The 56,512-nt window shown below is 59.4% G+C and carries 50 protein-coding genes and 11 pseudogenes (1 of these 61 cut by a window edge); 28 read left to right on the forward strand and 33 right to left on the reverse strand.

Features of this window, described 5'->3' with window-relative positions; all coding sequences use genetic code 11:
* Positions 1–102: 102 nt before the first annotated feature.
* A pseudogene (locus FHT69_RS34730) lies at positions 103–547 on the forward strand (helix-turn-helix transcriptional regulator); the annotation flags it as partial.
* A gap of 413 nt (positions 548–960) precedes the next feature.
* Here FHT69_RS34730 and FHT69_RS32090 read toward each other — a convergent pair.
* From FHT69_RS32090 to FHT69_RS32105, 4 genes are read right to left on the reverse strand one after another with little or no spacing between them, the layout of a single operon-like run.
* Positions 961–1,692 carry a transporter substrate-binding domain-containing protein gene (locus tag FHT69_RS32090; RefSeq protein ID WP_097596134.1) on the reverse strand — a complete coding sequence of 244 codons (732 nt, stop codon included), beginning with the start codon at positions 1,690–1,692 and terminating at the stop codon, positions 961–963.
* A 34-nt stretch (positions 1,693–1,726) separates the two neighbouring features.
* A complete protein-coding gene (gene hpaI / locus FHT69_RS32095; RefSeq protein WP_183906458.1) occupies positions 1,727–2,494 on the reverse strand; it encodes a 4-hydroxy-2-oxoheptanedioate aldolase in 768 nt (255 codons plus the stop codon).
* Positions 2,495–2,502: 8 nt separating this feature from the next.
* The gene (hpaH, locus tag FHT69_RS32100) at positions 2,503–3,285 is read right to left on the reverse strand and encodes a 2-oxo-hept-4-ene-1,7-dioate hydratase (protein ID WP_183906460.1); all 783 of its coding nucleotides are present in this window, start codon (positions 3,283–3,285) and stop codon (positions 2,503–2,505) included.
* A gap of 21 nt (positions 3,286–3,306) precedes the next feature.
* Entirely contained in the window at positions 3,307–4,200 is an 894-nt protein-coding gene (locus FHT69_RS32105) for a dioxygenase (RefSeq protein WP_183906545.1), read from the reverse strand.
* A 285-nt stretch (positions 4,201–4,485) separates the two neighbouring features.
* Between FHT69_RS32105 and FHT69_RS32110 the strand changes: the two genes are divergently transcribed.
* From FHT69_RS32110 to FHT69_RS32155, 10 genes are all read left to right on the forward strand, one after another.
* On the forward strand, positions 4,486–5,220 hold the full coding sequence (locus tag FHT69_RS32110; protein ID WP_097596138.1) for a GntR family transcriptional regulator: 735 nt from the start codon (positions 4,486–4,488) through the stop codon (positions 5,218–5,220).
* Positions 5,221–6,051: a sugar phosphate isomerase/epimerase family protein gene (locus tag FHT69_RS32115; RefSeq protein ID WP_183906462.1), complete on the forward strand. Its 831-nt coding sequence runs from the start codon at positions 5,221–5,223 to the stop codon at positions 6,049–6,051. It abuts the gene before it with no gap.
* Between the two features lie 76 nt (positions 6,052–6,127).
* Positions 6,128–6,796 (forward strand): amino acid ABC transporter permease, encoded by a 669-nt coding sequence (locus FHT69_RS32120; RefSeq protein ID WP_097596140.1) that lies wholly within the window; start codon positions 6,128–6,130, stop codon positions 6,794–6,796.
* 11 nt (positions 6,797–6,807) lie between these two features.
* Entirely contained in the window at positions 6,808–7,458 is a 651-nt protein-coding gene (locus tag FHT69_RS32125; RefSeq protein WP_097596141.1) for an amino acid ABC transporter permease, read from the forward strand.
* 51 nt (positions 7,459–7,509) lie between these two features.
* The gene (locus FHT69_RS32130; RefSeq protein ID WP_097596142.1) at positions 7,510–8,349 is read left to right on the forward strand and encodes a transporter substrate-binding domain-containing protein; all 840 of its coding nucleotides are present in this window, start codon (positions 7,510–7,512) and stop codon (positions 8,347–8,349) included.
* Between the two features lie 64 nt (positions 8,350–8,413).
* Positions 8,414–9,136 (forward strand): amino acid ABC transporter ATP-binding protein, encoded by a 723-nt coding sequence (locus FHT69_RS32135; RefSeq protein WP_097596143.1) that lies wholly within the window; start codon positions 8,414–8,416, stop codon positions 9,134–9,136.
* 12 nt (positions 9,137–9,148) lie between these two features.
* Positions 9,149–10,024 (forward strand): shikimate dehydrogenase, encoded by an 876-nt coding sequence (locus tag FHT69_RS32140; protein WP_165932291.1) that lies wholly within the window; start codon positions 9,149–9,151, stop codon positions 10,022–10,024.
* Between the two features lie 25 nt (positions 10,025–10,049).
* Positions 10,050–10,418: a 5-carboxymethyl-2-hydroxymuconate Delta-isomerase gene (locus FHT69_RS32145; protein ID WP_097631590.1), complete on the forward strand. Its 369-nt coding sequence runs from the start codon at positions 10,050–10,052 to the stop codon at positions 10,416–10,418.
* Between the two features lie 28 nt (positions 10,419–10,446).
* The gene (aroQ, locus tag FHT69_RS32150) at positions 10,447–10,896 is read left to right on the forward strand and encodes a type II 3-dehydroquinate dehydratase (RefSeq protein WP_097596145.1); all 450 of its coding nucleotides are present in this window, start codon (positions 10,447–10,449) and stop codon (positions 10,894–10,896) included.
* Positions 10,897–10,912: 16 nt separating this feature from the next.
* On the forward strand, positions 10,913–11,977 hold the full coding sequence (locus tag FHT69_RS32155) for a Gfo/Idh/MocA family protein (RefSeq protein WP_183906464.1): 1,065 nt from the start codon (positions 10,913–10,915) through the stop codon (positions 11,975–11,977).
* Between the two features lie 352 nt (positions 11,978–12,329).
* Here FHT69_RS32155 and FHT69_RS34435 read toward each other — a convergent pair.
* From FHT69_RS34435 to FHT69_RS32170, 4 genes and pseudogenes are all read right to left on the reverse strand, one after another.
* Positions 12,330–12,499, reverse strand: a pseudogene (locus FHT69_RS34435) (alcohol dehydrogenase catalytic domain-containing protein); the annotation flags it as partial.
* A gap of 185 nt (positions 12,500–12,684) precedes the next feature.
* A complete protein-coding gene (locus FHT69_RS32160) occupies positions 12,685–13,704 on the reverse strand; it encodes a DUF4105 domain-containing protein (RefSeq protein WP_097596147.1) in 1,020 nt (339 codons plus the stop codon).
* A gap of 704 nt (positions 13,705–14,408) precedes the next feature.
* Positions 14,409–14,951 (reverse strand): annotated as a pseudogene (locus FHT69_RS32165) (AraC family transcriptional regulator); the annotation flags it as partial.
* A 389-nt stretch (positions 14,952–15,340) separates the two neighbouring features.
* Positions 15,341–16,240 carry a LysR family transcriptional regulator gene (locus FHT69_RS32170; RefSeq protein ID WP_183906466.1) on the reverse strand — a complete coding sequence of 300 codons (900 nt, stop codon included), beginning with the start codon at positions 16,238–16,240 and terminating at the stop codon, positions 15,341–15,343.
* Between the two features lie 191 nt (positions 16,241–16,431).
* Here FHT69_RS32170 and FHT69_RS32175 point away from each other — a divergent pair, with 191 nt between their 5' ends.
* The 3 genes and pseudogenes from FHT69_RS32175 to FHT69_RS32185 form a co-directional block, all read left to right on the forward strand.
* Positions 16,432–17,697: a serine hydrolase domain-containing protein gene (locus FHT69_RS32175; RefSeq protein ID WP_183906468.1), complete on the forward strand. Its 1,266-nt coding sequence runs from the start codon at positions 16,432–16,434 to the stop codon at positions 17,695–17,697.
* Positions 17,698–17,730: 33 nt separating this feature from the next.
* Positions 17,731–18,612 carry an NmrA family NAD(P)-binding protein gene (locus tag FHT69_RS32180; protein ID WP_183906470.1) on the forward strand — a complete coding sequence of 294 codons (882 nt, stop codon included), beginning with the start codon at positions 17,731–17,733 and terminating at the stop codon, positions 18,610–18,612.
* A 73-nt stretch (positions 18,613–18,685) separates the two neighbouring features.
* Positions 18,686–19,168: pseudogene (locus FHT69_RS32185) on the forward strand (aldo/keto reductase); the annotation flags it as partial.
* Positions 19,169–19,188: 20 nt separating this feature from the next.
* Here FHT69_RS32185 and FHT69_RS34440 read toward each other — a convergent pair.
* Positions 19,189–19,501, reverse strand: a pseudogene (locus tag FHT69_RS34440) (Fic family protein); the annotation flags it as partial.
* On the opposite strand from FHT69_RS34440, the pseudogene FHT69_RS32190 reads away from it, so the two are divergent.
* The 5 genes and pseudogenes from FHT69_RS32190 to FHT69_RS32210 form a co-directional block, all read left to right on the forward strand.
* Positions 19,491–19,688 (forward strand): annotated as a pseudogene (locus FHT69_RS32190) (sigma factor-like helix-turn-helix DNA-binding protein); the annotation flags it as partial. The pseudogenes FHT69_RS34440 and FHT69_RS32190 overlap by 11 nt on opposite strands.
* A gap of 73 nt (positions 19,689–19,761) precedes the next feature.
* On the forward strand, positions 19,762–19,977 hold the full coding sequence (locus tag FHT69_RS32195; RefSeq protein WP_097596151.1) for an anti-sigma factor family protein: 216 nt from the start codon (positions 19,762–19,764) through the stop codon (positions 19,975–19,977).
* 289 nt (positions 19,978–20,266) lie between these two features.
* The gene (locus FHT69_RS32200; RefSeq protein WP_097596152.1) at positions 20,267–20,836 is read left to right on the forward strand and encodes a hypothetical protein; all 570 of its coding nucleotides are present in this window, start codon (positions 20,267–20,269) and stop codon (positions 20,834–20,836) included.
* On the forward strand, positions 20,833–21,552 hold the full coding sequence (locus FHT69_RS32205) for a nucleotidyl transferase AbiEii/AbiGii toxin family protein (protein WP_183906472.1): 720 nt from the start codon (positions 20,833–20,835) through the stop codon (positions 21,550–21,552). Before FHT69_RS32200 ends, FHT69_RS32205 begins: the two co-directional genes overlap by 4 nt.
* A 29-nt stretch (positions 21,553–21,581) precedes the next feature.
* A complete protein-coding gene (locus tag FHT69_RS32210) occupies positions 21,582–22,274 on the forward strand; it encodes a hypothetical protein (RefSeq protein ID WP_097596153.1) in 693 nt (230 codons plus the stop codon).
* Between the two features lie 232 nt (positions 22,275–22,506).
* Here the strand turns inward: FHT69_RS32210 and FHT69_RS32215 are convergent.
* The 4 genes and pseudogenes from FHT69_RS32215 to FHT69_RS32230 all read right to left on the reverse strand — a co-directional run.
* Positions 22,507–22,680: pseudogene (locus FHT69_RS32215) on the reverse strand (GMC oxidoreductase); the annotation flags it as partial.
* Between the two features lie 34 nt (positions 22,681–22,714).
* Positions 22,715–26,356: a hydantoinase B/oxoprolinase family protein gene (locus tag FHT69_RS32220; protein WP_183906474.1), complete on the reverse strand. Its 3,642-nt coding sequence runs from the start codon at positions 26,354–26,356 to the stop codon at positions 22,715–22,717.
* Between the two features lie 91 nt (positions 26,357–26,447).
* Positions 26,448–27,722, reverse strand: coding sequence for an MFS transporter (locus tag FHT69_RS32225; RefSeq protein ID WP_183906477.1), 1,275 nt, complete (start codon positions 27,720–27,722; stop codon positions 26,448–26,450).
* A gap of 80 nt (positions 27,723–27,802) precedes the next feature.
* Positions 27,803–28,612: a putative hydro-lyase gene (locus FHT69_RS32230; RefSeq protein WP_183906479.1), complete on the reverse strand. Its 810-nt coding sequence runs from the start codon at positions 28,610–28,612 to the stop codon at positions 27,803–27,805.
* A gap of 106 nt (positions 28,613–28,718) precedes the next feature.
* Here FHT69_RS32230 and FHT69_RS32235 point away from each other — a divergent pair, with 106 nt between their 5' ends.
* The 4 genes from FHT69_RS32235 to FHT69_RS32250 all read left to right on the forward strand — a co-directional run bounded on the left by FHT69_RS32235 (position 28,719) and on the right by FHT69_RS32250 (position 33,994).
* Positions 28,719–29,621, forward strand: a complete 903-nt coding sequence (locus FHT69_RS32235) for a LysR family transcriptional regulator (RefSeq protein WP_183906480.1) — start codon at positions 28,719–28,721, stop codon at positions 29,619–29,621.
* Positions 29,622–29,905: 284 nt separating this feature from the next.
* On the forward strand, positions 29,906–31,522 hold the full coding sequence (locus FHT69_RS32240; protein ID WP_183906482.1) for a bifunctional diguanylate cyclase/phosphodiesterase: 1,617 nt from the start codon (positions 29,906–29,908) through the stop codon (positions 31,520–31,522).
* A 387-nt stretch (positions 31,523–31,909) separates the two neighbouring features.
* Positions 31,910–33,148 (forward strand): phosphoglycerate dehydrogenase, encoded by a 1,239-nt coding sequence (gene serA / locus FHT69_RS32245; RefSeq protein ID WP_183906484.1) that lies wholly within the window; start codon positions 31,910–31,912, stop codon positions 33,146–33,148.
* Between the two features lie 474 nt (positions 33,149–33,622).
* Entirely contained in the window at positions 33,623–33,994 is a 372-nt protein-coding gene (locus FHT69_RS32250; protein WP_183906486.1) for a hypothetical protein, read from the forward strand.
* A 170-nt stretch (positions 33,995–34,164) separates the two neighbouring features.
* Here the strand turns inward: FHT69_RS32250 and FHT69_RS32255 are convergent, their stop codons facing one another.
* The gene (locus tag FHT69_RS32255) at positions 34,165–35,139 is read right to left on the reverse strand and encodes a LysR family transcriptional regulator (RefSeq protein ID WP_183906487.1); all 975 of its coding nucleotides are present in this window, start codon (positions 35,137–35,139) and stop codon (positions 34,165–34,167) included.
* A 97-nt stretch (positions 35,140–35,236) separates the two neighbouring features.
* Between FHT69_RS32255 and FHT69_RS32260 the strand changes: the two genes are divergently transcribed.
* Entirely contained in the window at positions 35,237–35,785 is a 549-nt protein-coding gene (locus FHT69_RS32260; RefSeq protein ID WP_183906489.1) for a YybH family protein, read from the forward strand.
* A 964-nt stretch (positions 35,786–36,749) separates the two neighbouring features.
* Entirely contained in the window at positions 36,750–37,037 is a 288-nt protein-coding gene (locus FHT69_RS32265) for a DUF1236 domain-containing protein (RefSeq protein ID WP_183906491.1), read from the forward strand.
* 260 nt (positions 37,038–37,297) lie between these two features.
* Here the strand turns inward: FHT69_RS32265 and FHT69_RS32270 are convergent, their stop codons facing one another.
* The 3 genes from FHT69_RS32270 to FHT69_RS32280 all read right to left on the reverse strand — a co-directional run bounded on the left by FHT69_RS32270 (position 37,298) and on the right by FHT69_RS32280 (position 38,379).
* The gene (locus FHT69_RS32270; RefSeq protein WP_246780783.1) at positions 37,298–37,564 is read right to left on the reverse strand and encodes a hypothetical protein; all 267 of its coding nucleotides are present in this window, start codon (positions 37,562–37,564) and stop codon (positions 37,298–37,300) included.
* Between the two features lie 103 nt (positions 37,565–37,667).
* Positions 37,668–38,066 carry a hypothetical protein gene (locus tag FHT69_RS34445; protein WP_246780784.1) on the reverse strand — a complete coding sequence of 133 codons (399 nt, stop codon included), beginning with the start codon at positions 38,064–38,066 and terminating at the stop codon, positions 37,668–37,670.
* 73 nt (positions 38,067–38,139) lie between these two features.
* On the reverse strand, positions 38,140–38,379 hold the full coding sequence (locus FHT69_RS32280; RefSeq protein ID WP_183906493.1) for a hypothetical protein: 240 nt from the start codon (positions 38,377–38,379) through the stop codon (positions 38,140–38,142).
* Positions 38,380–38,499: 120 nt separating this feature from the next.
* Between FHT69_RS32280 and FHT69_RS32285 the strand changes: the two genes are divergently transcribed.
* Together FHT69_RS32285 and FHT69_RS34450 are read left to right on the forward strand one after the other, a co-directional pair.
* Positions 38,500–38,772, forward strand: a complete 273-nt coding sequence (locus FHT69_RS32285) for a hypothetical protein (protein WP_183906495.1) — start codon at positions 38,500–38,502, stop codon at positions 38,770–38,772.
* Positions 38,769–39,073, forward strand: a pseudogene (locus FHT69_RS34450) (GFA family protein); the annotation flags it as partial. The gene FHT69_RS32285 and the pseudogene FHT69_RS34450, both read left to right, overlap by 4 nt.
* A 244-nt stretch (positions 39,074–39,317) precedes the next feature.
* Here FHT69_RS34450 and FHT69_RS32290 read toward each other — a convergent pair.
* The 5 genes from FHT69_RS32290 to FHT69_RS32310 form a co-directional block, all read right to left on the reverse strand.
* Complete coding sequence (locus tag FHT69_RS32290) at positions 39,318–41,276, reverse strand: AI-2E family transporter (RefSeq protein ID WP_183906496.1); 1,959 nt, start codon at positions 41,274–41,276, stop codon at positions 39,318–39,320.
* Between the two features lie 74 nt (positions 41,277–41,350).
* Positions 41,351–41,632, reverse strand: a complete 282-nt coding sequence (locus FHT69_RS32295) for a hypothetical protein (protein ID WP_246780785.1) — start codon at positions 41,630–41,632, stop codon at positions 41,351–41,353.
* A gap of 255 nt (positions 41,633–41,887) precedes the next feature.
* Positions 41,888–42,391, reverse strand: a complete 504-nt coding sequence (locus tag FHT69_RS32300) for a ferritin-like domain-containing protein (protein ID WP_183906498.1) — start codon at positions 42,389–42,391, stop codon at positions 41,888–41,890.
* A gap of 558 nt (positions 42,392–42,949) precedes the next feature.
* Complete coding sequence (locus FHT69_RS32305; protein ID WP_183906500.1) at positions 42,950–43,156, reverse strand: hypothetical protein; 207 nt, start codon at positions 43,154–43,156, stop codon at positions 42,950–42,952.
* Between the two features lie 759 nt (positions 43,157–43,915).
* Positions 43,916–44,767, reverse strand: a complete 852-nt coding sequence (locus FHT69_RS32310) for an SDR family NAD(P)-dependent oxidoreductase (protein ID WP_183906503.1) — start codon at positions 44,765–44,767, stop codon at positions 43,916–43,918.
* 437 nt (positions 44,768–45,204) lie between these two features.
* On the opposite strand from FHT69_RS32310, the gene FHT69_RS32315 reads away from it, so the two are divergent.
* Entirely contained in the window at positions 45,205–45,585 is a 381-nt protein-coding gene (locus FHT69_RS32315) for a response regulator (protein WP_183906505.1), read from the forward strand.
* A 135-nt stretch (positions 45,586–45,720) separates the two neighbouring features.
* Here the strand turns inward: FHT69_RS32315 and FHT69_RS32320 are convergent.
* The 11 genes and pseudogenes from FHT69_RS32320 to FHT69_RS32365 all read right to left on the reverse strand — a co-directional run.
* Positions 45,721–46,037: pseudogene (locus tag FHT69_RS32320) on the reverse strand (response regulator transcription factor).
* An 86-nt stretch (positions 46,038–46,123) separates the two neighbouring features.
* Positions 46,124–48,085: a PAS domain S-box protein gene (locus FHT69_RS32325; protein WP_409527539.1), complete on the reverse strand. Its 1,962-nt coding sequence runs from the start codon at positions 48,083–48,085 to the stop codon at positions 46,124–46,126.
* Positions 48,086–48,240: 155 nt separating this feature from the next.
* Positions 48,241–48,468 (reverse strand): hypothetical protein, encoded by a 228-nt coding sequence (locus tag FHT69_RS32330; protein ID WP_183906508.1) that lies wholly within the window; start codon positions 48,466–48,468, stop codon positions 48,241–48,243.
* 836 nt (positions 48,469–49,304) lie between these two features.
* A pseudogene (locus FHT69_RS34455) lies at positions 49,305–49,617 on the reverse strand (putative quinol monooxygenase).
* Positions 49,618–49,767: 150 nt separating this feature from the next.
* Positions 49,768–50,109 (reverse strand): annotated as a pseudogene (locus tag FHT69_RS32335) (helix-turn-helix domain-containing protein); the annotation flags it as partial.
* A 195-nt stretch (positions 50,110–50,304) separates the two neighbouring features.
* Complete coding sequence (locus FHT69_RS34735; protein ID WP_183906546.1) at positions 50,305–51,021, reverse strand: UTRA domain-containing protein; 717 nt, start codon at positions 51,019–51,021, stop codon at positions 50,305–50,307.
* Between the two features lie 33 nt (positions 51,022–51,054).
* The gene (locus tag FHT69_RS32345; RefSeq protein WP_183906509.1) at positions 51,055–51,831 is read right to left on the reverse strand and encodes an enoyl-CoA hydratase-related protein; all 777 of its coding nucleotides are present in this window, start codon (positions 51,829–51,831) and stop codon (positions 51,055–51,057) included.
* Positions 51,828–52,742: a 3-hydroxyacyl-CoA dehydrogenase family protein gene (locus tag FHT69_RS32350; protein ID WP_183906510.1), complete on the reverse strand. Its 915-nt coding sequence runs from the start codon at positions 52,740–52,742 to the stop codon at positions 51,828–51,830. Before FHT69_RS32350 ends, FHT69_RS32345 begins: the two co-directional genes overlap by 4 nt.
* Before the next feature lie 2 nt (positions 52,743–52,744).
* A complete protein-coding gene (locus FHT69_RS32355) occupies positions 52,745–53,953 on the reverse strand; it encodes a CaiB/BaiF CoA-transferase family protein (protein ID WP_183906511.1) in 1,209 nt (402 codons plus the stop codon).
* A gap of 16 nt (positions 53,954–53,969) precedes the next feature.
* Complete coding sequence (hutH, locus tag FHT69_RS32360) at positions 53,970–55,520, reverse strand: histidine ammonia-lyase (RefSeq protein ID WP_183906512.1); 1,551 nt, start codon at positions 55,518–55,520, stop codon at positions 53,970–53,972.
* A gap of 111 nt (positions 55,521–55,631) precedes the next feature.
* On the reverse strand, positions 55,632–56,512 hold the 3' portion of the coding sequence (locus FHT69_RS32365; protein WP_246721397.1) for an ABC transporter substrate-binding protein. It continues 37 nt past the right edge of the window; the window shows 881 of its 918 coding nt (coding positions 38–918); its start codon lies off the right edge, out of view — the gene reads right to left on this strand; the stop codon is at positions 55,632–55,634.

The following is a 56,512-nucleotide window of genomic DNA, read 5'->3' on the forward strand; positions in this document are numbered from 1 at the left end:
AGCGCTCGCGGATCAGATCCAGCGCCGCATTGCGAAACTCCTCGCTGTGGCGCCGATTGCTCGGTCGTGATCGCTTCTTCGAAACCAGGCCGGCTGCACCGGACGCCACTCCTACGCGAACTTATCCTGGCGTTCCTGGAGATACCTCGCGCGGACGCCGGCAGTGCCCATGCCGAAAGACTTATCCCGGTCATTCTCGGCCAGCTCCAGGCGAGTCCGATCGCGCCGCTGTCCCTTCCCTCGCCGGCATCCGAGCGCCTCCGTAGCATCGCTTCAGACATCAGGGACGAACCGGGTGCCGATTGGCCACTCGATGCGCTTGCATCACGTGCGGCCATGTCCCCCGCAGCTTCCAGCGCCATTTCCAATCTGAGACAGGCATGAGTTTCCGCGCCTGGCGTCAGCAGGCGAAACTTCTCAAAGTAGTGGAGTGGCTCGCTGCCGGCCGAAGCGTCGGCGATATCGCCTTTTGCTTGGCTACTCAGGCCCCAGCGCCTTCATTGCGGTGTTCAGGACGGCTTTTGGCGCTTCTGCCGGACAGTATTTCGCGAATGAAATGAGAGCGCCCAGTCGCACCGAACCCGCGCATGGGCCGAATGCCCCGCTGATGCCGGGCACAGGGTGGCGGATGGGAGGATCTCGCGAGGAAACTTACTCTGGCGCGCCAAATAAGCAATCATTTGATGATCGACAGCGTCTTGCGATCAAGCGTGAGGGCGACAGAGGCAATCAATGCGACGCCAAAGGCAATCTGCAGAAACCTTGAATCAAAGCCGATGACAAGGCATCCAATCGGAATCAAGGTGAAGATTAAGGCGCCGAAGACGGCGTGGAGAGGGTTGCCAACGCCGCCATTGATTGAGTCACCACCAGGGATCGAAGCTGCGATCGGGCCCCCAGCCTGTCTCCTCAAACGCTGAACACTCTGCCTTCATTGTCGGCCACCTATTTGTGGTACCGCTACTGCTCTGCCAAAGCAACGCCATTGCCTTGTGCATGGCGAACGACATTTTCCGAAAATCCTTGTTGACGAGCCTCTTCGACGAATTCGCGCACCAACAGACCCGCAGCCGGATGGGAACAACTGACAGCGATCGTTTGCCTTATAATGAGGAAAGGTTCCACCAAAACGCGGAAGCCTTTATGGGTGCCCGCAAAACGCTCAAGCGCTTGCCGCACACCCGCCGCGGCGTGATGTTTACCTTCGACAAACATTTCAAGCGCCTCCCCCGGGGTAGACGAATGAACGATTCTGGCACGCGCGAGACGCCGGGACAAATAGAGGTCATAGGCAGCGTTGCGGGTGACGCAAATTTCCACGCCCTCCGCGTCGACGTCCTGAAAGGTGCGATACGGTGTTGCCTCTCGAACCACCAGCGTACCCTCGATCATCGCATAGGCAGGCGAAAACAGCAGCCTGTCTTCACGTGCCGGATCGGCGGCCAGGAAGGCGATGTCCCACTCGTCGTGATCGACCCGCTCCAGAATCTTGGCTGCTGATGGGTATGCGACGAATTCGACGCGACAACCGAGGCGCTCCGCAAGCTCTTTGGCGAGTTGTGGGCTGACCCCTTCAACGGATCCTGTCTCTGGGTCGTGCTGCACCAAAGCGATATTTGCAAGGTTTACCGCCGCCCGAAGATAGCCTTTTGGGATCAGTGCGCTGAGAGAAGCTGTGACATCGCCGGTCATGTTCGATCTCCTGCCCGACAACGCAATGTTGCGGTCACGATTGCCTGAATTTCGTTGCCAACGCCTCGGTTCCGCGTGCGAGAAGGCCGACATCGATGCCGACTGCGGTAAAAGTCGTTCCGAGTTCAATGCAGCGGGCGGCAAAAGCGGTGTCCGGCGTCAGGATGCCGGCCGGTTTGCCGAGAGCTGCAAGGCGGCTGATCGCATGCTCGACGGCAGCCACGACCTCGGGATGACCGGGCTCCCCCGGATATCCAAGGCTGGCGGCAAGATCCGCCGGGCCGATGAAGACGCCATCGACACCATCAACCTGTGCAATGGCTTCCAATGCCTCGAGTGCGGCGCGAGTTTCCAGCTGCACCAGCAGACACAACTCCTCTTCCGCCCGCCTGGCATAGCCCGAGACACGCCCAAAACGCGTCGCCCGCGTCAGTCCCGATACACCGCGGATACCGGCAGGAGGATAGCGCATGGCGGAGACCGCAGCTTCCGCTTCCGCACGGTTCTGCACATAAGGAATGAGGAGTGTCTGCGCGCCGATATCGAGGTAGCGCTTGATCAGAACCACATCATTGCTTGCGGGCCGCACGATCGCCGAGACATCGTACGCCGCGACCGCCTGCAACTGTGGCAAGACAGTCAGTACGTCGCCTGGCGAGTGTTCGGTGTCGAACAGCAGCCAATCGAACCCGGAGGGCGCGACGACCTCCGCCGCATAGCTGCCCGGCAGACTGCACCAGAGACCAATCTGCTGCCTCTTTTCGAACAGCGCCCGCTTGAAGCGATTTTCCGGAAGGTTCATGTTTTAACCTATACAAAAGCGACGCCGATTGCGCCGATCGGGCCATAATCCACGTGGATGACGTCGCCAGCAGCGATGTCAACCGGGCGGGTAAAGGAGCCCGCCAGCACGATCTGCCCCTTTTCCAGTTTGCCGCCAACCGCATGGAGCTTGTTGACGAGCCAGGCGATCCCCGCCGCGGGATGTCCCATGACGGCCGCCGATACGCCGGACTCCTCGATGATCCCATTCTTGGAGAGCGTCGCCCCGATCCACCGGATGTCGACATCCATCGGACGGATCACGCGACCGCCGACGACGATGGCGCCGAAGGCCGCGTTATCCGCTATGGTATCTGTGATCGCGCGCGGAACCTCGGTCCTGTAGTCGATGATTTCGAGCGCCGGCACGATGAATTCCGTGGCGCGCATAACGTCGTAGATGCGGGTACTCGGGCCTTCGAGATCCTCGCCCATGACGAAGGCAAGTTCCACTTCGAGGCGCGGCTTGATGAAGAGGTCGGCCCTGATCTGAGCGCCATCGTTGAACAGAGCATCATCAAGGATGCGCCCATAATCCGGCTCGGTCATCTTCGATGCCATCTGCATGGCGCGCGACGTCAGGCCGATCTTGTGGCCCGCGACGCGCGCGCCCTTGGCAATCCTGCCTTCCGCCCAAAGATCCTGGATGCGATACGCATCCTCGATTTCGATGTGTGGATAGGTCTTGCTGAGCTGCGGGATGGGCACCCGGCTTTCCTCGGCGCCCAGCAATGCCTGCGCCGCGCGGCGGTGTTCTTCTTCCGTCAACATGGGTATGGTTCTTCCGTTTGTTTATTTGATTGGCGCACGCGGCAGAACCGCTTCGCCGGGCTCCATCACGTATGTGTACTCCAGGGAAAACCAGGGAACGTTCACACTCGGATCTTCCGAATGCGGTTCGTCATGCTGCACGAAATCGCCGGTCAGCGCGGACGTCACCCCGAATTGCACGTCGGAATCGATATTCGGATCGCTCGGGTCGAAAACCTGCGAAATAAGTGTCTTGAAACCTTGCTTGAAGATCAGCGCATGTAGATGCGCCGGACGATAGGGGTGACGCCCCTGGGCCTTCAAAAGCCGACCGACGACACCGTCCACCGGGATCGGATATCCGATCATCTTCACCGTGCTGAACCAGAAGCGGCCCTCCGCGTTCGTCGTGAATTTGCCCCGCAAGTTCATCTCGGCCTGATCAGGATCCTGGTTCTCGTAGAGACCGACGGGCGACGCGTGCCAGACATCCACTTCGGCGCCCGCAATGGGTTTACCGTGTGCATCCACCACCCGCGCGTGAACGAAAAGTGGAGAACCCGGCGTATCCGACCGGACGATGGTACCGCCATTTTCAACGCGCGGTGAGTTGAGGCGCCAGAAGGGTCCAAGCAGCGACTGGGACGTTTCCGTTTGTCCCTGGTCGCCATTGTTGAGCAAGCAGACCAGTGTCGAAACGCCCAGCGAGCCCGACATCAAGACGAACTCGTTATGACTGTCCGTCTGCAATTGGCCGATTTCGTTGAGGACCGCAGTGGCATCGCGAAACTCCGGCTCCGTCAGGCGAACTTCGCGAACAAAGGCGTGCAGATGCTTCACCAGCGCCGTCAGGATCTCGCGAAGCCGGCTATCGGCAGTCTGCGCCATCACCTTCAGAACAGCCGCCGTCACATCCTCGTGTGTCCGTATCACCATCTCACACCTCCCTTGGGCGTGCTTGTTTTGAAAAATCATCGATTATTTGTCAAGCCAAACCTCCACGAAATGCGGGATATTTTAAGGGGATGAGCGTAGGCCGCTTAAAATTCAGTAAAATGTATTTGATATTATTCAATAAAATCCGGATGTGACCGTGTGCGACCCGAAGATCGACGCCAACCCTCATCAAGCTGTTGACAGGAATAATCGTTTATTATACGGATCGTCGATAATGAGTTCCGCGATCTGAAAAGGCGGCGGAACCACCTGGGAGGATGTCAATTGCAATCAGGACCTGGCAGCCCCATTTTGGAAAGCGGCGCGGAGGCGGCAACGTCGTCCTTTCTAGATGACGGCAAAAATACCATCGCCAGCCAGTTGGTGTCGCGATTGCGCGAGGCGATTATTTCCGGCCAGCTCGAGGCTGGCAGCAAAATCAATCTCGACCGGGCAAAACAGAGCTTTAACGTCAGCCTCAGCCCTTTGCGAGAGGCATTGGCGCGTCTCATTTCGGATGGACTTGTCGAGTTCGAAGACAATCGTGGCTACCGCGTGTCGCCCGTTTCGCTGTCGAACCTCGAAGAGATCACCAGTTTGCGCGAGGAATTCGAAACATATGCGTTGCGGGAATCTATGCGCGTCGGCGACGTCGATTGGGAAGGCAATGTCATGCGTGCGCTGCACCGCCTGAACCGCACGGAACGGGATGCGGCAAGACCCGAAACGCTTGAACAGTGGGAAGCCGTCCACCGGGAGTTTCATCTCACCCTGATATCGGGCTGCCGGAAGCCGCTGCTTCTCAGTTTCTGCAAGACCATGCTGAACTTGAACGACCGCTATCGGCGCACATTTCTCACCCGCACATCCGGCGACCGCAATGTCAGCGTTGAACATAGCGAAATCGCGCAAGGAACAGTGGCGCGGGATATGGACTATGCCTGCGACCGGCTGCGCGAGCACATCCATCGTACCGGCACAAATCTGCGACGGCATCTCGCTGAAAAGGGAATTGCTTGAATGGAGACGCGGCGGGAAACAATACCAGCCAAGATTTCAGCGCCGTCGCTGGGGATCGCGCATTTTTCAGCGATTGATGTCGAGCCGGCGAAATTTGTGTCGCTTGCCGCCGCAGCCGGCTTTTCGTCGGTTGGCCTGCGCCTTCATCCGGCATTTCCCGGCGCTCCCTATTATGAGCTGCCGACCGGAAGCGACGCAACTCGTGACGTTAAAGCCCGTCTGGATGGTGAAGGGATCTCGCTCTACGACATCGAATTCGTAGTCATCGGACCGGACTTCCATGCCGCTGCTCTGACGTCAGTGCTGGAAGCAGCAAGCGCGCTTGGTGCGCGACGTCTCAGTGTCTGCGGCGACGACCCGGATCGGGAGCGCCTTGTCGCCAGTTTCGCGGCGCTTTGCGACCTTGCGGCCACCTTCGGCATGGGCGTCGATCTGGAGAACATGGGCTGGCGCCCTGTTGCCAGCTTTGACGACACCCTGTCGATCGTGCAGGGATCGTGCAGGGACAATGCCGGTGTGCTGGTCGATGCGCTGCACTTCTTCCGCAATGGCGGCCAAGCCGAGGATGTCTCTTCTGCCCCTCAAGGCATGATCAGGAGCATTCAGCTCTGCGATGCCCGTGGACCCGCGCCGACGACGGCGGATCAAATGGTCAGCGAGGCCAGAACGGGACGTTTCGCCCCAGGGTTGGGCGAGCTTCCCATTGCCAGCCTGATAAAAGTGTTGCCGGCAGTCGCTGCCGTCTCGGTGGAGGTTCCTATCCATTCCAGCCAGACACCCGAGGAGCATTTGCGTCACCTTTACGATGCCACCCGTGCGTTGACCGGCTAAACACGAGCAACAGCGCAACAGCTAATACGACACGGAGACAGGCAGAGGAGCCCGTCGACGGGAGAGAGATATTGTCATGAACTACGTGCTGGATTTCAGCGTTGTCTTCGAAAAGATGCCCGACCTGCTGATGGGGGCTCTGGCCACAATCGGCCTTGCGCTGGCCGGCATGTCGCTGGCGCTGGTGGTAGGCGTGATCGGCGTTGCCGCCCGGACATCGAATATCCGTCCCTTGCGCTCGGCCGTCATCGCCTTCGTCGAAGTGGTCCGCAATACTCCTTTCCTGGTGCAGATCTTCTTTATCTTCTTCGCCTTGCCGATGATGGGTATTCGCCTCAATCCCACCGCCACGGCGATCATCGCGCTCGCCGTCAATGGCGGCGCCTATGCCATCGAAATTATTCGTGGCGGTGTCGACAGCATCCACAAGGGTCAGGTTGAAGCCGGGCTCGCGCTCGGCCTGCACAAGGCGCAGGTGTTTCGCCTCATCGTCCTGAAGCCGGCGCTCAGGGCTATCTATCCCTCGCTGACCAGCCAGTTCATCATGCTGACGCTGACCACATCGGTCTGCACATCCATTGCGGCTTACGAGCTGACTTCCGTCGCACAGATCATCGAGTCCGATACGTTCCGCAGCTTCGAGGTCTATTTCACGATCACGCTCATGTACCTCGTCATCTCCTGGATGATGATGGGGCTGTTTGCGCTGATCTCGCGGCATTTCTTCAGCTATCCGGTGCGGTGAGGAGCAGGACAATGAGTGTTATCGGCCAAAACGAAATGCTTTTCCTCCTGCAGGGCCTGAAGTGGACGCTACTTCTATCTGCGATCGGTTTCATCGGTGGCGGCATATTCGGACTGATCATCGCGCTTGCCAGGACGTCTGCACATTCCGCGCTCCGCAAGACGGCGGCGGGCTATATCTCCGTCTTTCAGGGTACACCCCTGCTGATGCAGCTGTTCGTGGTCTATTACGGGATCGCACTTGTCGGCATCAGCGTCGAGGCATGGGCGGCTGTCGCCATCGCCTTCACGCTGCATGCCAGCGCTTTTCTCGGCGAGGTCTGGCGCGGCGGCATCCAGGCAATCCCGAAGGGCCAGACTGAAGCCGCAAATGCGCTGGGCCTCCATTATATCTCGCGGATGAAGGACGTGATCCTTCCGCAGGCCTTCAAGGTTTCCCTGCCGGCAACCGTCGGATTCCTCGTCCAGCTCATCAAGGGGACATCGCTTGCCGCCATCGTCGGCTTCATCGAACTCGCGCGCGCCGGACAGATCGTCTCCAATCAGACCTACAGGCCGCTGCTGATCTTCGGCATCGTCGGCGCGATCTACTTCATCATTTGCTGGCCCCTGTCTCTCTATGGGACCCGGCTCGAAAATCGGATGGCAAAGGCCGCCCGGTAAGTTGGCAATCCAAAAAACACAAAAGCTCTATCAACCAAGGAGGAGAAGGTAATGATCAGCATTAATACCGGCCTGAAGCGCCGTAGAATTCTGTTCGCAGCGGCAGTTCTGGTAGTCGCCCCATGGCTATCGCCGATGTCTGCCCAGGCCGCGACAGTGGAGGAGGTCAAAGCCAAGGGCAAGATCGTCGTCGGCATTCAGGGCGACAACGCACCCTGGGGCTTCGTCAATTCGAGCGGCGTTCAGGACGGTTTCGACGCCGATATCGCCAAGCTTTTCGCCAAGGAACTGGGCGTTGAGGTCGAGTTCTCACCACTCGCGGTCGCCAATCGCATCCCGGCACTTGTCACCGGCAAGGTCGATATCCTGTTTGCCACCATGGCGATGACCGAGGAACGAGCCAAGTCCATCCAGTACAGCAAGCCGTATGCGGGCAACACGATTTCGCTCTATGGTCCGAAGGACAAGAAGATGGCCGAAGTCGGCGATCTCGCAGGCTTGGAGATCGGCGTTCCAAAGTCAAGCTCGCAGGATAAGGCGGTGACCACCGCTGTCGGCGATACGGCGACCGTCCGGCGCTTCGACGATGATGCCGCCTCCATCCAGGCGCTGCTTTCCGGCCAGGTGCAAGCGGTCGGTGGCAATCAGTTCTACCTCGACCGTCTGGAAGCAGCCAGCGCCGGTACATATGAACGCAAGATCGATTTCCTCACGACATTCAATGGCGTGGGAACACGACTCGGCGAGAAGGACTGGAATGAAGCCGTCAACGCCTTCCTCGACAAGATCATGGCGAACGGCGAGCACGCCAAAGTCTATGCGAAGTGGATGAAAGTGGACGTTCCGAAGTTCCCCGAATCCATTCCGAACATCCCCTTCACCATCAACTGATGCATGTTCTACGCAGGAGATCGCCGTGCCAAACGCCGCTGACACTCAAGGCCCGTTTCTCTCGATGGAAAGCGTGGATAAATGGTACGGCGCATTCCATGCGTTGAAGAACATCAGTCTTACGGTCCGCAAAGGCGAAAAAATCGTCCTTTGCGGACCGTCCGGATCCGGCAAATCCACGCTGATCCGTTCGATCAATGCGCTCGAGAAAATCGAGAAAGGCACGATCACGGTCGAGGGGACAAAGCTGAATGACAGCAGCAAGTCGATCGACGCCGTCCGGCGCGAAGTCGGCATGGTGTTTCAGAGCTTCAACCTGTTTCCGCACATGACCATTCTAGAAAACTGTACACTCGCCCCCATGCGGGTTCGGGGCACCAGCAAGGTGGATGCCGAGAAAATCGCCCGCGAATATCTCGAACGTGTCCGCATTCTCGATCAGGCCGACAAGTACCCCGCCCAACTTTCCGGCGGACAGCAGCAGCGCGTTGCGATTGCACGGGCGCTCTGCATGGAGCCGAAGGCCATGCTGTTCGATGAGCCGACCAGTGCGCTCGATCCTGAGATGGTCAAGGAAGTGCTCGACACGATGATCGGTCTGGCCAGGGACGGCATGACGATGATCTGCGTCACCCATGAAATGGGCTTTGCCCGGCAGGTGGCCGACCGCGTGATCTTCATGGCCTCTGGCGAAATCGTCGAAGAAGCGCCGCCGGAAACCTTCTTTCGCAATCCGTCGCATCCGCGCACCCAAGCCTTCCTCGGCGAAATCCTGGCCCATCATTAAGGCGATCCGCACATGACTGTTTCAAACGAAACGATGAAGCGCGCTGTGTTGGTGGGACTGATCGGCGCGGATATCCAGATGTCGAAATCCCCTGCTCTGCACGAGCGCGAAGGCCTGCTTCAGGGCCTCGACTATCGCTATGAACTCCTCGACCTTGCGGAGCGCGGCGTTCCGGCCACCGCCCTGCCTGATCTCCTTGCGGAAGAGGAAGCGCGCGGCTTTGCCGGCAGCAACATCACCCACCCCTGCAAGCAGACGGTGATTCCACATCTGACGGATATGTCCGAGGACGCGCTCATGCTGGGCGCCGTCAACACGGTCGTATTCAAGGATGGAAGACGGACCGGTCACAACACGGACTGGTACGGTTTCTATGAAAACTTTCGGCGCGGTCTTCCTGATGTTCCGCGGCATCGGGCTGTCCTTCTGGGCGCCGGCGGCGCTGGCGTCGCGGTGGCACATGCCGCGATGAAACTCGGCATCAAGCGTCTCGCGATTTTCGATCAGGATAGTGCACGCGCCAGCAAGCTGGCGGGGGATCTGAACAGCCGCTTTTCCGCAGAACGCGCCTTCGCGATCACCGATGTCGGCGAAGCGCTGCGGACCGCCGATGGGCTCATCCATGCGACACCAACGGGTATGAAGAACCATCCGGGCCTGCCGATCGAGGAAAGTTGGCTGGAGCCCCATCATTGGGTCGCCGACATCGTCTACATGCCGCTCATGACCGAGCTTCTGGCGCTTGCAACCCGCCTTGGCTGCCGCACCCTGCCCGGTGGCGGAATGACGGTGTTTCAGGCGGCCGCGGCGTTCAAGCTCTTCAGCGGTATCGAACCGGACGCCGAACGCATGAGCACCCATTTCAACGAACTGTGCCGAGCCTCCTGATCCAGGCTGGCGAAGGAAGAAAACGATGCCCCATATCGTAATCGAATATAGCGAGGGAGCCGGCAGACGTATGGACGTGCCGGCGCTGGTGAAGGCCGTTCATCGCAGCGTGCGTGAAAGCGGCGCGGTCAAGCCAAATGCCGTGCGCACTTTTGCCCGCGAGGCCACTCATTCGCTGGTTGCCGACGAGCATCCCGACAATCAGTTCGTGCAGATCATCTTGCGGATCGCGCCCGGCCGTACGCCTGACGAAAAACGGGCAATATTGCAGACGGTCTATGACGCAGCCGATGGCGTCGTACGTCCGGCACTTGACGAGGGGCGCTGCGCCCTGCGTGCCGATCTCATCCAGTCCGATCCCGATTTTGCAATCCACGAGACAACACTGCCGTGACCATTCCGGCAATTTGAAAGGAACAAGTATGAGCCTCATCTACGTCCTAAATGGCCCAAACCTCAATCTGCTCGGCAAGCGCCAGCCACATATCTATGGCCACGAGACGCTCACCGATGTCGAGGCCGATTGCCGCCGGCTCGCCTCTGAACTCGGTCACGACATCCGCTTTCACCAGAGTAACCGCGAATACGAGATCATCGACTGGATCCACGAAGCGCGTGAGGACGGCGCCGGCATCGTCATCAACCCGGCCGCCTTCACCCACACCTCCGTTGCGATTCTCGATGCACTCAATACCTTCGAACAGCCGGTCATCGAGGTGCATATCTCTAATGTCCACAAGCGCGAAGCCTTCCGCCATCACTCCTTCGTCTCGCACCGCGCCGATGGCGTGATCGCCGGTCTTGGCACCGAAGGCTATCAGCTAGCGATCCGCCGGGTGGCAAGCCTGATCATGTCGGCCGAGAAGAAGTGACGCGAAAGGGGCCGGCATGGAACGGAAAGTAAGGCTTGCGGTGCTCGGCGCAGGCCTGATCGGCAAGCGACATATCGAGCACGTACTTGCCGAGCCGCAGGCGGAACTCCTGGCCGTCGTCGATCCGATGCCGTTAGGGCAGCAGATCGCGCGGGAATCCGGCGCTAAATGGTTTCCGAGCTTCGCGGCAATGATCGAGACGGATCGTCCCGACGGCATCATCGTCGCGACGCCCAACCAAATCCATGTCACCAACGGTCTCGAAGCCGTTGCCGCCGGGGTGCCGGCGCTGATCGAAAAGCCGATTGCCGACGATGTCGCGGCCGGTGAAAAGCTGATCGGTGCGGCGGAAGCCGCCGGCGTTCCGCTTCTGGTCGGCCACCGTCGCCGCCACAATCCGATGATCCAGAAGGCGAAAGAGATCATCGACAGCGGCGAGCTTGGCCACATCCTCGTCGCCAACGCGATGTTCTGGCTGTTCAAGCCGGATGACTATTTCGACATCGAATGGCGGCGCCAGGCGGGGGCCGGCCCGGTCTTCCTCAACCTGATCCACGACGTCGACAACCTGCGCTACCTCTTTGGCGACATCGTTGCCGTCCAGGCGCGCGAATCCAGTGCCGTCCGCGGCAACGCCGTCGAAGAGACCTCGGTGATCCTGATGGAATTCGCAAGCGGTCTTCTTGCCACAGCGTCCGTTTCGGACTCCGTCGTCGCACCCTGGAGCTGGGAGATGACGACGGGTGAAAACCCAGTCTACCCGAAAACGGAAGAGTCATGTTACTTGATCGGAGGGACCCGCGGGTCCCTGACTATCCCTGCGCTCGCCGTGTGGAAGAACGGCATAAAACGTAGCTGGTGGGAGCCGTTCGAAAAGCGCCGCGTCGCCGTCCAGTACGAAGACCCGCTGGCGCTACAGATTCGGCAGTTCTGCAAGGTGATCCGCGATGAAGAAGCGCCGTTGGTCAGCGGGCGCGAAGGGCTGAACACACTAAAGGTCATTTTGGCCGTCAAACAATCCGCGGCAAGTGGCGAGCGCGTCGTTCTAGGATCGAGACAACCCAACGCGCCGGGTTGTTGAAGCACTATGAAGACGATCGGCGGGTTGGTGTCGGATCCGCGGAACTGCTGAGAAGGACCCTCCGGGTTGTAACTGATCGGCAGGGAAATGCTCGCCTTGAAAAGATATGAACTGAAGACCTTCCGGCAATCATGCTTAAGCTATGGATTTGAAATGGCGGCATGGACCTTGCTGTAATTACCTTAGAATTTTACGGAAGTTACGAAAACAAAGGTGCTTACAACTTGGGCTCAAGACCGTTGCACCGGGTCCGTTTAATTGTACTCGCTGAGCGGCGCAGTTGATGATATAAAGAAGCGCATCATCAGACTTAGTTATGCATAATACTATATCAAACCAGACGATAAGGCTTGATAACCGTACCGGATTCCATGCCCATCGCACGGGGAAATGTCTTGCCCGTCACGATTTTCATCTGACCGGCGCAACCTTCCAATCAATCGGATTGATGGCAGCGATCTTAACCTTGACGGCCACTTCGCCCTTGCCCGGTAGGGTCGGTTCGAAATTCTCGAGCCGCATGAGATCAGGGCCACAATAGCATAAGTAACCCGCCGTACGTCCCCGAGGCAAATCACCAAGGGGCTATCTGTGTCGTGCGATAAGAACCCATAGTGCTGAGCCGAATACGAAAAGCCCGAAAAGCAGGGCCTATCGTAGTCAAAATCTCTGGAGGCATTATGTTGCTGCCTAGCCGTTTTGCTTGCTCAACGCTTCAACAACGCGCCCTCTGGCGACGGGACGCCGACACGAATGGCCTGCGAAAACATCGGCGAAAGACCGTCGTTGTGCGCCTTTGCAGCGATGTGTGCGGCCGACCGAAGTTGCAACAAGGGAACCGAGGTGTCCAGCGCGCCACGGTCATAGGCGTATTCCGGCAGGTATCCGTTGACCACGAGGCGCCAGTCCATCGGCACGGCGTCGCCTGCGACACGCATCATCTTGATGATGGTCGTCGTGCAGTTCGTCGTCAGCGAATTGTAGAAGGCGGGCTTGACCGCGAGCGCGTTTGCGTCGGAGACGTACTCGCGCAGAAGAAGCCTCGCAGCTGCCGGCGACGCCTTCAGGCGGTAGATCTGCACGTCCTCACCGCGAAAATTGGAGCGGAGGCCGATCACATCTCTTTCGTCTGCGGCGAGGATGACCAGAGGACTGTTTTTGAAGAGGTCTGCCAGCGGTGAGAACGAACCTCCTGAAATGCGACGCACTTCGATGGACCACGCCAGATAGCGGCCGTCGTCGAAGCCGAAGCTCATGATGACATGCGCGATGGCCGGACCTGACCAGTAAGACATGAACATGTCGACGCTCTTCAGTTTGTTCAGGACGTAACTGCGCGTCGTCCATCGTTCCGTGAAGTCGGTGGTGCTGCGCCACTCGAAATCGCGGACATTTGTCAGTGTCAACATATCACCGTCGAATTCGCCGGTGACCTGACGTGCGACGTCCGGAGCCCACGCTCCATTTGCCGGCGGTTCGATCGTGCTCCACCAGACGAGAACCAGGACGAACGCGGCCGCAAACGCGAGGACCGCACGAAAGCGCCGTCTGCCAAAGAGCGCCACGACGACGGAGGCGCCAAAAAGCCCGAACAAGATGGCGCTGGCTTGCCTGCCGACATCGGGCAACGGCAAACGGTACCAAAGCGCGAGCGACGACCAGGCCGATGCAAAGGCAACAAGCAACACGAGCACTGCAATGACGATCGCACGGGCCGGTCGAACCATTTTGCTTTTCCAAACGAGTTTGAAGCGTCCGTCTTGATCATGGGACCCTATCGGTTTCCGGGCTCGAAGCCCAGAACCTATCCGAAGCGACAGGCCGTCGGATCCTCCATCTTGGTGTGGCTTGAATTCCGCTGGCGTGACCGACGGTGCCAACTGGCACCCCGTTGACGAGGTTACGACGACATTCGAAGTTCCCAATGCCCGGCGGAAAGGAGCCAGACGGAGCGCTGAGCCATGTGGCCTCAACTAGCTGATAACCAGGGCGGATTTCTCAAATAGATACAGTTCGCCATCAAAATTTGCGACTTTTGAGAACGGATGTGCAAGACCTTCACGAGTTGGGACTGGCTTTCACGCAGGGCTATCGAGATTGTAACCTTCGTGCTACATATTCGGCCGATCTGTTCTACTACACGATGGTGAACGCGCCCTATTTCCTGGTCAGCATGTTGGTAACGAGCGCCGTGCTGTTCCTGCTGCGGTAGGCCCATTACGTGCACGAGCTCAGATGATGCGCGAAGCCTCTCGTGAAGCCGCATCATCGGGTTGAGCCCTCGGCGGATTGTCAGCCTATCGCCTATCGCCGTTGCCTATGAAATTTCGACATTGGGTCGCACACTGGAAGCACCACTCCGTGCGCTGCACGCCTGGACCCTGCAACACCGGGCCGAGGTAACGCACGCTCGTGAACGCTACAGAGACAACTAGGGCTGCGGATCTGCTGATCGGACACTCGCCGGAGGAATCCCGAACTGAGCTTTGAACGCTCGTCTGAAGGCTGCTTCAGATTCGTAACCGATCCTTCTGGCAACGTCGCTGACACGCGCATTGGCATGCCGCATGAGCCCATGTGCAAGAGTGAGCCGCCACCGGTTCTGGTACGACAAGGGCGCTTCCTTCACCAACGAAGTGAACCGTTCGGCAAAGCTGGACCGAGACATTCCCACCGCGCGCGCAAGATCGGCGACGCTCCATTTGCGATACGGGTCGTCGTGAATGGCCTTGAGGGCACGGCTGATACGGGGTCCGCCAACGCCCCCAGCCATCCGGTATCACCCGCGTTTTTGCTCTGTGCCCAGGTTCGAATGACCCGGATGATCAACACGTCGATGAGCCGGGAGATCATCACGAAGCCATCCGCCGGTCTGGCCGTCCGACTTTTCAATGTGGATCACGGCCGGCAGTGCGGAGGAGCCGGGATGCACGGTCTGAGCTTCCATCATCATAAAATAAGCCAGTCCCTTCGTCGCATGCCGCAGAAGTCGCCGCAGTCATCGAGGCTGCAGCAGGAGCCAAGTAATCGCGTGCCTCGCCGCCGGCTCTTCTGGCAACGTCGTCATGTGAATACCGTGCCCCTGACCTTCTCTAAAAGGCGGGGGTACACGACGTTTCCGTGCACCATTCATTTATTCAAGGACCACTTGATATCGCCAGTTGACGCCGACCTTTCGGCCGGCGTTCCATCCCGGACGGCCCAATGCGCTAGGATCGTATTAGGCAATACCCATTTCAGTTCTCCTTTGGCCACTATTGGCAGCTAGGAAAACGCGTGAGCTCGGTGATTGACCCGCTCCCCGCCGGCTCATGCGACCGATATGCAACACCAAACATGCGAGGCGGCAAGAATGCTCCCGCGCTACGTCGCCACGATTCGTTGAACAAAATCCAGAAAAGCCCGCACCTTGGCCGGCGGCATGTGGCGTGACGGATGATAGGCGTACAGCGGAAACTGCTCGTAGGACCATTCCGTCAGGATCGTCGTGAGCGCCCCGTTCTCAAGCCACTCGTCGAGACCGATGGCAAAGCTCTGGAATATGCCTTGCCCCGCCAGACAGGCCGCGACGGCAGCGGAGGGATCGTCCATGACCAACCGCCCCGCCGCCCTGATCTCGAAGGCGCCGTTATCCCCCTGGAATTCCCAGGTGAACGGTCGCCCGGTCTGCGGGTCGCGAAAGAGAATGCAATCGTGGTGCATCAGGTCGTGGGGCGTGGTGGGAACTCCGTGACGGTCGAGATAGCCTGGGGCGGCACAGGTCAGCACCGGTACGTCAAGCAGTTTGCGCGCGATCAGCGACGATTCGTCCGGCGGACCAAACCGCACGGCGACATCCGCACCGCTCATCATCTCTTCACGATAGTTGCTGGTGGTCAGATCCAGTGTCACAGCGGGATAGAGCGCCAGAAATTCACCGATCCTCGGCGCCAATACCATGCGCGCGAACCAGGGATCGATCGAAACCCTGAGCCGCCCGCCGACGAATGCCGCCGAACCTGCGGCTTCGGAGGCCGCCTCCTCCAGCCCGGCCAGCAACGGCATTATCCTTGCATGGAAGCGGGCGCCCTCTTCCGTCAGCGTAACCTCACGCGGATTGCGGTCAAACAATCTGACGCCGACGCGTTGTTCGAGCCGCGCTACCGCACGACTAACCCCCGATGGCGTGAGGCCGAGAACATCCGCGGCCCGCACAAAATTGCCCGCCTCGATCACTGCCCCGAAAACGCCGACCCCGGTCAGCAGCCGCGTGTCGAAACTCATGCACCCTCTCCGCCGCAAGGTCAGACTTCGCCGACCGTCTTATTATGATGATTTGAAATCATCTTACCTTTGATTTTTATGCGCGTGAATCATCTTTGTTCGTCCCATAAATACTTCCTCAGCGCCCGGACGGCGCCAGCGGCATGCCGGAACCGCGGAAATCTCCGGTCTTGCAAAGAAGAACTTCATCCATGAGTGCGATCTCACGCAGAAGCCTGTTGGCGCGCGGCGGCCTCTTGCTCGCAGCCGGTACAGTCGCTGCGAATACGCCGGTTCATGCGCTGGCAGCCAAACCGCAAGCGCGGTCCGGAAAGTTCAAAAAGATCGACATGGCGATGGAGCAGGCCGTTCGCGACGGGACCGTGGCAGGAGTCGTTGCCACAGCCGCGGGACCGGACGGCATGATCTACGAAGGGACATTCGGAAAGGCCAGTACAGTGACCGGAGCGACGATGCGCGCCGATACGGTGTTCTGGCTGTTGTCCATGACGAAGGCCTTCACCGCCACGGCCTGCATGCAACTCATCGAGCAAGGCAGGATCGATCCCGAGGACGATGCGGCGAAATATCTGCCGGAACTCGCCAATCCGATGGTGCTGGAGGGTTTCGACGGTGACGGCCAGCCACGCCTGCGTCCGGCCAAGCGGGCCATCAAGGTGCGGCACTTGCTCACCCATTCAATCTGGAGCGATGCGCTGATCCGCTACGAGCAGGTTACAGGAATACCGGACATCGCGACCAGCCAGAACGGTGCTTTCCTGGCACCGCTCGAATTCGATCCCGGCGATCGCTGGCAATACGGCATCAGCATGGACTGGGTCGGAAAGCTGGTGGAAGCGGTCAGCGACCAGTCGCTGGAGGTCTATTTCCGCGAGAACATCTTTGCCCCGCTCGACATGACAGATTCAGGCTTCCTGATCGGCAGCAAGCAGAAGGGCAGGGTCGCCACCTTCCACAACCGGAACGCCGACGGCGGACTGACACCCGCGCCCTTCGAAATGCCACAACGGCCGGAATTCTTCATGGGCGGCGGTGGCGCCTTCAGCACGCCACGCGACTACATGGCCTTTCTGCGAATGCTGCTGAACGGAGGCACCCATAGGCGAGCGCGGGTGCTGAAGCCTGAAACGGTCGCCGCGATGATGCGCAACCAGATCGGCGACCTCGACGTGCACGCCATGACGACGGCCCAGCCCGGTTACTCCCGCAGCTTCGACCAGTTTCCCGGTGAGCCCCACAAGTGGGGATATTCGTTCGACATCAACACCCTGCCCGGTTCGAACGGTCGGTCGGCAGGCAGCATTTCCTGGGCCAGCCTGCTCAACTGCTACTTCTGGCTTGATCCGGTCCGGAAGGTGACCGGCGCCGTCTTCACCCAGGTTCTGCCGTTCTACGACGAAAAGGTCGTGAAGCTCTACGGCACATTCGAGCGCGGCCTATACGACGGCCTCGCCTGATCCATTCCCGACCTCAACACCAGGAGACATCTCATGTATGCGATTACAGGAATTACCGGCAAGGTCGGCGGCGCGCTGGCGAAAACCCTGATCGAAGCCGGAGAACCGGTCCGCGCGGTGCTACGCGACCCCGCCAAGGCGGAAATCTGGCGCCAGCGCGGTTGCGAAATCGCCTTTGCCGAGATGGACGCCGCCGCGCAGCTTGCCGCCGCGTTCAAGGGCGCCAAGGGCGTCTTCATCCTGCCGCCGTCGGAATTCGATCCGGCGCCCGGCTATCCGGAAGCGGCGAAGCAGAATGAGGTGCTGACGACCGCTCTCCTTGCTGCCAGCCCGGAAAGGGTCGTCTGCCTCTCCACCATCGGTGCCGACGCGGAAGTGGACAATTTGTTGAGCCAGCGGACGATGCTGGAAGAAGCCCTCGGCGAGCTCGATCTTCCCGTCACCTTCCTGCGGCCCGGCTGGTTCATGGAAAATGCGGCCTGGGACGTCGCCTCGGCCCGCGACGATGGCGTGCTGCACACCTTCCTCCAGCCTGCCGACAAGACCTTCGCTATGGTGGCGACGCAGGACATCGGCCGGTTTGCCGCAGATCTTATCCGCCAGCAATGGATCGGCAAGCGGGTGGTGGAACTTGAAGGCCCTGCACGGGTCTCGCCCAACGATCTCGCCAATGCCTTCGCGTCGGTGCTCGGGCATCCGGTGCGGGTGGAGATCGTCCCGCGGGACAGCTGGGAGGGCCTGTTCCGTGCCCAGGGTACGCGAAACCCACAACCGCGCATGCGTATGCTCGACGGCTTCAACGAAGACTGGATTGCCTTCAAGGCCCACGGCGGAAACCGTGCCAGGGGCACGACATCACTTGAGCAGGTGATCGAAGTGCTGGTCCGGCAGGCGGCCGCGAGCGAGACCACCTGAGCCCGCCGGGAGAACGGGCGGCGGACGGCTTCTACCTCTGCTGCCGCGTCCCTCGCAGCTTGAAACGACGATCATGGCAACGATTGAAACTCACGGCGTCGCTATCCCCCGGTTAGGAATGGGGACTTTCCGGATGCCGGGCGATACCGCCCGACCGGTGGTCGAAAGCGGGCTTGCCCTCGGCTTCCGCCACATCGATACCGCCGCCATGTACGACAATGAAGCCGCCATCGGCGCGGCGCTCGCGGCCTCCGGCATACACCGCGCGGACCTCTTTGTCACCACTAAGGTCTGGCACGACAAGCTCTCCCCCGATGCCCTGCGCCGGTCCTTCGACACGAGCCTCAGCAAGCTTCGCCTCGACCATATCGATCTCTTCCTCGTCCATTGGCCGTCGACGAACATGAACATGAGCACCATGTTGGACGCGATCACCGTGACCGCCTACGCGCCACTTGCGCAAGGCCGTGCCGCAAAAGATCCCGTGCTCGCCAGGATCGGTGAAAAGCACGGCGCCACCGCCGCCCAGATCGCCATAGCCTGGCTTCTGGATCAGGCTTGCGACCCGTGATTTAGTCACGTAGCAGGCAGGGGATCAGTGCCTTCGCTTAGGATTGCGAGATACCTACGGTAGCTGAAAACACGGCCACGCTTGCGACCTGTCACCTCGTCGGCAATCCCCAACCGCTCCAAGTCAGCGAGCGCTGCATTGACAGTCGGCGCGGAAAGGCCTGTCATTTGAACGATCTGATTCGACAATCCGAGTGGCAGCTTCAAATGCTTGGTTGGCGGTGTCGGCTACACCTGTCAGGAAGAAGTCTAGCCAAGCTTCCCAGTTTCCATATTCACGGACCTCTTGCAGTAATCGATAATATTCCCTTCCGGAAGAGCAGCGTAGCGTGCTGCTGCTGGTATCGGTCGAAGACCTTAGTTACGCCCAGGTCGCCGAAGTCCTGGCGATCCCGATCGGAACCGTGATGTCGCGACTGTCGCGCGCACGTGAGCGCCTGCGGCAGATCTTGGAAAGTCCCGCCAGGGGCGCTAGAGCTGGCTCGCATCTGCGGAGAGTGAAATGACAGACAGGCCAATCACCGAAGACGATCTGCACGCCTTATTGACGGCCGCCTCGAAGCTGCACGCAGGGACGAAGTGTCCGCTTATCTCGAAAAGCACCCGGAGGTCGCCATCCGATTTTCCGCCTACAACTCCCAACGCACAATTCTGCATCGCGCCTTCGATCCCATCGTCGACGAACCGATCCCCACCCGGCTCAATCTCAATCACATGATCGCCACCAGACGGCAAAACAGGGTCTCCACCTGGCGGCTTGCCGCTGCAGCCGAAGCGTGCAACATTGAGGATTAAGTCGCGAGTGACATCGGCTCCCCTGAAAGACGATTTACCCGGGCTCGTGCCCCGCAGAATATCGTGATCTTCTCCACCGGGGCCTTCGCGGTCGAGGCAGACACTCAGACTCAGAAGGACCGCGGATCTATCGCAACCCCGGTGACCTGGCCCTTTGTTCTCGCTCCGGACATCAGGTCAGAGACGATGCCCACAAAGGTTGGAAAGGCAGCGCAGGCTTTGACAACAGTGATTCGGCGTGCTTTTCTGTCCTTGGTCCTAGGACAGAGGACGCCAGTCAGGACGATTTATGAAAAGCCAGGACATCGTCATACTGCTCAAACTCATCAGCCTCCAGGAGCAGGAACAAGAGCAAGGGGGCGAACGCGAGCGCCTAGAGGCGCAAGGCGATGACCCATATTCCGTCCGAAATTTGGAGGCATCCCTCGGTATAAGCAAGACCGAGGTCAATGAGTCGATCAAGAGGAGCCTAGCGTCTGGCATTGCCAGCAAAGATCGCGACCTTGGCCGACCCAAGCCGAGCCGGAGGAACCTATTCAATTTCATCGTGCACGGCCTGAAATTCACCTTTCCGGCAAAACCCGGATCAATGCAGCGAGGCATTCCAACCGCTTTTGCGGCACCTATGCTCGAGGGCCTTCTGGTCAGCGCTGGCAACTATATTTACGTCTGGCCCCACCCAAGCGCCCGCGAAATGGGCCAGTCTGTCGAACCGCTATTCAAGAGTGTACCGGAAGCAGTCCAAAAGGACGTGCGCCTCTACGAATATCTGGCACTCTGCGACGCGATCCGCCTTGGAAACCAACGAGAAGTGGGTTTGGCAAGCGATCGGCTCTCGAAAAGGATACTCGGTAAATGACGACTGTCCGCGGCCAGCTGCTCGAAATGTTGAAAGTCGTAGCAACGGCGCTGGAGCAGGATTTGCGCGATCGCCTTGTGTTCGTCGGAGGATGTACGACCGCACTTTTCATCACAGACCCGGTGACCCTCGAAGATGTCAGGGCCACCGACGATATCGACCTTATTGTCGATCTCGCGGGGCTTGCCGAATGGGGCCAACTATTGGAACAGCTGAGAGAAAGGGGGTTCAAAGAGTCCTCGGATGACGACATCATCTGCCGAATGCGGCTCGGCCCGCTCAAAGTCGATTTCATGCCGGATGATGAAGCGATCCTTGGCTTTAGCAACCGCTGGTACGCAAAAGGTATCGAAACCGCTGAGATTCACCAACTCACTGAAACTCTCACCATCCGGCTCCTCACGCCCGCCCTCTTTATAGCGACGAAGCTGGAAGCATTCGCCGGCAGAGGCGGTGGTGACCCTTTCTCCAGCAGGGACGCCGAGGACATACTTCTCGTCCTTGATGGGAGAGAGGAACTTGTTCAAGAACTGGCGAATGCTGATCTCGACGTCAAGACATACGTCGCTGAACAATTCCAGGCGCTCCTCAAGCATCGCGACTTTGACGAGTTCCTTGAGGGAAATTTGCGTGGGCAGCCCGGCCGCGTGGCTATCGTGCGCGAGCGCTACGTTGCCATAAGTCATTGCGCAGACGGTGGCGCCCATGCGCATTGAAGCAAGCTGGTATAGCCCGCAAAGGCACCATGACCACAGACAATCGCGACCATGCAGGGATTGGAACAAATACCACCGGCGTGATGGCCATCATTGCCGATAGCTCTACCGCAGGCGAGAACAGTGGAGAATATGCCGAAGCGATTGTGCGGGGAGTGATCGACTGGTTCAGCGGTCTACAAGGTGCGCTTGATGTCGATAACTTTTCGAAACAGCTGCGCGCAATCCATATCGATTTGCGCGCGCGTTATCCTCGGGGCTCAGCCAGTTTTGCTATTATGCACGTTAGCCCAAGAACACGAATGACAGTTATCCATGCCGGCGACTGTCTTCTAGGCCAAATTGATCGAGGCGACAGAATTCAATGGCAAACTCAGCCTCACACGCTTGCCAATGCGCTTGGATATGTCGCAGTCGACGAGCTATCGAAGACACCGGCCAGACATCTTCTCACCAGGAGCTTTCGTTCACGTGAGTATATGACACCAGAAATCCTGGAAACGGACGGTTTGCCTGGCGTCCATTTACTCACCACGGATGGCTTTTGGGCCGAGCTGTCAGCACACGAGCAACTTGCCGTAATCCATGGCCGTGAAGTCGAGGCGAATGGAGAGCACGACGACTGCAGCGTTCTAAAGCTCACAATCATGGACAATGCCGACCCGCAGCTTATCATTGACGTGGGCGGGGCTTCCCCCAACTTTTGCAGCGCGCAGATATAGCGGCTGCGAGATTTTCATCGTTTTAGGGTTAGACAGAAACGGAGGTCTCTGCTCTTGAAGGGATACGATCCCGCGGCCTGTCAATTTCCGGCGCTGAATCCATGATGTCCTTTGTCATGGATAAAGGCTTGGAGGTCTGGGCACGCTGGCCGCTAGAAGCCCTGCGGCACTCCACGCGAGTGCCGCAGGGCATTTGTTAATCCCCCATGGACAGATCAAGAAAAGCGCCCACTCAAGCCATAAGGCAGTGAGATGCTCGGTTAGATCCGGCGGCCCCCTCTCCGATAACGAAGCAAAGCGCCATCGTGTTGCCGGTGGTTATCCGGGGCATAGTCGAATAGTCGCCGACACGAAGGCCGTCAGTGCCGGAGACCTTGAGAGCATTGTCCACCATCGACATGCGATCCGGCAACGTGAGTTCAAATCATTCAGTGGAGAACCTACAGACGAGCGCCATAGCCGCCGCCGGTCGGGGTGACGATGGTGATCGCCTCGCCTTCATCAAGCCGCGTCTGCGCACAGCCTGGCAGCACTTCGATTTTCTGGTTAAGGCGGCGCACGAGGTTTTTCCCGGTTTCGCCAGCTTCGCCGCCGGCGAGGCCAAACGGCCTGACGGTGCGGTGCCCGGAGAGAATCGCGCAATCCATCGAGCGCCGGAAACGGATCGTGCGGCTAGTGCCGTCGCCACCGTTCCAGTGCCCTTTGCCGCCCGAACCTTCGCGTATGTGGAAATCCTCGAGTACGACGGGAAAGCGCAGTTCGAGGATCTCCGGATCGGTCAGGCGCGAATTCGTCATGTGGGACTGAACACCGGCAACGCCTGAAAACCCCTCACCTGCCGGAGCGCCCGAGCATAGCGTTTCGTAATATTGGTGTGTTTCATTTCCGAAGGTCAGATTGTTCATCGTCCCTTGCGACGACGACAGCTTACCGAGCGCCCCAAAGAGACAATTGGTGACGGCCTGGCTCACCTCGACGTTTCCAGCGACGACTGCCGCCGGGCGGCGGGGTGCAAGCATCGATCCTCCCGGGACGATGATTCTGATCGGCCGCAGGCAGCCGGCATTCATCGGGATATGGTCTTCGACGAGGACACGGAAGACATAAAGAACTGCCGCGCGCGTAATCGGTTCCGGAGCATTGAAGTTGTCCGGCTGCTGTGGCGATGTTCCGGTAAAGTCGACCGTCGCCTCGCCTTTCGTGCGGTCGATGCTGATGTGCACCTTAATCTCGCATCCCTGGTCCATCGGATAGGTGAATTCGGCATCGTCAAGGCGGGCAATAAGGCGGCGGACACTTTCTGCCGCATTGTCCTGCACATGCGCCATATAGGCTTCGACGACGTCGAGCCCGAACTGATCGACCATCTTTCTGAGTTCGTCGGCGCCCTTCTGGTTAGCGGCGATCTGCGCCTTGATGTCCGCGATGTTCTGGCCGAGATTGCGGACCGGGTGGAGTGCTCCCGTCAGCAGTTCAGCAAGTTCAACCTCCCGAAAACGGCCCCGGTCCAAGAGCTTGAAGTTATCGATATAAACGCCCTCTTCGTCGATGGTGCGGGCATTCGGCGTCATCGACCCCGGAGCGATGCCGCCGATGTCGGCATGATGGCCGCGGGATGCCACCCAGAACAATATTTCGTTGTCTTCGGCGTCGAAAATCGGGGTGCAGACCGTGATGTCAGGCAAATGTGTGCCGCCGTTATAGGGTGCGTTGATGGCGAAGACATCGCCTGCATGGATGACCGGATTGCCGGCGATGATCGCCTCCACCGAGCGGTCCATCGACCCTAGATGCACCGGGACATGCGGGGCATTGGCGACAAGCGCGCCATGACGATCGAAGATCGCGCAGGAAAAGTCGAGCCGCTCCTTGATGTTGACCGACGATGCCGTGTTTTGCAGCGTGAAGCCCATCTGCTCGGCGATGGACATGAAGAGGTTGTTGAATATTTCGAGCATGACTGGATCGGCCGCGGTGCCGAGCGCCAGCGACCGCGATCGGGCGGTTTTGCGTTCGAGGACGACGTGATCCCTGGCAGTCAGCGTGCCTGTCCAGCCATCTTCGATCACGATAGTCTGGTTGGGCTCGATCAGCAGGGCCGGACCCTCGAGAACATTTCCGGAGGAAAGTTGCTCGCGGCGATAGACCGGCGCCTCGTGCCACTGCCCCGCGGAAAAGAAGCGCGTTCGGGCGGCGGCATCGAGACTGACATCAATGGTGACTGCGTTTACGGCCGGCTCAACCCGCCGCCCTCCTCCGACCGCCTCGACGGCCAGCGTCTCAACGATCAGCGGTTTGTCATGGTCGACAAAACCGAAGCGGGATTTGTGCGCGGCTTCGAAGCTCTGTTTCAGCGCATCGACGTCAAAATGGCCTGGCGCAATGCTGGCTTCCGTCGCGGTGATCCGGGTAGCGGTGGCTTCCAGTGCGGTGTCCGCGCCAGCATAGCGGATATGCAGTCGCAGATGAACGGTGATCTTTGCGGTCTCGATGCCCTGTTCGCTGACCTCGCGGAACGCCTCTTCGGACAAGGGCTGCGCTGCCCTGACGATTGCCGGAATGCTATCGGCAGCGAGAGGCAAATCGAGCGATGCCTGGCGCATGGCGTGGATGTCAGCAAGCCCCATGCCATAGGCGGACAGCAGGCCTGAGAATGGATGGACGAGGACTTTCGTCATCCCGAGCGCATCTGCCACCATGCAGGCGTGCTGGCCACTCGCCCCGCCAAACGCGTTCAAGGCATAGGTGCTGACATCGTATCCCCGTGCGATCGAGATCTTCTTCACGGCTTCCGCCATATTGGCGACGGCGATCTTGAGAAAGCCGTCGGCCACCTCTTCACCGCTCCGCCCGTCACCAATCTCCTCGGCGAGCGCGTCGAAGGCGGCCTTGACCGCGAAATAGTCGAGAGGCTGGTCCTGGCTTTCGCCGAAGATCGGTGGGAACATGTCGGGTATCAGCTTGCCGACCATGATATTGGCATCGGTAACTGCGAGTGGCCCATCCCTGCGATAACCCTTGGGACCGGGATTGGCACCGGCGGATTCCGGGCCGACGCGGAAACGCGCGCCGTCATAGCGCAGGAGCGATCCACCGCCGGCCGCGACCGTATGGATCTGCATCATCGGCGCGCGCATGCGGACGCCGGCGACCTGGGTTTCGAATGTCCGCTCATATTCTCCGTCAAAATGTGCAACATCCGTCGAGGTGCCGCCCATGTCGAAGCCGATCACTTTTGCAAAACCGGCTTCTGCGCCGGTCTGCGCAAGAGCGACCACACCGCCCGCGGGCCCAGACAAAATGGCATCCTTTCCCTGGAACAGGCTGGCGGCAGTCAATCCGCCCGATGAGGTCATGAAGGTCAACCGGGCTCCGGTCCGTTCGATATCCAGTTCTTCCGTCACCTGCGCCACATAGCGGCGCAGGATCGGCGAAAGATAGGCATCCACGACCGTCGTGTCGCCGCGACCGACGAACTTCACGAGCGGCGACACTTCGTGGCTGACGGAAACCTGCGGAAAGCCCATCCCGCGAGCGATCGCGGCAATCGCCTGTTCATGGCTTGGATAGCGGTAAGCATGCATCAGCACGATGGCGATAGACTTGAAGCCGCGCGCGCTGATCTCCTCCAAGGCTTTGCGGACTTCCGCTTCGTTCAATTCCTTCTCGACTTCGCCATCGGCCAAAACGCGCTCGTCGATCTCGGCGACGAAGCCATAGAGCAACTCCGGTTTGACGACGTGCTTGGCGAAAATATCGGGCCGCGCCTGGTAGCCGATCTCCAAGGCATCGCGGAAGCCGCGCGTGGTGATCAGGGCAGTCGGCTCGCCTTTGCGCTCCAGGAGAGCGTTGGTCGCAACCGTGGTTCCCATGCGTACCTCGCCGATGGCGCCGGCGGGTATCGGCTCGCTCGCATCAAGGCCCATCAATGCCCTTATGCCGGCAACGGCCGCATCCCGATAGGCGCTGGGATTTTCGGACAGCATTTTGCGGGCATGCAGGTGGCCTTCGGGGTCGCGTCCAATGACATCGGTGAACGTACCGCCGCGATCGATCCAGAAATTCCAATGTGATTCACTCATGACTTGTCCATCCGCGCGGAAAGGCACGGTCCTTGTTTCGTCGATTTGGAAAAGAGGCGGATTGCAGCGCGTCACCGCAATCCGGGGAGTGTCAGTCGGCTGCCAATTCCTTGCCCTTTGTCTCGGGCAGGATGAAAGCGGCAACGATGACCAGCAGGTAGGCGATGACGGCGAATATGGCGATTGCCTTACCAAGCGGCATGGCGGCCGTTGCAATGCCCACCAGCGTCGGGTTAAGGGCAGCGACGCCGCGGCCGAAATTATAGGTGAAGCCCTGCCCTGCCGCACGCGTGCGGGTCGGGAAATTCTCGGTCAGAAAGGCGCCCATTCCCGCGAAGATGCCGGAAGCGAAGAAGCCCAACGGGAAGCCGAGAAACAGCATCAGCGTGTTGTTGATCGGCAGGTAGGTATAGATCACGACGGTCACCATCGCACCGATCGCAAACAGCATGAACTTCTTGCGGCGGCCGATGATGTCGGACAGATAAGCGCCGGTGACATAGCCGAAGAACGAGCCGATGATGATGACGGCGAGGTAGCCGCCGCTGCCGATAACGCTCAAATGCTTTTCCGTCTTGAGGAAGCTCGGCAGCCAGGTGGCGATTGCATAATAGCCACCTTGCGCACCGGTGGTCATCAACGACAACAGCATGGTGCGGCCGAGCATCGAGGGTGCGAATATCTCGGTGATGCGGACGACCTCGCCGGAGGCTTTCAGCTTCTTCTGCGAAGCGGTGTAGACCTCAGGTTCCCGGATGAACCGGCGCACGATGATGGCGAGAATGGCGGGCGCGAGCCCAGCCCAGAAGAGCCCGCGCCACGCCTCTTCCTGCGGCATCAGGCTGAACAGGATGGTGGACAGCAAAACGGCTGCACCCCAGCCGACAGACCAGGCACTCTGCACCATGCCGACCGCTTTTCCACGGTGCGTGGCTGCGATAACCTCGGCCATCAGTACCGCGCCGGCCGACCATTCGCCACCGAAACCAAGCCCCATCAACGCACGGCATACGAGAAGTTGTTCGAAATTTTGGGCAAAGCCGCTGAGGAAGGTGAATACGGCGAACCAGATAACCGTGATCTGCAAGGTGCGAACGCGCCCGAAGCGGTCGGCGAGGATGCCGGCAAACCAGCCGCCGAGTGCGGAGGCGAGAAGCGTCACCGTGGCGATGATCCCGACATCGGTGTTGGAAATGGCAAGCGTGGCAATGATCGCCGGTATCGCGAGGCTGTAGATCTGGACATCGAACGCATCCAGCGCGTATCCGGAAAAACACGCCCAGAACGTGCGTTTGCCTGGCTGCGTCAATTCACCATACCAGCTTCGCGGCTCGGCTCGCGTTGAGACGGCGTAATTGTCTGTCATGTCATTCCCCTTTTCGTTGTTGAGTTTGCCATGGCCCCGCAATTTTCCCAGTTCTTATTGGCGGAGCGTGATTGCCTCGGCTAGAAGGCGATGAGAGCCGCGTTCGGCTTATCCGTCACCAGCATGCAGCCGGGCGCATGCGTGATCGCGAACTTCGGGCGGGCGGTCTGGATGACGGCTTGCGGTGTTACCCCGCATGCCCAGAAGACCGGCATTTCGTCGGGCATGATGCGGGTCGGATCGCCGTAGTCCGGTCGGTCGAGGTTCTCGATCCCGATGGACGCCGGCAAGCCAATGTGAATGGGTGCGCCGTGGACGGCCGGCATTTTCGAAGTGATCTGGACCGCCCGGATGACCTCGGCTGGGGCGAGCGGCCGCATGGAGACGACCATCGGGCCGGAGAACGGCCCCGCGGGGACACATTCGATATTCGTCCGGTACATGGCCACGTTGTGCCCCTCGGCGACGTGGCGAAGCCCGATGCCATTTGCAATCAGCGCTTCCTCGAAGGAGAACGAACAGCCGATAGCGAAGACGACAAGATCGTCGCTCCAGAGGTCGCTGATGTCGGCAGGTTCGCCGATAAGTTCGCCACCTTCCCAGACGCGGTATCTCGGTGCGTCCGTCCGGATGTCGAGATCCAGACCCAGTTCCGGAATGCGCGGCGAGCCTTTTTCTGATATGCCGACGACCGGACATGCCTTGGGATTGCGCACGCAAAAGCGCAGGAAATCATCCGCCAGCGCGCTCGGCAGGATGGCGAGATTGGCTTGGACATAGCCGGGGGCGGTGCCGCTTGTTTCCTTGACCCAACTGCCGTTCCTGCAGGCGGTCCGCACGGCGAGCGGGTTGGAGAGATCCTGCCCCTGAAGGTTCGATACTATGTTCATGGTGACACCTCGTTTCTTTGGACACGAGCATCCGCAAAAAACCAGATAATTTCAAATTGTCATTTTTCATAATTCTCGATAAATTCTATTTATCGGAGGCTGATGGATGGTGGATTTCAAGGCGCTTGAAACGGTGTTGTGGATCGCGCAGCTCGAGAGCTTCCGAGCGGCGGCTGAGAAGCTAAACACGACCCAGCCGGCTATTTCCGTTCGGGTGGCGCAGTTGGAGGAGGAACTCGGGACCCAGCTTTTCGATCGGTCCAGCCGGACATTGTCGGTCACGCCCGCTGGACGACAGGTTTTGACTTATGCCGACCGGCTCCTCCGGCTCCGGGCCGAAATGCTCCACGCGGTCGCCGACCGAACCCATCTCAGCGGCACATTCAAGCTGGGAGTAGCAGAGACAATCGTCCATACGTGGCTTCCGAGCTTTCTCGAACAGGTGAGCAGCACCTACCCCAAGCTTGCGCTGGAGATCGAGGTCGATATTTCGACAAATCTGCGCGAGCGGTTGCTCCAGCAGAAAATCGATCTGGCGTTTCTCGTCGGGCCATTGAGCGCTCCTGCCGTCATTCAACGCCAACTGTGCCGGTTTCCGGTGAGTTTTGTCGCCAGTCCGAAGATCAAGGCCGATCTCAAGGACGGTTCGCTGGAGGAGATCGCGCGTTGGCCCATCCTCACCTTCGCGCGCAACACGCAGCCCTATGTGCAGGTAACTGAACTGTTTTCCAATCCCGCCCTGCCGACGCCCAGAATCTACGCGAGTTCGTCGCTCGCCACGCTGATCCGCATGGCATTGGACAGTTTGGGCATTGCCGTTATTCCGCCGGCCATCGTCGCGCTCGAACTCAACTCGGGAAGACTGGTGGAACTCGATATCGCTCCAAGTCTTCCGGATCTTCACTTTGTTGCCGCCTGGCTTGGGACGCCCGACCGTCGCACTCTGGAAGAAGTGGTCGCAATCGCTTCCCGAGCCGTGCAACAGGCGGAGTTGGTCTCCGGTCGATAAATTGCCGACAGCAGAAGCGGAAGGGTAAAAGATGTACCGCTGAACAAACGGGAAGCCGTAATAAATTCAGATCGCGGTCCGCATTGATGAAGGGCTGGTCTCGATCAACGGTCTGAAGCCTTCGGATGGTCTGCTCGTGGCGCTCATGGTCGCGGATTGCTTTCCTTCAAAAAGCCCTCCTTAGTTGTCTTTTGACAACAGGCGAGACATGATTGAAGGGTCTGTCGCCATACTAGCAATTCCTCGTCATCCGAGGGAATGAAAGATTCCAACTGGCTGCGTCCATGCACGATCGAGCAGAATTTGTTTCCTTTTATGGAAATAGCCTGAAACTGGTCAAATGCTCAGGAAAGGTCGCCGAGGCCTACCAGAGCGTCGTAGCTTCGGGGGACGTAACTCTATGGCAGGTATATCCGGAGCTTCAAAAAACCAGCAGCAGGGCGTCTGTTGAATCCGTGCTGGCCGGCGGCCTTCCCCGCAATATTTCGATTGACCCAGGCCCGTCGAACGCCAGACGCAGTCTTCTCCTCTTCTCCACCGAACGGGGGCTTGGCGTCATCGAAACGCGAACCGGGAGTGCTCTTTCGCCGATTGAAGATTCCGATCGGGCCCTGCTTCTCCATCAAGCTCGGCATGATGCACTGACGGGACTCGCGAACCGTCGGCAGTTCAGCACCGACCTCGAGGCTAACTTACCTGTATCCGGGGTTCGCAAGCTTGCGCTCATGCAGATCGATCTCGATGACTTCAAGCCAGTCAACGACACCCTTGGTCATGGAGCCGGCGATATCGTACTCAAGATGACGGCGGAGCGGATCCAGGCCGTGCTTGGCGACGACGCGAGGGCTTACAGGCTCGCTGGCGATGAATTTGCGGTGATTCAAAACTCTGGCGATCAGCCGGCTGCAGCAGAACGGCTGGCCGAATCCTTGGTCCGTGCTTTCAAAGATCCATTTACCATCGACGGGATAGCCGTGTTCGTAGGCGCAAGTGTCGGAATAGCCATTGCGCCCAGTGACGGCGACGACGGCGAACAGCTGATGAAGGCGGCCGACATCGCCCTCTATGCTGCGAAGAACGATGGTCGCGGCCGCGCAAGGACGTTCAACCGCTCGATGATGATCATGCTCGAACAGCGTGAAATGCTGCGGCGCAGTTTGCGTGTGGCCCTGCAGGAACAACAGTTCTTCATTGAGTATCAGCCTCTCATCGAGATTGCGGAGGGGATCATCGGATTCGAGGCCCTGCTGCGCTGGCATCATCCTTATGCTGGCGTTGTTCCGCCCAGTCTTTTCATTCCCATGGCCGAAGCGGACGGACTGATGGGCGATATTGGAGCGTGGGTGCTCGAACAGGCCTGCCGCGAGGCATCGAGATGGCCCTCGCATTTCATCGTGGCGGTCAACCTTTCGCCGGCGGAGTTCCTGCTCGCCGGCTTCACCGACCGCATAACCGAAATCCTCGATGAGGTCGGGTACCCGGCCGAGAGGCTGGAGCTCGAAATAACCGAGACCGTCCTGCTCGAGCGCACGACCGACAATCTCGACATCCTCCACACTCTCGAGGTCTTGGGCATCCGGATTGCCCTCGACGACTTTGGCACCCGCTATTCATCCCTGAGCTACCTGCAGAACTTCCCATTCGACACGATCAAGATCGATAAGCACTTCATCAAGGACGTCGAAACAAACCCGAAGAGTCAGACGATCGTGCGCTTCATCATCAGCCTTGCGCATGGATTGGGGATGCAAGTCACTGCGGAGGGTGTCGAGACTATCGGCCAAGCGTCCTGGCTCCGCAGAAAACGATGCGACCGGCTGCAAGGAAGCCTCTTGGGCGCCCCGATGTCTGCGGAGGCTCTTCGTGAATTTCTGCGTCAAGCTTCGTTCGAGATGCTGTAATTCCAACAAGCCTGCTCGACGGCGAAATAGCGATGATCGACGAGCATTCGTTAGCATTGCGAGATCTCGGCCACCAATTGAGCGACTGCAACCGGTTCCTGGAGCAGATGAGAGTGGGAACCCCTTCAAGCCCAGTCCCCGTGCTGTCGCCACCCGTGCCGAATAAAGCAGCGACCACGAGAGGATATCCGCTCAAATGGAAATATATGCCGTCGAACCGGAAATGATCATCGGCGGCGATGCGGGAAAGGCATACTGCCCTCCGACGAAGTTGAGTTTGTTCTTGCGCTGCTCATCGGATGGTCGCTAAGTCACGCTGCCACAGCAGTGCGTCCTTGTGTCGGACGCTCTTCGGCCAGATAGAATTCGAGACTCCGAGGCACTTCAATGACCGAACAACTTTCTCTTCCTCGCGATCGAATTTCCGTGCTTCTGATGGAAGGGATCAGTCAGAGCGCGGTGGACTACTTCGCTTTATCCGGCTACGTCAACCTGACCTATTTGCCGAAGGCCCTGGATGACAAAGATCTCAAAAGTCATATAGCCGAGGCCCATATTGTCGGAATTCGTTCACGCACCCAACTGACCGAGGAGATTTTCAGCTCCGCCAAGAAGCTGATGGCCGTCGGTTGTTTCTCTGTGGGGACAAATCAGGTCGACCTGGATGCGGCCCGTCGACGCGGGATCCCGGTATTCAACGCCCCCTATTCGAATACGCGCTCTGTCGCCGAGCTTGTGATCGGCGAGATCATAATGCTGACCAGGCGGATTTTCCCGCGTTCGGCTTCCGCTCATGGAGGCGGATGGGACAAAACCGCCGAAGGTAGTCGTGAGGTGCGTGGGAAAACGCTGGGCATCGTGGGATATGGCAATATCGGTTCGCAGCTAAGCGTTCTCGCCGAAAGCATGGGTATGAACGTTCGCTATTTTGATCCTTCGGACAAGCTTCGCCACGGCAATTCAGAATCGATGGCAACGCTCGGCGAGCTCCTCGAAATCTCAGATTTTGTGACGATGCATGTTCCAGAGACCAGCTCGACACAAAACATGATAACTGAAGCTGAACTGCGCAGGATGAAAAAGGGAGCCATTTTCATCAACAACGCCCGCGGAACCGTGGTGGATCTTGAAGCGCTCGCGAAGGTTTTGAAGGAAGGACATCTCGCAGGCGCGGCTGTGGACGTGTTCCCGAGGGAACCGGCATCAAACAAAGAGCGTTTTGAAACCCCGCTGCAAGGTTTGGATAATGTCATTCTGACCCCGCATATTGGAGGGTCGACCGAAGAAGCCCAAGAGCGCATTGGAAGAGAAGTCCCGAGGAAGCTTGTTGAATATTCGGACATCGGTTCGACGCTAGGCGCTGTCAACTTTCCCCAGGTTCAACTGCCGCCACGTCCAAACGGCACGCGTTTCATCCATGTTCATGAAAATCGCCCTGGCATTCTCAACAATCTGAATACGATTTTTTCGTCTCGTGGACTTAATATTGTGGGCGAGTTCCTGCAGACGCACGGCGAAACGGGTTACGTGGTTGTTGAAGTCGAAGGCGTTGGCCAAACCGCAAATGACATACTTGATGCACTCCGCCAGATCCAAGGAACGATACGGGCTCGATTGGTTTACTAACGCAAGTGGAGTGCCTTTTCCCGGCTCTAAAGTGCCAGCGGGAGGCAGCATGACCATGGGCGAATGGTTGTCCTCGACCATTGCTGTCGCAAACTCGCTCTTCCAGGCTTTCCTCGAGACACCTCAGTGAGGGTCTGGAGGAGCTTGAGGGCCCCGGCACAGCCGACCAGCAGCTCGCGATCACCTTCGTGACACGCTGCGCCGAGGCTTTCGGCCTAACCGGTCGCTGGGGATTCCAATGGACGAACATTGCCTCGGAGCCCGTCATCGATTGCATCTCCGGCGGTGCCCATGTCCTCGACCTTTCCACCGGCCGGACCCTCTAATGGAGCAGCACCGGCCGCTGGCTCGCCGACCGCATCGCGAGGGAAATTCGCGATGAACATTTGATCGTGCGACCGCAACATCAAGATCGCCGCTACTGCCCTTTCCCGATCGTTGCGCTACAATCTCTTGTACGTAGGAAACGTTGGCATGAATGAAGGATCGTCGGCGATCAATACTTCCATGATCGAGGAGAAGATCATAGAGAGCATCCTTGCCGCCCAGATTCGCCTGCTATTTGACAAATCGGTTCTGCGATTGGTCAGCGGCCTGAAAGTCGCCCTGACTGGGGTCGTACCCGATGGGCAGACCGTGATCTTCGCCGTCACGGCTCCCATAAAGCGCCGTGCAAAGACGGCTGCTGCTCTGGAGATGCTGGTACGGGGTGGTCTGCCTGCCGGCGACGTTCGCGACACGATCGAGGGCAACCAGATCGGACTCCGCCGCGTGACCAACGTCGTGGTGCACATGCCCAAGGTGATCGGCTTCGTGCACAATTCTGAATCGGACGCGCGGATATAATTCTGACGCTGGCGGAAGCACAGTTACTCAGGCGGAATTAGTGATTTCACGCTCGATTTCGCAGCCCACCATTACCGGACGGACACCTCCCACTCACCGTTGACCCGGGCGAAACCGGTTGGGCGGTTCTGCTGACTGGCACCGTTCCATGAAGAGTTGCGTCATACAGGTTACGCCGGGTCCGACGTCGCCATGACAAATGATGATCCTCGCGCAGCGGCCCCGAGCTTGTCGAGCATCCATGTCAGCCCGGCGTCGGCCATCGCGGAGCGCGGTACAAAGGCGGTGAGCCGGAATTCACCTAGCGACAACGGCGGCTCCGTCATGGCGACCCCGAGGCCGGGCGCGAACCGTTCGGCAAAGCGCCTGGGCACGGCGCAGATCAGGTCGGTCTCGCCGACGATGGCGCAGGCGAACATAAAGTTTGGCACTGTCAGCGCCACGCGCCGTGCCAGACCATGGCGCGCGAGAAGCGTATCGACGAAGCCATGCGGATCGCCGCTGTGCGACACGACGAGATGGCCGCTCACGCAATAACCCTCGATCGTCGGACGCGCGAGGAAGGGATGGTCTCGCCGCAGCACCAGCACGAAATCCTCCTCGTAGAGCACACGGCTTTCGAAACGCAACGGCCCCTTTTCGGAAGGAATGACGGCGATGTCGACCGCGCGGGTTTCGAGTTCGCGAAACGCGCCGCGCCAAGGGCTTCCCGTTTCGTCTTCGGCGAGCGGCAACAGTTGGCGGATGCCGAGGTCGAGACCCGGCGCATAGCGAGCAATGTCGAGCACCAAGTGGTCCAGGAAGACCGCGGAGACCCCATCGGGCGCCCCGATCACCATGCGCCGCCGCGTCGTCGCGGGATCGAACGGCTCGGCGCGGGCCACGACCGAACGGACCTGGCGCAAGGCTTCGTTGATGCCGGGCGCAAGCGCTTCGGCGCGCTCGGTCGGCACGACGCCCTTGGGCGTCTTCAGGAACAGCGGGTCGTTGAGCAGGCGACGCAGCCGGCCCAGCCCATGGCTGACCGCCGAGGTCGAGAGGTTCAGCCGGGCCGCAGCCCGGCCGACGTGACGCTCGGCGTAGACGGCTTCGAACAGCACCAGCAGATTGAGGTCAGCGCGAGAGAGATCGATTTCGTGCAACATATTAATGAAATCATATCACTTTATTCACCACGCTCCAAGCGGCATTGTCTTCGCTAGGCGGTCGCGCTTGACCGCTTTCCAGCGAAAGGACCCTGACATGATATCCACCCTTGGCCTGAGCCTGCTGGCAGCGCTCGCGCTCACTTCCGAGACCCCCAATGCTTCCGCGAGCGACGAAGCGCGGGAGATCGAGGCTGTCGCTGCCCAAGCTGCCGAAGCCCATGCGCACCTCATGCGCGGCGACATCGCCGCCTATCGCCGCACGATACACATCGCTGCGGACTTCATTCTCATGGACCCCTTCGGCGGCGCTCCTACCGGCTCTCCCAAGTCCGACGCCCATTGGGAGCAGATAGGTCGCTTTTTCCAAGGCGGGCGCGACGCCCGCTTCGATCTGGTCGCCTCTTACCGATCGGATGACATGATCGTTCTCGTCGCGAACGAATCCGCGCATGTCGCAGTAGGTTCGCTGCCCGCGCAGGACTGGACACTGCGCGTGACGCTCGTTTTCCGGCGCGACGCCGGCCGCTGGCTACTGGCGCATCGCCATGCCGACCCCCTCGCCCGGGGCATCAGCCTGAAGGACGCCGGCCAAATCACGCTCGGCAGCCGGGCGCAGAAGCCGGGTCCGGAGGACGGTCAATGACAGCGTCCCAGGCTTTAGCCGTCGCGGCCTTCGCGGTCGCCACCTTGTCATCGGCGTAGCTCTGGTTCGCCCAGCTCGTCATCTATCCGCTATTCGCGAAAGGTCGTTGATGACTATGCCGCCTACCACCGATCCTATTCGCGCCGGATAACGCTGCCGGTCATCCTGCCGGGCTTTGCGAGCTTCCTGATGCAGCTGCTCCTGGCATGGCTCGGACCGCCGGCGCAGAACTAGCTCACGGCCGTCAATATTGCCTGCGGTCTGGGCGGACTCGTGGTCACTGTGGTACTAAGATTCCACGCCATACGTGGCTGGAGAAGCATGGCCGTGACGATATCCTGATCGGAGACCTCGTTCGGTTCAACTGGCCTCGCACCCTTGTGCGATGACCATCACAGCAGGATGTTGCATGGTCGTACTCATCAAAGCCTGGGGATGATTGTCATGAAAAGGCGTCTCATCGCCTCCGCCGGAAGCCAGAGCAATGGAACGGGCGCCGACCGCGCAAGAGTGAGAGATAGGCCGGGGGCGGGTTTGAGCCCGTCCGGTCGAGAGAGAGCGCCGAATCGTCTCGTCCGTCTTCCGCTCTTTCGAGGTATCCCCCATGCTTCACGCCCGATCCCGGGCGTCGCATATTCCTCTTGGAGCGGATAGCGGGCCACCCTGACGTGTCGAGGGCGAACGCCGGCTCTGAAATAGGATACCGCTCGCGTTTGAGCCCCTGAAAGGGAACGAACCGCTAACCGGCTCCGCCGAACCAGCGCACTCGCGGTACCATGCTCAGCGCCTTCCGTTCAATTATTCCGGTCAACGGAGCTGCTTTTTTTGTCGTATTCGTGATGAGCTCCTGCAGCATGATGGAGAGTCTATCGTCTCCTATTGGCCCGCAGGCATTCCGTGTAGAGCAGGAACTAAATCTCATCGATGGAGTTTACCGGGACACTCAAAAACATCGGAGGATATTATGAAAATACTGGTCATCTCTGCCGCATCGCTGTTTCTATCACTGGGAGGAGCGGCGGTGGCACAGACAACGACGGTCGTCGTTCCTGGCGAGGTCAAGACCTATGTCCAAAAACAGGAAACGCCATCCGTCACCTTTGAAGGTGACGTCGCAGTCGGCACGGCGCTTCCTGACACGGTCGAGATCCACACAATCCCCGACCAACCTGATTACGGTTATGTAGTCGTCAACAAAAAACGTGTGCTCGTCAATCCGAAGACCCGCACCGTGATTGAGGTCGTCCAATAAATTGAAAGCATCGCGGGCCTATTTCCAAGGCCCGCGATTCCCCTGTCATTCCACCTATGTCCCCATCAGGCACCGTACGCTGGCGGGTCAAGAGTTGAGTTCTTTGAGCAACCGAGGAACGAAGGAACAATTTGTTCATCGAATTTGACCCTCTCCACTCGTGGATCTTCACCGTTTGTGGTGGTGACCCAGGGACGAATAGGCGACGTATTGGATCGCTTCGACCAGCTCGAGATCGAGGACCGGTTTCTGGATGACGCCTAGCGTACCGGGCACGCCGCCTCGGATCGCGCCCGATCGCTGGTCATGAAGAGCACAGACACGTTCGCGTCTGCCAAAGTACGGCCCACGATTGGCCCGGTCGGCCCGTCTTCGAGGTTGACGTCGACAAACGCCATGTCCACGTCGCCAGAGAACATCAAGGCCTGATACATGTTGCTGGCGATACCTACGAGCTCTTCGACAGTATCCTGTAAATTGAGAGCGATCAGGGGCTGATCTTCGACAATCAGTACGTTGAACGACATGGGTCTTCTCCGCGGTTGTTCCTCGTAGGCTAACCCCTGGTGGCCAAAGCGGTTCCAACAAAACCGGAGTCCGCCCCGACCCCAAACGCCGCGACTCGGTGGACTACGACGCAGCCAGGGCGTTCTTTCCATGGAAGGTTTCCCGAAACTCTTTCGAACGCTTCTTGTCCGGCACGCAGACTACGACGTATCGCTTGCCATCCGTCGGCGTGTCCTGATGCGCGAGATCGATCATCCAGATTGTCATGCCCGATCCTCGAGTAATCTCCATGAGCTTCACCATCGCCGGGTCATCTTCGCCGTCGATCGCAAAAGCGAGTTCGTACGCGAACGTCTCCTGCTCGGTCTGACCGCGAAGCTGTTCCTTAAACCAGCTCCAGACGCTGTCGAAATCCGCGGGGAACGGCGACAGATCGAAGTTCACCTGGACGACGTCGCGGGCGAACACGACCTCTCCATCGAAAAAGGCGTGCATTCCCAAAAAATATTCGGGAAGCTCCATGTGATCTGAAAGTTCCTCGCGAAGGATTTTGAGGTTGGAGGCTGTTTGAAACAAAGCGGTCCCCCGTCTGGGATCAGTGCAACGCGGCAGAGGTCGGCGCGTTCACTCGCGTGGCGTGGATACCGACGTAAGTTCCGATGAGCGCCGTCGCGATATCGTCAGAAGTGCGATGCCCATCCTGGTAGAAGTCAATCGCCGCCTGGCAAAGTACGTCGGAAAGGCCGTCTTTCGGATCCACCTCGTAGAAGCGGTACCAAGCCTGCACGGCTTCGGACATCGTCTTAAAGTCGGGCTTGTCGGGCTCATTCTTCATTCAAGTACTCCTTCCATCCTCCAACAAGTAGGACTGCGAAAAAGAGCTTCAACCTGCCACCGAAGGATTGGACCGTCCCTCCGCCCGCACTAGATACGTCCCTCCAACGGAGGAATTTGCATGACGAAGCTCTCATATCATGTCGGCGAGCATGACGGCGGTTTTGGATACAGGCTCGGCGACGTTTGGTCCGAGACCTTTCCTGATCATGACACGGCGCTCAGAGCCGCCAAATCTGCGGCGGACCGGCAGCACCTCGAAGGCCGCGACGCCGAGATATCCTATCAAGTCGCCGATGGGAGCTGGCAGACGGAGCACGTGGATGGCGGCGACCGGCCGGATACCGAGGTCGTGGATGATGACGCCAAGGGTTCGACGAGAGGACGACGCTGACCGGATCTTGCAAGTGCGGGGACGTTCGAATTGCCGTCCGAGGCCCGCTGAGCCTGTTGGCAACTGCCATTGCACGGACTGCAGGCAAGAAAGCGGGTAGGTGAGACGAGCGACTATGATGGTCGCCGGTTCTGTCCCGGATGTGGAGGTTCTCGGCCGACTGCCATGAGGCCGAAATCAAGCTAGGCGGTTTGACCGAGGCTCCGACGCCCCTGACGCCCACGTACGAACTGTGGATCAAGCGCCGCGAAACTTGGCTCCGACCCGGCAAAGGGCAGAGCAGTTCCTTGAGGATCGAAGACCTCGCGATAAGCTAGACCTAAACCTCAAGCCCGGCCACGGCGCGTGGTTTTCTCGCGAGGAATTGATGCGCACTTCTCTATCTGCCCTCTGTGCCGCCTTCCTGGCGAGCATGTACTTCCGAAGTTATCTCGGCATCGTCGGTCCGTTGATTTCTGATGGGCTGAAGGCGACTCTTTCTGGGCGGCGGGAAACGAAAGCACCACCACCGTCAAGGAATACGAGCGGCGAAGGAGGACCGATTTTCAATTCGATGCAGCGGATGGCCTGCCGGAGGGCAGTCCGCGCCGCGCAATCTTCCGAACTACGGTTTTGAGACTTACGGGCGTCGACATGACTAGGCCGGATCGGGCCGCCTGCGCTATCGACGTCTCGACGAAGTCGGCATCGATCTCGGACGGGTCGATCGGCGCATAGTCCAGGCCATTCGCCGTCGGCATGAGAAGCCCTACGCGCAGGTCAGGCTTAAGTCGCTTCAGTCGTCGAACGATCTGACGGGCGCGAGACTTCGAATTGCCGTTTAGATATATGACGATCGCCGTGTCGACCCCTTCGACGGGAAAAGCGAGAGAGCCTCGCGCGGCATGATCGGAATATGATGACGTCGTTGACTTTGCTCCCTGGACCTCCAGCACCTGCGAAAGCATCGCGGCGGCGGCGTCGTCCAAACCGCCGCGGCCTCCGATGCACAATAAGGAGCGGCCCTGGCCTTCGGGAAGTTCCCGCTCGGAACCCGTTTCGACACCTGCGTCCGATGCGGTCTCGCCCTCGTTCTCCTCCTCCTCCGCAATGTCCGACAGGTTCTCCACCAAAGACAGCGAGCTGGACGCCACCAGCATGATCTGGTTTTCCGACAATACGCCGCGCTGACGGTCGGTCTCGCCAAGCAGGAGCGCAGGAAGGCCCACGTTGTCGTAATAGTCGACGAGATATTCCTCTTGCAGGAACTCCTCGGCGTTATCGGAGGCTTCGTTCGGATCGCCCGCGAGGAGACGCTGATAGAGCTTCTCGTGAGGCTCCAGAACCGGCTCGTTGCCAAGCAGGACATCGAGGACGCCGAACTGGGGGACATGTCTTCCGAGCACGACCAGACAAACAGTCAAAGGCGTCGAGAGCATCAGTCCCAGCGGCCCCCACAGCCACGACCAAAAGATCGCCGAAATAATGATCGCCAGCGGCGAAAGACCGGTGTTGGCCCCGTAAAGCCATGGCTCGAGCACGTTATTGCTAATCAGTTCTGTCGTCAGATAGAGAGCGCCGACCCAGACCACGAGCGACCAGCCAGGCGCGATCGCGAGGGCCAGAAACAACGGAAGGATCATGCCGATAATCGCGCCGATATATGGCACGAACCGCAGAACAAGTGTGAGTAGCCCCCAGAGGATGGCGTTCGGAATGCCGAGCGCCCACAGGCCGATGGAGATCGGCACGGCATAGAGCGTATTCACCACCAGCTGCATCAGCAGGTATCGCCCGACCCGCTTGCCTGCGTCCTGGAGAGCCGCGGTCGTCCGGTGAAGGTCTCCCAAACCAACTAACCGGATGAAACGGTCGCGCAGTTCTTCTCGCTCGAGGAGCATGAAGATCACCAGCACGACCACGAGACCAGCGGTCGCGAACGGGCTAATGAGCGGCAGAAGAAGGTTGCCCAGTGTCTGGATCGGATCCGAACGTGTCACGATCTCGACTGGCATCGGTTCGCGAGTCGTGGGGGTCTGGGCCGTCGGGCTCTTGCTTTCGACGGCCCGCGTCTGGATCTCGGCGCCGACGCGTTCGACCGCCCTGCTCAGATGGTCGATGACGCCGTTTCCGGCGCCCGCTTGGGCGAGGGAATGAACCTTGTCGACCAGATTTCTCTGATAGGTAGGGATGTTCTCCGCAAGATTCGTCACCTGTGTCGCCACGACCATGCTGAATACGGCGATCGCGCAAAACGCTGACACAACGGCGAGAAGAACAGCGGCGATCTTTGGAACGGATCGCTTGCGAAGGAAAGAGACGATCGGGGCAAGCGTGAACGCAAGGAGAAGCGACAGCGCGAGGGGAACGAAGATCTCCTGACCCAGCCGGAGGACGACGGCCACTCCAATGAGAATCAATATTGTGCTGCCCGACAGCTTGCTGCGAAGCTCGCCCTCTGCGAGTCGATAGGGTTCGCCGGTCGGCCCCTTCGTGGTCGTCTTTGAAAGTTCCGCTCCGCTCACCGCCCGCACCCTATCTTCAAAGGAAAACTTTTGCGCTCGACCTGGATGGAGGCGCACATCTTATTCGTAGATGCTCAGTCGTATCTCAGCTTGGCCTTCAAGTCTCTGAGTTCGCCGTCCTGGTTAAGCGCGACTTGCTCGGTGCCGAGGCGACAGACGTCGTTGGTCGCCGATATCACCTCGTTCAATTGGTCGAGCTGCCCGTGAAGTTCGAATGCCATGCAAGTCGAGGTGAGCTTGCTGCGTTCCACGACAGCCTGCCGCATCATTGCGGGTGGGGGTTGTTTCCACGCATCCGTGAACTCGTCGGGCCAGTAGCCAGGCGCCTCGGCAGACAAGTTGAGAACCATGTTCATCAACGGCCCGCTTTCAGCCGGGCCGGACGCATCTTATAGCATGGGCAGTCGGCGAGCGTATCGGCCGAGTGCGGATTAACTGCCTGCGGACAGCCGCAGGAAGCATGACCCGGTCTCCGTCGTCACGCGAAGCTTCGTCCAGTCGCTTGGTTGGATGTCGCGGCCATCGTTCTGTTCGTCATGGAAACCCTTGCTGGCAGACGGGGGTGTCTAAGAGAGAAGATGTCCGGCCAGGCGAGCCGGCCGGACGAATGGTTAGGCAGCCTTCTCGGCGTTCTGGTTAACGACTTTCGTCGCGATCGACGTCAGGGCGATGTCGGTTGCTTGTTCCTCGTCGAGCGTCGTCTGCAAGAGCTTCGCGGCGTCCTTCATGCCAAGCTCGAGCGCCCAGGTGCGCAGCGTTCCATAGCGCGACATCTCGTAATGTTCGACAGCCTGCGCGGCGGCGAGCAGGCCGGCGTCGAGGGCGGGCGTGCCCGCATACTCTTCCATGATCTCCGAGCCCTCCTTGACGATGCCCATCATGGCGTCGCAGGTCTTCTGTTCCGGCTTCTTGCCTATGATCTTGAAGACTTCCTCAAGGCGCTCAACGTGCACCTTGGTTTCGGCCAGATGCTTGATGAAGGCGTCCTTGAGCTGCTTGTTCTGGGCGGCGGCGTTCATCTTTGGAAGCGTGGCGACGATCTTATGCTCGGCGAAATAGACGTCCTTCAACGTGTCGTGAAAGAGAATGTCGAGTGTCTTGGGCTCTTTGGCCATGATGGAGATCCTTGGTTTATCGATGATGGGATGCGTGGCCACGTCAAGGCTCAGTTGAAGCGGTCATTGGGCGAAGGCATCGGGCGACGAGCGGTGGCTGCGTCGCGGCATAGTCATGCTTGATTTAAAAATACCTTTTTCGGTTCGGCCGCGATCACACGACCGTGAGCAAGCAACTGCATAGCCGAGATTTAGTTCCTTGCACGCCCGAATATACTCCGACTGCGAACAGCGGTTCACATCGTGGAGACATGTCTCGCGGATCGTGTCATGGGATCCATAGCTTTCAAAACTGCAGCCGCACCCATCGTCCTCGGAAGGCTAGCAAGTTCGGGAAAGCCGACGACTTCCTTAGATCAGTGGAAGTTTCGGCTCTTCACTTTCAAGTGTCGATGTGCAGCTCCGCTGTAAGGTAGCCTGTGATGATGCTCTCGCCGACCGGAAGGTGACCCTTGGCGTCAGTCACGCGCTGGTTTCCCCGATTTCGTACCGTGCAGCGGATCTCGATCTTGCCTCAGGCCGATTCACCTCGCCGCGAAAGACGATCTTGCGCAATCCCTATATTTCCGCGTTGTCGTTGAACGGCAGGCCACGAGCCCTCCATTCGTCCCTCAGGATATCTTCCAGATCCTCGACCGCAAAGTCGTTGAAGTTTGCCCAGAGCTGGACGGCGAGCGACTTTAAATTCGACGTTGTTTTTGGGTCGGCTTCGGCCGCTGCGGCAAGCCGGGAGATTTCCTCGCGGAGTGCGTCGCTCTCTGTCATGTCGCTCCTCATGGCGCTGCGCCAGCGCTTCCTGTGTGATGGCAGGCAACGTCAATGGTAATCCGTAAGGCCTCGGACGGTTCCGATGAAGCTGGCAATTTTCAGATTAGGCCGGAAACGCAGGCTCTATGATCTCAGCGCGGCATCTCATCAGTCCCGGACGGGGCGAAGAACTGGCCCGCATCAGGTCGTAGGTCATTGAAAATCATTCACATGAACTTAACCAGCCACTTGCCGGGATCGTGACGAACGCCGGCATCTGCCTCCTCGCGTTGGCTGCGGAACCTCCGAATACACGTTGCGAACGACACGGCTCGTCGGACGATCCGCGACGCCAACCGTTCCGCCGACGTCATGTCGTTCGGCTGCGCGCGCTCTTCAGCAGGAAGCCTCCTGTCATCGAACCGATCGATATGAACGAGGTTGCGATATGGAGGTCATCGTTCTAGCGACAAGCGACCTTCAACAGGCGCGCCTCGCAGTGGCGACGCAGTTGGCCGCTGGATTGCCACAGACATGAGGTCGCCCTCAGTGCCGTCGTCCTGAAAGCGGGTCGACCCAACCGAGTTCTTGCTGCGCGGCGCGGCGCCGGCCGGGTCAAGGTGAATGGCGTCGAGCCTCTGATCGCAGGGCTACATGAAGGCGACGCAGGCCTGCAAGAGGGCTCGCTTAGTTGGCCTGCAGGCCTCTGACGGCCATAGCCGAACAAGGCCGACGACATCTACCTGACCCATCTTGGATCGAGACTCGGTTATCTCGTCAATGATCTGTGAAGTCACCTCTCACGAGTGGCCGGGCCCGCGTGCCGTCGATGTCGACGATCCCATACTCTTCCGCCAGGCTCGCGGCCACATGGACCGATCCTGATTTGGCCATCAACTGCGGATCCCGCCAGAGCCCTTCTACCACGCGGCCAATGAAGCGCGGTGACTCCGAGTTCGAAAGATCAAGGTACTCGGCGGCGCGCAACACCGCCTCAGTGCGCACGAGTCCGGGGTAAAGCGCCAGGGCAGCTACGCCATGTGGCCGCAAATCGTGCGCGCAGTCGGCGGCTAATTTGTTGGCGCCAGCTTTGGCGACGCCGTAAATCGCGTTCCCTTCGAAGAACTCCGCTGCCCAGAACGAGATATTGATGACCAATCCACGACGCTTAGCGACCATGGCGGGCGCTGCCAAGCGGGACGCAACGAAAGCAGTGCGTAGCGCGACCCCGATCATGGCCTCCCAACGCCACATCGGCTGCTCCCAGAATGGGCGCGCCCACGTGAATTCATCGCTTTCAACCATGTTCTCGTAACCTGGCCAGGCGTTGTTGACGAGAACGTCGATCTTACCGTGCCGGTCCAAAACGTCGGCAATGACAGCTTCGGTTTGGCGGTCCACGGCATGATCGCAATAATGTATGCTCAATCGACCGGGCGAGCTCTCCGCTTCCTCGCGGAGGCCCTCAAGCGAGCCAGATCCTTGCGGATGCACCAATGCCTCTGCTTCAGTCCGAGTTCGCCCGGTGACATGTACGGTGGCTCCTGCCTCGAGAAGTGCCAAAGCCACGCCGCGACCAATCCCTCGGCTTGCGCCTGTCACAAGAAAGACTTCGCCCTCTAGGCCCATATCATTTCTCCTTGTTCCGTCTGGAACGTATAGAGAACGAGCGAGAGTCGCAAGCGCGTGGCTTGTGCACGAAAAGATCAAGTTCTGTTACGCGACGGGCGATGCCCGCGGGCATGAGGCTTCGAGGACGGAGCCCGCCTCATAGACTACATAACCGTCGTCTTCGAGGAACGTCGACCGCGACGAAGCGAATGAGCGCTTCATCCTCCACTACCAGGACTGCTTTCTGCATGAAGCCACCTCTCCTACCTATGCATCGGACTGATTCAGCGGCAAGGAAAGTCAACGACGGATAGATAAGAAAATGCTAAATAAAGCAGTGGACGCCCACGATGTTTTGATTGACGGCCACTCCGCACGGATCTTATTCGGACTTCAGTCGGAAGTGACAGGCACGGTCGTTTTCGATACTCTTGCGCTACCCCAGAAGGAGAAATATGCCTACGATCCTCATCCTTGAAGACGAACCGTTTATCGCGCTCGATATCGAGACGGTTCTGGAGGAATGTGGCCAGCGCAGCTTCGTAACGCTCTCGACCGGTTCAGACGCCGTTTCCTGGCTGAAGGAGAACTCGCCGTCTGCGGCAATCGTCGACCCTCGCCTCTCGGACGGGGTCTGCTCTGCCGTCGCGCGGCATCTCGTCAATTGCGACATTCCGTTCATTGTCTATTCGGGCGAGACCGAATCCGTTTCCGAGCTGGAACCCGCGTTCGCAGAAGGTCATGTTCTGATGAAGCCGACCTCGCCTGAGCAGCTTGTGGAAGCCGTCGAGACAGCCTTGTGCGGGGCCGACCGTCGGCTTAAGTCCGGGACCTGACGACACGCCACCTCTGGACGCTGGAACGCGAAGGCCGGTCGACCCGCAGCGGTGTCGACACGGTCGAGGAAATCTTATCGATCATTGTGGCCGACGACGTTCCCGGTGCCATGCCTGCCGATTGGGTTGTTTCGTTCATGCGGATCGATGCCGATCAGGACGGATCGGCAGCCCACGAATCTCACTGTCCGCCGGCCGCCGCATTCCGGACACGATCAGAATTTCAACCGGGGGCCAACGATCCCGCACAGCTGCGGCAAGCTTGAGCCCGTCCATCGAGCCGGGCATGTCAATATCCGTCCAGAGCACAGCGATGTCTGGATCGGTCTCGAGAAGGACGATCGCCTCATCCGCGTTGTGCGCAGTGCCTCGAATCCGGCGTCCTCGACGAGGTCCACTGCTGCCATCAGGAGAACGGGTTCGTCTTCAACGACAAGTATTTTCAAGGCCATCCTTCAATTCCGCAATTCCGATTTCGACTTTAACTTGCAGGTCCGGCTGGAGTTCCGGGCGATCAGAATTTTGGCGAGCTATACCTCTAATTTCTTCGCAGAGGACGAAGGGATGTCGCTATCCTGGGAGGCCCTTCGACGGCCTGCTGGAGCGCACCAGTTAACTGCGTCTGGTTGAACGGCTTGGGCAGGCGGAGAACATCTGGATCGGCACCCTGAGGCAGTTCGGCGTAGCCTGTCGCGAGAATGACCGGGATGTGTGGATACTGCTGCCTTATCTTGGAGACGAGTTCCGACCCCGTCATGCCTGGCATGGCGTGATCGGTGACGACGACGTCCGGGACGAAACCGTCTTCAAGATACTGGAGGGCTTCTACTCCCGAGGCCGCTTGCGCCGTTTTGTGGCCGAGGTCCTCGAGCATGAGCACGGTGTTCATGAGGACCAGTACGTCGTCATCGACGGCAAGTACGCTGAGTGACTCTGCAGCAGTTTCAAGCACCGGCTCCGTTGGCGGCGATACTACGGCCCCATCGTCCTGCATTTCGGCTGCCGGCAGCCAGAGTTCGGCCGTGGTACCCTCGCCTTTCCGAGACCGGAGAACCAGCTTGCCACCGGTCTGCGCCATAAGTCCCTGCACCATTGGAAGGCCGAGGCCCGTCCCCTTTCCGACGCCTTTGGTCGTGAAGAACGGCTCCAGAGCGCTGGCAAGGGTTTTTTCGTCCATACCCTCGCCTTCGTCTTTCACAGAAAGGCGAACGTAATCTCCTGGTGCGAGATCGTCGGGGGTCTTCTGCGTCGAGATGGACGCACGCTCTCCAGAAATTGTTATCGTGCCGCCTCCGGACATGGCATCGCGAGCGTTGACGCACAAGTTCAGCAGTGCGCTTTCAAACTGGTTGGGGTCTGACTTTACCTTCGGGAGCGAGAGCGGGAACTGGGTCTGGATGACCGTCTCAGGTCCGACCGCGCGCTGAAGAAGATCGGCCATGCCTCTTACAAGATCATTGACGTCAACGGCTTCGAAGGACAGTTCCTGCGTCCTGGAGAACGCGAGGAGGCGCTGGGTGAGCGCCGCGCCTCGCAGCGCGCCCTGAAGTGCGTTGTCGAGTAGACTGACGACGTCCTTCCCCTTTATTGCGCGTTTGCGGGCCATCTCGAGGCTTGCGATCACGACGGTCAGCAGGTTGTTGAAGTCATGCGCCATGCCGCCTGTGAGCTGGCCGAGCGCTTCCATCTTCTGGGCTTGAATAAGCGCTTCCTGCGCCGCGCGCTTCTCGCTGACGTCGCGGGTCACCTTGGCGAAGCCGATATGCGTGCCGTCTTCGGCCCTGATCGGGTCAATGATGACGCTGGCCCAGAAGCGGGTGCCGTCCTTGCGGACACGCCAGCCCTCGTGCTCGAAGCGTCCCTCGGTCGATGCGATCTTCAGTGCCTGCGTCGGCAGGCCATCGGCGCGGTCCTCGTCGGTGTAGAAGCGGGAGAAGTGCTCGCCGATAATCTCCTCAGGAGTATAGCCCTTGATCCGCTGCGCGCCCTGGTTCCAGCTCGAGACTTTGCCTTCGGGGTCGAGCATATAGATAGCGTAGTCGGTTACGCCTTGCACGAGCAGCCTTAGCTGCTCCTGGCTCCGCCGCAGTTCGTCCTCCGCCTGCTTACGCTCCGTCAGATCGCGGGTGATCTTTGCAAATCCTATCAGGGTGCCGGTCCCGTCCCGGATCGCATCGATAATCACATGCGCCCAAAAGTGTTCGCCATCCTTGCGGACGCGCCAGCCTTCGTTCTCGAACTTGCCTTCCTTTGTGGCGGTGTCGAGCGCGCGCTGCGGCAGACCCCGCTTGCGGTCTTCTTCGGTGTAAAAGCGGGAGAAATGGGCTCCGAGGATCTCGTCCTTGCCATAGCCCTTGAACCGCTGCGCGCCCGCATTCCAACTACTGACATAGCCGTTGGCATCCAGCATGTAGATCGCGTAGTCGGTGATCCCATCGACGAGAATGCGGTAACGGTCGTCCACCACGGTGTCGGTGGTCGCTTCAGGCAGCATGCTTATTCCAAATCAGTTCGAGTAAAACCGGGATATAGCACCCCTCGCGACTTTTCCATCAATCTTTACCGAAACTATACGCATCAGACACTCCTCCGCGCTAGTTCCGTCGACTAGCGACTAGTGCGTCAAGAGTTTAACGGCTCATCGTCTTGCAACGATCATCTTTGCCTGCCCATGGTCCATTTTGCAATTTGGGACAGCCGCTCGAGTTCGACGTCCATCAGCGTTCGGACTTCTTCCGGAGACTCATCAACAAAAGTTGGCCCAGCGTTCTCTCTAAGCAAGAATAATTCCGTCTGATGTTTGTCGTCATCGAACCGCATCTGGATAACAGCGTCCATATTGATCCAGCGCGTTATCGTGCCGTCGGTCAACTTCACGAACATCCCATCCTCCAAGGTGGCGGCCCCCGAGTCGAAGCAAAATTTAGCGCTGGCTCCAAACATGTCCAGCAAGCGGGCAACGCGCCCGCACAGCAGCTTTACTCGCCGGGGATCAAAGAGGAGCCCCGCCAAGCGGGGCAAGTGAGGGCTGGAGAGTACGGACCGCACAGGAAGATAGGGAAGCGGACCGCCCCACGATGGGGCGCCTGTGCGATCCTTGTGGCCTAACAGTAGATAGCCCGGAAAAGTTCCCTGCGGTCTGGACAAATTAATGGCTCCAAGGCCGGCAGGAGAGGAACGGATCGCGAAGATTGCAAGGGGGTGTTGCTGGAGACAGGAGACTCCTCTTCGCGATCCATTCCGAGCCAAGTAACACGTTCGTGTGACAATAGTTCCGGTACAATTCTGGCTAGTAATAGTATTGCCGGCTGACAATGCCAAAAAAAGACCCCGCTTGCAAGCGGGGCTAAATGTTGCGGTGGGTCTCACATCGAAGTGTCGAGTGGCTGTGGTATGACAAATCTCAGCCGGCCCATAGATTTACACACAACGTCTATTGTTCCGCGTCGACAGAATTTTTAAATGGCTTATCCCGTTCGGACAGGTATACACTTCCAATAGGATAATAGAGGAGAGCGGAATTCCATTCCAAGGTCGAGGGAAAAGCAGTCCAGAGGCTGAAAGTGGGCGCGTGGCTCAATAGCTTTGAAGCAGGTCAGATTCGCCAAGGTATGTCGCGTCAGACCGCAACGGTGGTCGCTTGGTCCACAGATGTTTCCGGAGTTCGGGAGCAGACACTACCAGCGGAGGGGTGGCATTCGGCCCCACGCTGACTCTCGTTAATTCTGTTCAGGTCCGGAGATATTGTAGTCACGCGCGATGGTGGACGTAGCGGTTAACCACTCGGACGCGGGTGCGTGGCTGATGAAAATCGAAGGCGGCCCGGTCTACAAAAAGCTCTTTCTACACGCCACAACAAAGGATCATCCGTTGCGGATCATCCGTTTGCGACACCTCAAAGGAGAGGCAACCCGGTTCCGCTCAGGTCAGGCGAAGGTGATTGGGGGAGATGGCGCTTGACGATTCGACATTCTCCATCGATGCGCAGCGTAGGAAGCCTGAGAGCCTCACCGGGCCTGTTCTGTTATCCATACTGCATCTCCAATTAAAGGGTTCGAGGCATTGCAGTTCGGATGTCTTCCGTCGGCCGGTCGGTCTCGTCGATCGTCGAGACGTCACTCGAATAGATCGGCGCCCTATATTGGACAGCGAGGGGCTTCAGGCCAATAGGAGGCGTCCTCTCCATTGGCGTAACGTCTCCTTGGCGAGCGAGATGTGATGCAGTTCGATCAACTTCTCGCGCGCCAGCGTCGGGCCAAAATCGAGATAGCGTTCGCGGATCAGGTCTAGCGCCGCATTGCGAAACTCCTCGCTGTGGCGCCGATTGCATGGCCGTGATCGCTTCTTCGAAACCAGCCCGGCAGCACCGGAACGGTCATAGGCCTGCAGCAGCCTGTGCACCTGACTTCGGCTGAGCCCAAGCAGCTCAGCGGCCTGGCCGACGCTAAGGCGCTGATCACGGATCTTCTCAATAACTTCGAGGCGATGCAATTCTTTCTGCGACATGGTGATCAAACAGGATATGACGACTCCGACCGCTCATGGTCTCGACCAGGCTGAAGGTCGTCATCCTTGCTCCCAACGTTGGCATTGACCAGCACGTCGAGAGGCGAGACTGTCGCATCTCTAACTGGCCCAACTGTCGCATTACTAAATAGCGGCTACAAACTCTTTTGGCATAAGCCGCTATTATGGAACTTAGTCGGCTTGCGCGGCATGTCAACGGATCGCTTCAAGTCGATACCGACCAGCCGGAGAAACCAAGCGAGCAACCGAGATTACATTCCGGTTTGAAGTGAGGCGCACGTGGATGGACAAACACGGCTTGGTCGGAAGGATCGCAAGGAGCGTCTGTTCCCATCCCTCTGGCGAAACCGCTTTTATGGAATATTCGTTTCTGGCACCCTGCGCCGCCTCTAGGAGATAAGAAGTAGGCGTTCGCTCGGTGAAATCCTGCGCGAGGTAGGCAGGAACGGCGCTTGGAAGTACGAAGCGATCTTCCAACTGCACCGGAACATTGTCTTTGTGATGCAGGATCACGGAATGAAAAACTGTGGAGCCGACCTCAACCCCGAGTTCATTGCCGATCTCGAAACTGGCTGGATTCTCAGCCAATGTGATAACATTGGCCGTATGAATTTCTCCACCCTGGCGAATATCTTCAGCAATATCGAGCATATCGAGGACCGCCGGGAAGCATTTTGGTTTGGCTACGAACGAACCGATTCCGGGTATCCGCCGCAGTACGCCTTCGCTTGCAAGTTCGTACAACGCGCGCTCAGCGGTGGTCTTGCTGACTCCATACGATACCACGAGTTGATTTTCGGACGGCACACGGTGGTGTGGCGGCCATTTTCCGGTACGGATGCACGCAAGAATAAATTGTTTAACGTCCTTGTAGGTTCGTAACCTTCCTGCCGGATTTGGACCGCTTATGCGGTTATCCTGCCCGCGCGGCGTTTCCACGGCTTACCGTCCCTTGAACTGCGGCCGTTCCTTTGCGGCAAAGGCACGCATCCCCTCCGCCCGGTCGTCGCTTGCCGCAATCAATGCGGACAGCGAACGCTCGTAACGAATGCCAGCGGACAGCGGAGTCTCGAAACTTTCGAGAACAGCGGCCTTGGCCATGGTGACTGCGATGGGGGCAGCTTGAGCGATACGCTCGGCGATCGCGCAGGCTAGATCGGCCACCGTCTCGCCATCGACGGCGATGCTGCTGATCAGGCCGCAGGCCCTTGCCTCCTCCGCGTCGAGCTTTCGCCCCGCCAGGACCATCTCCATCGCCATGGACTTACCGACGGCGCGCACGAGGCGCTGGGTTCCGCCGGCGCCGGGTATGGTGCCGATTGCGGTTTCCGGAAGGCCGAGCACCGCCGTGCGATCGGCGACGACGATGTCGCAGATCAGCGCCAGCTCAAGACCGCCGCCAAGGGCATAGCTCGAGATCGCAGCGATGAGCGGCTTGGTGATGGCCGCCACCTCGTCCCATTTCTCGCTGAAGCCGCTGGTATAAAGCTCGATGGGAGTGGCGGCGGCTAGCGACCCGATATCGGCGCCGGCGGCAAAGCCGCGCTCGCTGCCGCTAATGACGATCGCCCGCACGGAGTGATCCGCCTGGCAGTCGCGCAGCGCATCGACAAGCCCGGTCAGCATCTCGAGGTTAAGCGCGTTTCGCTTGGCTGGCCGGTCGAGGATGACGCGCGCGAAGCCGCGTTGCTTCTCCGTTTTGACGAGAGATGATGTCATGGTTTGCGCCTTTCCGTCAGCAGGCGGACGGTATCGTCGCGGCGCGCGATTGCAGCCGCGATCTCTTCAGCCGTCCAGTCGTAAAAGCCGTGGCCGCTCTTCGTTCCGAAAGCACCTTCCTCACACAGCCGGCGAACCAGGGAGGGGATGCCTTCGCTGCGATCGAGCGCCGGCATCAGAATGCGCGACACTTTCTCGACCGTGTCGAGACCGGCCAGATCCATCAGCCGCAGCGGCCCTGCCGCAGACCACCGCGGCGCAAGCGTCGTTTCGACCGCCCGGTCGACATCCTCGATGGAGGCGGCGCCTACTTCGACGAGATGGAGCGCCTCGCGCAGGATCGCGTATTGCAGCCGATTGACGACGAAACCCGCTATATCGGTCTTCACCTCGATCACTTCCTTGCCGATATCGGCGCAGAGCGCGCGGGCGTGTTGGACGACCTCATCCGAGGTTTTCTCGCCGCGCACGATTTCGACAAGCGGCATGACAGCCGGCGGATTGAACCAGTGAATGCCGACAACCCGCTCCGGCCAGGCAAGCCCCGCCGCGATCAGGGTGATCGGAACGCTGGAAGTATTCGTTGTCAAAAGGCAATCGACCGGCGCCATGGCTTCGATCTCGCCGAAGACGCGCTGCTTCAGCGTAACGTCTTCCGCGAGATTCTCACTGACGATGCCGGCGCCGGCAACGCAATCCTCCATCGAGGTCGTGTACGTGACCGCCGCTTCGCCAGCGATGGCGACGATCCGGCTCCGCGCCTTGTCAAGCGTCTCCGAGCTGCGGGAATAGACGGCGACGGGATAGCCTTGTGCTGCAAACACGCCGGCGATGCCGGCACCCATCGTGCCCGCGCCGAGGACGGCGACCTTCGGCCCGGTGCGGGTCTTGTCGTTGATGTCCTGCGCCATGGTCAGATGACTCCCCGCAACCGGAGATTTTCGATATCGGGGCCGGCCAACCCCAACTCATCGCTCAAGACTGCATCAGTATGTTGACCCAAGGTCGGCGCGACATAATCCCCGCCCGAGGTAATGCCGCTGAAGCGAACCGGCTGCGGCATGACCTGGAATTCACCGGCATTGCGATGCTCCACGGTATGCAATAGCTGGCGGTGCTGCGCATGCGGCGTAGCGAGCGCCTGGGCGAGATTGTAGATCGGCGCGGCCGGGACACCCGCCTCATCGAGGAGCTGCGTCACCTCCTCCGTCGAGCGGGTACGCGTCCAAGCCTCGATGAGGGCTCGCAGCTCCTCCTGATGGCCCTGCCGATCCGGATCCGTCTTGAAGCGGGGATCCTCGGTCAGACTCGGATTGCCGAGCGCGCGCGCCAGTCGGGCAAAGAGCGCATCGTTGGCAACGGCGATGACAACATAGCCATCGATCGCCTGATAGGAATCCATCGGCGCACTGATCGGATGTGCGTTGCCGACGCGGCCGGGAGCGCCGCCCTTGCCGCCTGTGATCTGCGACAGCGAGACCATTTGCAGGGACATGATAGAATCGAGCATAGCGACATCGACATGCTGACCCTTGCCGGTCCGATCGCGCTGAAACAGCGCCGCAAGCGCGCCCCAGGAGCCGTAGATGCCGGCGACAACATCGCCGATCGCATCGCCCACGCGGGTCGGCGGCCCATCCGGCCAGCCGGTGACGGTCATGATGCCGCCCATTGCCTGGACGACATGATCGTAGGCGGCACGGTGGGCAAGTGGCCCGTCCTGGCCGAAGCCGGAAATACTGACATAGATCAGGCGCGGATTGAGTGCTTTTACGGCCTCGTAGTCGATGCCCAAACGCGCTGTGACGCCCGGCCGGAAATTTTCGACGAGAATATCGGCCTGCTTGATCAATCCGAGCAGCAGTTCGCGGCCCTCGTCCGATTTCAGATCGAGCGTGACGCTCTTCTTGCCGCGATTGACCAGCATGAAATAGCTGCTCTCGCCGCCAACATGCGGGGAGAAGGCGCGGGAATCGTCGCCATGATCGGGGATTTCGATCTTAGTCACCGTCGCGCCGAGATCGCCGAGCATGGCCGAGCACAGAGGCCCCGCAAGCACGCGCGCCAGATCCAGCACCTTTATTCCATCGAGCGGCCGTACGGCCTGCGTTGCTTCGGTCACGGAAGTCTCCAAGCTCTTAAACGTTGACTGCGAGGGCACGGTCGACGGCCCCGGCGATGGTGCCGTTGTCGATGAGGTCGCGAACGGCCTGTAGTTCTGGGTACATGGCGCGGTCGCCGTCGCGTGGCGGAACGACATGCCGGATCGCGTCATACGCCGCACCCGTACCCCTCCCCGGCCGCAAAGGCCGGTGAAATTCCAGCCCCTGGGCGGCACAGATGAGCTCGATCGTCAGGATATCGGCGAGATTGTCGGCCGCTGCACGCGCCTGCATTGCGGCGGAGACGCCCATGCTCACATGGTCCTCCTGGTTGGCGCAGGTGCTCACCGTGTGGACCGAAGCCGGCGCCGCAAGGCTGCGATTGTCGCCGGCAATGGCAGCGGCCGCATAAGGCGGGATCATGAACCCGGAATTGGCGCCGCTCGCGCCCATGAGGAAAGGTGGCAGCTCGCTGATATGGCCATTGGTCAGGCGGTCAGACCTTGCCTGCGACATGGTGCTCACATGGGCGATTGCGATCGCCAGCACATCCAGCGCCAGCGCCGTTGGCGCGCCATGGCCGTTGCCGCCGGGCAAAGGCACGAGCTCCTCGTCTTCGATGACGAAAACGGGGTTGTCAGTCACCGAATTGATCTCGATGGTCAGGACATCGCGGCAATAGGCGAGCGCATCGCGCACGCTGCCATGGACCTGCGGAATGCAGCGCAGGCTGAGCGCATCCTGAAGGCGATGATCGCGGTGCTTCGCCAGTACCTCGCTATCCGACAACAGGCTTCGCAGCCGGCTCGCCGTCTCGACCTGTCCAGGATGCGGCCGCATCCGCTGAAGGCGCTCGTCATAGCCGCGGCTGTTGCCTTTCAGCGCTTCCAGGCTCATGGCGCCGGCGACATCGGCAATCGCCACCAACTGCTCAGCCTGATGGACGGCGAGTGCGCCCATGCCGGTAATTTCATAGGTGCCGCTGATCAGCGCATGCCCTTCTCGCGGACCGGGCGCCTTGATGGCAATGCCGGCGCGGGCCATCGCCTCACGTCCCGAAAGCAGCTCGCCTTCGTACCAGGCGCGTCCCTCGCCGAAAATGACGAGACCGATATGCGAGGTGGCGATCAGATAGCCGACCGAACCTTTCGCAGGCGACCAGGGGATGACGCCGCGGTTGAGCATCTCGCTCATGGTCTCGACAAGCCCGGCGCTGACGCCGCTGCAGCCCTGCAAGAGCGCCTTGATCATCGTCGCCATGATGGCGCGCACGGCCGGCGGATCAAGCGGCGTGCCCATGCCGCTCGCGTGGCTGAGCAGCATATTGAGCTGCGCACGGGAAATATCCTCGGGCTCAAGCTTCACGGTGTAGAGGTCGCCGACTCCCGTCGTCAGGCCATATATCGGCCTGTTTGCCTCAATGGCTTGAAGCAGAAGAGTCTGAACTTTGCTCATGCCGTCTACTGCATCGGGGCAAAGGGTCACTTTTGCTCCGGCTGCGATGTCCGCGATATCCTTGATCGTGGTCGGCGACGCGCCGAGCCGAACGGTCGCGGAGTTCTGTGAACGTTTGCTGCTGTGTGGCATTCCGGTTTCCTTGGGCGGACGCCGGCTTTCCCCGTCCGGAGACAAGCGGCCTCTCTACTTCCCTCTGTCCAGGGACGGCGGCCGAACATGGCTCGGCCGCCGTGATATCGATTAATTCAGCTTGTTCTTCGCCAGCCAATCGCCGGCAACGGTGTCGAAGCTTTCCTGATTGGCGAGGCGGCCGTTCATCTCGATCAGGTCCTCGGTTGTGAGCGCGGCGGAGACGGCATTGAGCGTCGCGGTGACCTTGTCGCTGACCTTGCTAGTGGCGATTATCGGCAGGATGTTCTGCGCCGGGAACAGGTTCTTCGTATCCTTCAGCGCGACGAGCTTGCTCGCCTTCATCGCCGGATCGGTCGAGGTCATATCAGCGGCATGAACCTGACCATTGATCAGAGCCGAAAGGGTCAGCGGACCGGCCACGTCAAGGGTTTTGAAATCCTTGAATACCAGGCCATAGACGTCCTTCAGACCGACGACGCCTTCCTTGCGCGTCTTCCATTCCGGCGGACCGCCGAGGATGAATTCGCCGGCGACCGGCTTCAGATCCTCGATCGATGTCAGGGAGTATTTCTTGGCGGTTTCTTCGGTGACGGCAAGCACGTCCGAATCCTGGGCATCGGATGCGGTCAGCATCGACACGCCCTTCGGCAGCACCTTGCCGAGCGCCTCGACGACATCCTTCGGGGCATGCGCGGTGGCGCTCTTGTCGAGGTAGCTCAGCGTCGCGCCGGCATATTCGGGAAGAAGGTCGATCGAGCCGTCGAGCAGCGCCGGCATGTAGACTTCACGGCTGCCGATATTGAGCTTCGTGTCCACCTTCATGCCCTTGGCAGCGAGCGCCAGGGCATAAATCTTGGCAAGAAGCTGGCTTTCCGGGAAGTCCGCGGATCCGACGATGATCGTATCGGCATCCGAGCGTGGCGTGCTCGAGGACAAGGGGTCTTCAGCCCGCGCGAGCGGAGCGACCGTGAGAAGGGCAGAAATGGCAA

It is taken from the genome of Rhizobium sp. BK008, assembly GCF_014197345.1.
In the GTDB taxonomy this organism is placed as follows: domain Bacteria; phylum Pseudomonadota; class Alphaproteobacteria; order Rhizobiales; family Rhizobiaceae; genus Rhizobium; species Rhizobium anhuiense.

Bases quoted from the DNA above. Each gene is read 5' to 3' on its own strand.
- FHT69_RS32090 (WP_097596134.1), bottom strand. From the start codon at position 1,692: ATGACCGGCGATGTCACAGCTTCTCTCAGCGCACTGATCCCAAAAGGC.
- hpaI (WP_183906458.1), bottom strand. From the start codon at position 2,494: ATGAACCTTCCGGAAAATCGCTTCAAGCGGGCGCTGTTCGAAAAGAGG.
- hpaH (WP_183906460.1), bottom strand. From the start codon at position 3,285: ATGTTGACGGAAGAAGAACACCGCCGCGCGGCGCAGGCATTGCTGGGC.
- FHT69_RS32105 (WP_183906545.1), bottom strand. From the start codon at position 4,200: ATGGTGATACGGACACACGAGGATGTGACGGCGGCTGTTCTGAAGGTG.
- FHT69_RS32115 (WP_183906462.1), top strand. From the start codon at position 5,221: ATGGAGACGCGGCGGGAAACAATACCAGCCAAGATTTCAGCGCCGTCG.
- FHT69_RS32120 (WP_097596140.1), top strand. From the start codon at position 6,128: ATGAACTACGTGCTGGATTTCAGCGTTGTCTTCGAAAAGATGCCCGAC.
- FHT69_RS32125 (WP_097596141.1), top strand. From the start codon at position 6,808: ATGAGTGTTATCGGCCAAAACGAAATGCTTTTCCTCCTGCAGGGCCTG.
- FHT69_RS32130 (WP_097596142.1), top strand. From the start codon at position 7,510: ATGATCAGCATTAATACCGGCCTGAAGCGCCGTAGAATTCTGTTCGCA.
- FHT69_RS32135 (WP_097596143.1), top strand. From the start codon at position 8,414: ATGGAAAGCGTGGATAAATGGTACGGCGCATTCCATGCGTTGAAGAAC.
- FHT69_RS32140 (WP_165932291.1), top strand. From the start codon at position 9,149: ATGACTGTTTCAAACGAAACGATGAAGCGCGCTGTGTTGGTGGGACTG.
- FHT69_RS32145 (WP_097631590.1), top strand. From the start codon at position 10,050: ATGCCCCATATCGTAATCGAATATAGCGAGGGAGCCGGCAGACGTATG.
- aroQ (WP_097596145.1), top strand. From the start codon at position 10,447: ATGAGCCTCATCTACGTCCTAAATGGCCCAAACCTCAATCTGCTCGGC.
- FHT69_RS32155 (WP_183906464.1), top strand. From the start codon at position 10,913: ATGGAACGGAAAGTAAGGCTTGCGGTGCTCGGCGCAGGCCTGATCGGC.
- FHT69_RS32160 (WP_097596147.1), bottom strand. From the start codon at position 13,704: ATGGTTCGACCGGCCCGTGCGATCGTCATTGCAGTGCTCGTGTTGCTT.
- FHT69_RS32170 (WP_183906466.1), bottom strand. From the start codon at position 16,240: ATGAGTTTCGACACGCGGCTGCTGACCGGGGTCGGCGTTTTCGGGGCA.
- FHT69_RS32175 (WP_183906468.1), top strand. From the start codon at position 16,432: ATGAGTGCGATCTCACGCAGAAGCCTGTTGGCGCGCGGCGGCCTCTTG.
- FHT69_RS32180 (WP_183906470.1), top strand. From the start codon at position 17,731: ATGTATGCGATTACAGGAATTACCGGCAAGGTCGGCGGCGCGCTGGCG.
- FHT69_RS32200 (WP_097596152.1), top strand. From the start codon at position 20,267: ATGAAAAGCCAGGACATCGTCATACTGCTCAAACTCATCAGCCTCCAG.
- FHT69_RS32205 (WP_183906472.1), top strand. From the start codon at position 20,833: ATGACGACTGTCCGCGGCCAGCTGCTCGAAATGTTGAAAGTCGTAGCA.
- FHT69_RS32210 (WP_097596153.1), top strand. From the start codon at position 21,582: ATGACCACAGACAATCGCGACCATGCAGGGATTGGAACAAATACCACC.
- FHT69_RS32220 (WP_183906474.1), bottom strand. From the start codon at position 26,356: ATGAGTGAATCACATTGGAATTTCTGGATCGATCGCGGCGGTACGTTC.
- FHT69_RS32225 (WP_183906477.1), bottom strand. From the start codon at position 27,722: ATGACAGACAATTACGCCGTCTCAACGCGAGCCGAGCCGCGAAGCTGG.
- FHT69_RS32230 (WP_183906479.1), bottom strand. From the start codon at position 28,612: ATGAACATAGTATCGAACCTTCAGGGGCAGGATCTCTCCAACCCGCTC.
- FHT69_RS32235 (WP_183906480.1), top strand. From the start codon at position 28,719: ATGGTGGATTTCAAGGCGCTTGAAACGGTGTTGTGGATCGCGCAGCTC.
- FHT69_RS32240 (WP_183906482.1), top strand. From the start codon at position 29,906: ATGCACGATCGAGCAGAATTTGTTTCCTTTTATGGAAATAGCCTGAAA.
- serA (WP_183906484.1), top strand. From the start codon at position 31,910: ATGACCGAACAACTTTCTCTTCCTCGCGATCGAATTTCCGTGCTTCTG.
- FHT69_RS32250 (WP_183906486.1), top strand. From the start codon at position 33,623: ATGAATGAAGGATCGTCGGCGATCAATACTTCCATGATCGAGGAGAAG.
- FHT69_RS32255 (WP_183906487.1), bottom strand. From the start codon at position 35,139: ATGTTGCACGAAATCGATCTCTCTCGCGCTGACCTCAATCTGCTGGTG.
- FHT69_RS32260 (WP_183906489.1), top strand. From the start codon at position 35,237: ATGATATCCACCCTTGGCCTGAGCCTGCTGGCAGCGCTCGCGCTCACT.
- FHT69_RS32265 (WP_183906491.1), top strand. From the start codon at position 36,750: ATGAAAATACTGGTCATCTCTGCCGCATCGCTGTTTCTATCACTGGGA.
- FHT69_RS32270 (WP_246780783.1), bottom strand. From the start codon at position 37,564: ATGTCGTTCAACGTACTGATTGTCGAAGATCAGCCCCTGATCGCTCTC.
- FHT69_RS34445 (WP_246780784.1), bottom strand. From the start codon at position 38,066: ATGGAGCTTCCCGAATATTTTTTGGGAATGCACGCCTTTTTCGATGGA.
- FHT69_RS32280 (WP_183906493.1), bottom strand. From the start codon at position 38,379: ATGAAGAATGAGCCCGACAAGCCCGACTTTAAGACGATGTCCGAAGCC.
- FHT69_RS32285 (WP_183906495.1), top strand. From the start codon at position 38,500: ATGACGAAGCTCTCATATCATGTCGGCGAGCATGACGGCGGTTTTGGA.
- FHT69_RS32295 (WP_246780785.1), bottom strand. From the start codon at position 41,632: ATGAACATGGTTCTCAACTTGTCTGCCGAGGCGCCTGGCTACTGGCCC.
- FHT69_RS32300 (WP_183906498.1), bottom strand. From the start codon at position 42,391: ATGGCCAAAGAGCCCAAGACACTCGACATTCTCTTTCACGACACGTTG.
- FHT69_RS32305 (WP_183906500.1), bottom strand. From the start codon at position 43,156: ATGACAGAGAGCGACGCACTCCGCGAGGAAATCTCCCGGCTTGCCGCA.
- FHT69_RS32310 (WP_183906503.1), bottom strand. From the start codon at position 44,767: ATGGGCCTAGAGGGCGAAGTCTTTCTTGTGACAGGCGCAAGCCGAGGG.
- FHT69_RS32315 (WP_183906505.1), top strand. From the start codon at position 45,205: ATGCCTACGATCCTCATCCTTGAAGACGAACCGTTTATCGCGCTCGAT.
- FHT69_RS32330 (WP_183906508.1), bottom strand. From the start codon at position 48,468: ATGTTCGTGAAGTTGACCGACGGCACGATAACGCGCTGGATCAATATG.
- FHT69_RS32345 (WP_183906509.1), bottom strand. From the start codon at position 51,831: ATGACATCATCTCTCGTCAAAACGGAGAAGCAACGCGGCTTCGCGCGC.
- FHT69_RS32350 (WP_183906510.1), bottom strand. From the start codon at position 52,742: ATGGCGCAGGACATCAACGACAAGACCCGCACCGGGCCGAAGGTCGCC.
- hutH (WP_183906512.1), bottom strand. From the start codon at position 55,520: ATGCCACACAGCAGCAAACGTTCACAGAACTCCGCGACCGTTCGGCTC.